At 42.6% G+C, this 57,671-nt stretch carries 47 protein-coding genes and 1 pseudogene (1 of these 48 running past the window's edge); 20 read left to right on the plus strand and 28 right to left on the minus strand.

Features of this window, described 5'->3' with window-relative positions:
- Positions 1 to 257: 257 nt before the first annotated feature.
- On the minus strand, positions 258 to 683 hold the full coding sequence (locus tag RMY16_RS11680) for a universal stress protein (RefSeq protein WP_322736491.1): 426 nt from the start codon (positions 681 to 683) through the stop codon (positions 258 to 260).
- Between the two features lie 409 nt (positions 684 to 1,092).
- Positions 1,093 to 2,394, minus strand: coding sequence for a histidinol dehydrogenase (gene hisD / locus RMY16_RS11685; protein WP_322666274.1), 1,302 nt, complete (start codon positions 2,392 to 2,394; stop codon positions 1,093 to 1,095).
- 732 nt (positions 2,395 to 3,126) lie between these two features.
- Between hisD and rpsT the strand changes: the two genes are divergently transcribed.
- From rpsT to RMY16_RS11725, 8 genes are all read left to right on the plus strand, one after another.
- The gene (rpsT, locus tag RMY16_RS11690; RefSeq protein WP_322666272.1) at positions 3,127 to 3,423 is read left to right on the plus strand and encodes a 30S ribosomal protein S20; all 297 of its coding nucleotides are present in this window, start codon (positions 3,127 to 3,129) and stop codon (positions 3,421 to 3,423) included.
- Between the two features lie 84 nt (positions 3,424 to 3,507).
- A complete protein-coding gene (locus tag RMY16_RS11695) occupies positions 3,508 to 4,305 on the plus strand; it encodes a TatD family hydrolase (protein WP_322666270.1) in 798 nt (265 codons plus the stop codon).
- Between the two features lie 884 nt (positions 4,306 to 5,189).
- Positions 5,190 to 8,489, plus strand: coding sequence for a DNA-directed RNA polymerase subunit beta (rpoB, locus tag RMY16_RS11700; RefSeq protein ID WP_322736492.1), 3,300 nt, complete (start codon positions 5,190 to 5,192; stop codon positions 8,487 to 8,489).
- Between the two features lie 137 nt (positions 8,490 to 8,626).
- Positions 8,627 to 10,504 carry a DNA-directed RNA polymerase subunit gamma gene (locus RMY16_RS11705; protein ID WP_322736493.1) on the plus strand — a complete coding sequence of 626 codons (1,878 nt, stop codon included), beginning with the start codon at positions 8,627 to 8,629 and terminating at the stop codon, positions 10,502 to 10,504.
- A 97-nt stretch (positions 10,505 to 10,601) separates the two neighbouring features.
- The gene (locus RMY16_RS11710) at positions 10,602 to 14,648 is read left to right on the plus strand and encodes a DNA-directed RNA polymerase subunit beta'' (RefSeq protein WP_322736494.1); all 4,047 of its coding nucleotides are present in this window, start codon (positions 10,602 to 10,604) and stop codon (positions 14,646 to 14,648) included.
- Between the two features lie 681 nt (positions 14,649 to 15,329).
- Positions 15,330 to 15,566, plus strand: a complete 237-nt coding sequence (locus RMY16_RS11715; protein WP_322736495.1) for a transposase — start codon at positions 15,330 to 15,332, stop codon at positions 15,564 to 15,566.
- Positions 15,556 to 15,693, plus strand: a complete 138-nt coding sequence (locus RMY16_RS11720) for a hypothetical protein (RefSeq protein ID WP_322736496.1) — start codon at positions 15,556 to 15,558, stop codon at positions 15,691 to 15,693. Before RMY16_RS11715 ends, RMY16_RS11720 begins: the two co-directional genes overlap by 11 nt.
- Before the next feature lie 412 nt (positions 15,694 to 16,105).
- Positions 16,106 to 16,900 carry a DUF2993 domain-containing protein gene (locus RMY16_RS11725; RefSeq protein WP_322736497.1) on the plus strand — a complete coding sequence of 265 codons (795 nt, stop codon included), beginning with the start codon at positions 16,106 to 16,108 and terminating at the stop codon, positions 16,898 to 16,900.
- A 136-nt stretch (positions 16,901 to 17,036) separates the two neighbouring features.
- Here RMY16_RS11725 and RMY16_RS11730 read toward each other — a convergent pair whose 3' ends face one another.
- The 8 genes from RMY16_RS11730 to RMY16_RS11765 all read right to left on the minus strand — a co-directional run bounded on the left by RMY16_RS11730 (position 17,037) and on the right by RMY16_RS11765 (position 26,772).
- The gene (locus RMY16_RS11730) at positions 17,037 to 18,428 is read right to left on the minus strand and encodes a UDP-glucose/GDP-mannose dehydrogenase family protein (RefSeq protein WP_322736498.1); all 1,392 of its coding nucleotides are present in this window, start codon (positions 18,426 to 18,428) and stop codon (positions 17,037 to 17,039) included.
- A 148-nt stretch (positions 18,429 to 18,576) separates the two neighbouring features.
- Positions 18,577 to 19,527, minus strand: a complete 951-nt coding sequence (locus tag RMY16_RS11735) for a UDP-glucuronic acid decarboxylase family protein (RefSeq protein WP_322736499.1) — start codon at positions 19,525 to 19,527, stop codon at positions 18,577 to 18,579.
- 492 nt (positions 19,528 to 20,019) lie between these two features.
- Positions 20,020 to 22,158, minus strand: a complete 2,139-nt coding sequence (locus RMY16_RS11740) for a cation:proton antiporter (RefSeq protein WP_322736500.1) — start codon at positions 22,156 to 22,158, stop codon at positions 20,020 to 20,022.
- Between the two features lie 148 nt (positions 22,159 to 22,306).
- Positions 22,307 to 22,963 (minus strand): HAS-barrel domain-containing protein, encoded by a 657-nt coding sequence (locus tag RMY16_RS11745; RefSeq protein WP_322736501.1) that lies wholly within the window; start codon positions 22,961 to 22,963, stop codon positions 22,307 to 22,309.
- A gap of 79 nt (positions 22,964 to 23,042) precedes the next feature.
- The gene (locus RMY16_RS11750; protein WP_322736502.1) at positions 23,043 to 23,240 is read right to left on the minus strand and encodes an NAD(P)H dehydrogenase subunit NdhS; all 198 of its coding nucleotides are present in this window, start codon (positions 23,238 to 23,240) and stop codon (positions 23,043 to 23,045) included.
- Between the two features lie 95 nt (positions 23,241 to 23,335).
- Complete coding sequence (rodA, locus tag RMY16_RS11755) at positions 23,336 to 24,649, minus strand: rod shape-determining protein RodA (protein WP_322666253.1); 1,314 nt, start codon at positions 24,647 to 24,649, stop codon at positions 23,336 to 23,338.
- 174 nt (positions 24,650 to 24,823) lie between these two features.
- On the minus strand, positions 24,824 to 25,915 hold the full coding sequence (locus RMY16_RS11760; protein WP_322736503.1) for an Mrp/NBP35 family ATP-binding protein: 1,092 nt from the start codon (positions 25,913 to 25,915) through the stop codon (positions 24,824 to 24,826).
- A 332-nt stretch (positions 25,916 to 26,247) separates the two neighbouring features.
- Entirely contained in the window at positions 26,248 to 26,772 is a 525-nt protein-coding gene (locus RMY16_RS11765) for a polyketide cyclase / dehydrase and lipid transport (RefSeq protein WP_069070960.1), read from the minus strand.
- A gap of 452 nt (positions 26,773 to 27,224) precedes the next feature.
- On the opposite strand from RMY16_RS11765, the gene hemF reads away from it, so the two are divergent.
- Together hemF and RMY16_RS11775 are read left to right on the plus strand one after the other, a co-directional pair.
- Positions 27,225 to 28,265, plus strand: coding sequence for an oxygen-dependent coproporphyrinogen oxidase (gene hemF, locus RMY16_RS11770; protein WP_322736504.1), 1,041 nt, complete (start codon positions 27,225 to 27,227; stop codon positions 28,263 to 28,265).
- Between the two features lie 263 nt (positions 28,266 to 28,528).
- A complete protein-coding gene (locus RMY16_RS11775) occupies positions 28,529 to 28,897 on the plus strand; it encodes an STAS domain-containing protein (protein ID WP_094351701.1) in 369 nt (122 codons plus the stop codon).
- Positions 28,898 to 28,953: 56 nt separating this feature from the next.
- Here the strand turns inward: RMY16_RS11775 and RMY16_RS11780 are convergent, their stop codons facing one another.
- Positions 28,954 to 29,559, minus strand: a complete 606-nt coding sequence (locus RMY16_RS11780) for a chromophore lyase CpcT/CpeT (protein ID WP_322736505.1) — start codon at positions 29,557 to 29,559, stop codon at positions 28,954 to 28,956.
- A gap of 209 nt (positions 29,560 to 29,768) precedes the next feature.
- On the opposite strand from RMY16_RS11780, the gene psb29 reads away from it, so the two are divergent.
- Complete coding sequence (gene psb29, locus RMY16_RS11785) at positions 29,769 to 30,476, plus strand: photosystem II biogenesis protein Psp29 (protein WP_322669366.1); 708 nt, start codon at positions 29,769 to 29,771, stop codon at positions 30,474 to 30,476.
- A 75-nt stretch (positions 30,477 to 30,551) separates the two neighbouring features.
- On the opposite strand, the gene RMY16_RS11790 is transcribed toward psb29, so the two are convergent.
- The 3 genes from RMY16_RS11790 to RMY16_RS11800 all read right to left on the minus strand — a co-directional run bounded on the left by RMY16_RS11790 (position 30,552) and on the right by RMY16_RS11800 (position 32,757).
- Complete coding sequence (locus RMY16_RS11790; RefSeq protein ID WP_289798955.1) at positions 30,552 to 30,914, minus strand: phage holin family protein; 363 nt, start codon at positions 30,912 to 30,914, stop codon at positions 30,552 to 30,554.
- A 379-nt stretch (positions 30,915 to 31,293) separates the two neighbouring features.
- The gene (locus RMY16_RS11795; RefSeq protein ID WP_322736506.1) at positions 31,294 to 31,986 is read right to left on the minus strand and encodes an ExbD/TolR family protein; all 693 of its coding nucleotides are present in this window, start codon (positions 31,984 to 31,986) and stop codon (positions 31,294 to 31,296) included.
- Positions 31,987 to 32,028: 42 nt separating this feature from the next.
- On the minus strand, positions 32,029 to 32,757 hold the full coding sequence (locus tag RMY16_RS11800; protein ID WP_322736507.1) for a MotA/TolQ/ExbB proton channel family protein: 729 nt from the start codon (positions 32,755 to 32,757) through the stop codon (positions 32,029 to 32,031).
- A gap of 396 nt (positions 32,758 to 33,153) precedes the next feature.
- Between RMY16_RS11800 and trmB the strand changes: the two genes are divergently transcribed.
- The 6 genes from trmB to RMY16_RS11830 all read left to right on the plus strand — a co-directional run bounded on the left by trmB (position 33,154) and on the right by RMY16_RS11830 (position 37,070).
- Positions 33,154 to 33,801: a tRNA (guanosine(46)-N7)-methyltransferase TrmB gene (gene trmB / locus RMY16_RS11805; RefSeq protein WP_322736508.1), complete on the plus strand. Its 648-nt coding sequence runs from the start codon at positions 33,154 to 33,156 to the stop codon at positions 33,799 to 33,801.
- A gap of 435 nt (positions 33,802 to 34,236) precedes the next feature.
- The gene (locus RMY16_RS11810; protein ID WP_322736509.1) at positions 34,237 to 34,539 is read left to right on the plus strand and encodes a hypothetical protein; all 303 of its coding nucleotides are present in this window, start codon (positions 34,237 to 34,239) and stop codon (positions 34,537 to 34,539) included.
- A 150-nt stretch (positions 34,540 to 34,689) separates the two neighbouring features.
- Complete coding sequence (locus tag RMY16_RS11815) at positions 34,690 to 35,127, plus strand: nitrogen fixation protein (protein ID WP_322736510.1); 438 nt, start codon at positions 34,690 to 34,692, stop codon at positions 35,125 to 35,127.
- A gap of 70 nt (positions 35,128 to 35,197) precedes the next feature.
- Positions 35,198 to 35,548 carry a Nif11-like leader peptide family natural product precursor gene (locus RMY16_RS11820; protein WP_322736511.1) on the plus strand — a complete coding sequence of 117 codons (351 nt, stop codon included), beginning with the start codon at positions 35,198 to 35,200 and terminating at the stop codon, positions 35,546 to 35,548.
- 58 nt (positions 35,549 to 35,606) lie between these two features.
- Positions 35,607 to 36,869: a nif11-class peptide radical SAM maturase 3 gene (locus RMY16_RS11825; protein ID WP_322736512.1), complete on the plus strand. Its 1,263-nt coding sequence runs from the start codon at positions 35,607 to 35,609 to the stop codon at positions 36,867 to 36,869.
- A gap of 21 nt (positions 36,870 to 36,890) precedes the next feature.
- The gene (locus RMY16_RS11830) at positions 36,891 to 37,070 is read left to right on the plus strand and encodes a hypothetical protein (protein WP_322736513.1); all 180 of its coding nucleotides are present in this window, start codon (positions 36,891 to 36,893) and stop codon (positions 37,068 to 37,070) included.
- A 283-nt stretch (positions 37,071 to 37,353) separates the two neighbouring features.
- On the opposite strand, the gene RMY16_RS11835 is transcribed toward RMY16_RS11830, so the two are convergent.
- Entirely contained in the window at positions 37,354 to 37,476 is a 123-nt protein-coding gene (locus RMY16_RS11835; protein ID WP_322669356.1) for a hypothetical protein, read from the minus strand.
- A gap of 33 nt (positions 37,477 to 37,509) precedes the next feature.
- On the opposite strand from RMY16_RS11835, the pseudogene RMY16_RS11840 reads away from it, so the two are divergent.
- A pseudogene (locus RMY16_RS11840) lies at positions 37,510 to 37,748 on the plus strand (aminoglycoside phosphotransferase family protein); the annotation flags it as partial.
- Positions 37,749 to 37,757: 9 nt separating this feature from the next.
- On the opposite strand, the gene RMY16_RS11845 reads toward RMY16_RS11840, so the two are convergent.
- Positions 37,758 to 37,931, minus strand: a complete 174-nt coding sequence (locus RMY16_RS11845) for a hypothetical protein (protein ID WP_322736514.1) — start codon at positions 37,929 to 37,931, stop codon at positions 37,758 to 37,760.
- Between the two features lie 502 nt (positions 37,932 to 38,433).
- Between RMY16_RS11845 and RMY16_RS11850 the strand changes: the two genes are divergently transcribed.
- On the plus strand, positions 38,434 to 38,583 hold the full coding sequence (locus RMY16_RS11850) for a hypothetical protein (protein ID WP_322736515.1): 150 nt from the start codon (positions 38,434 to 38,436) through the stop codon (positions 38,581 to 38,583).
- 147 nt (positions 38,584 to 38,730) lie between these two features.
- On the opposite strand, the gene RMY16_RS11855 is transcribed toward RMY16_RS11850, so the two are convergent.
- The 10 genes from RMY16_RS11855 to ppsA form a co-directional block, all read right to left on the minus strand.
- Positions 38,731 to 39,486: a peptidylprolyl isomerase gene (locus RMY16_RS11855; RefSeq protein ID WP_322736516.1), complete on the minus strand. Its 756-nt coding sequence runs from the start codon at positions 39,484 to 39,486 to the stop codon at positions 38,731 to 38,733.
- Positions 39,487 to 39,606: 120 nt separating this feature from the next.
- Complete coding sequence (locus RMY16_RS11860; RefSeq protein WP_322736517.1) at positions 39,607 to 41,130, minus strand: HlyD family efflux transporter periplasmic adaptor subunit; 1,524 nt, start codon at positions 41,128 to 41,130, stop codon at positions 39,607 to 39,609.
- Positions 41,131 to 41,202: 72 nt separating this feature from the next.
- On the minus strand, positions 41,203 to 43,932 hold the full coding sequence (locus RMY16_RS11865) for a peptidase domain-containing ABC transporter (RefSeq protein ID WP_322736518.1): 2,730 nt from the start codon (positions 43,930 to 43,932) through the stop codon (positions 41,203 to 41,205).
- On the minus strand, positions 43,826 to 44,551 hold the full coding sequence (locus RMY16_RS11870; protein WP_322668518.1) for a helix-turn-helix domain-containing protein: 726 nt from the start codon (positions 44,549 to 44,551) through the stop codon (positions 43,826 to 43,828). The genes RMY16_RS11865 and RMY16_RS11870 overlap by 107 nt, the downstream gene beginning before the upstream one ends.
- 428 nt (positions 44,552 to 44,979) lie before the next feature.
- Entirely contained in the window at positions 44,980 to 46,143 is a 1,164-nt protein-coding gene (locus RMY16_RS11875; protein WP_322668517.1) for a hybrid sensor histidine kinase/response regulator, read from the minus strand.
- 124 nt (positions 46,144 to 46,267) lie between these two features.
- Complete coding sequence (locus RMY16_RS11880; RefSeq protein ID WP_322668516.1) at positions 46,268 to 46,714, minus strand: response regulator; 447 nt, start codon at positions 46,712 to 46,714, stop codon at positions 46,268 to 46,270.
- Positions 46,659 to 48,965 (minus strand): ATP-binding protein, encoded by a 2,307-nt coding sequence (locus RMY16_RS11885; RefSeq protein ID WP_322736519.1) that lies wholly within the window; start codon positions 48,963 to 48,965, stop codon positions 46,659 to 46,661. The genes RMY16_RS11880 and RMY16_RS11885 overlap by 56 nt, the downstream gene beginning before the upstream one ends.
- Positions 48,966 to 49,418: 453 nt before the next feature.
- On the minus strand, positions 49,419 to 50,987 hold the full coding sequence (locus RMY16_RS11890; protein ID WP_322736520.1) for a dolichyl-phosphate-mannose--protein mannosyltransferase: 1,569 nt from the start codon (positions 50,985 to 50,987) through the stop codon (positions 49,419 to 49,421).
- A gap of 78 nt (positions 50,988 to 51,065) precedes the next feature.
- A complete protein-coding gene (locus RMY16_RS11895) occupies positions 51,066 to 51,635 on the minus strand; it encodes a GNAT family N-acetyltransferase (RefSeq protein ID WP_322736521.1) in 570 nt (189 codons plus the stop codon).
- Between the two features lie 351 nt (positions 51,636 to 51,986).
- Complete coding sequence (gene ppsA / locus RMY16_RS11900) at positions 51,987 to 54,467, minus strand: phosphoenolpyruvate synthase (protein ID WP_322736522.1); 2,481 nt, start codon at positions 54,465 to 54,467, stop codon at positions 51,987 to 51,989.
- Positions 54,468 to 54,663: 196 nt separating this feature from the next.
- Between ppsA and RMY16_RS11905 the strand changes: the two genes are divergently transcribed.
- On the plus strand, positions 54,664 to 55,068 hold the full coding sequence (locus tag RMY16_RS11905; protein ID WP_322668525.1) for a hypothetical protein: 405 nt from the start codon (positions 54,664 to 54,666) through the stop codon (positions 55,066 to 55,068).
- A gap of 529 nt (positions 55,069 to 55,597) precedes the next feature.
- Here RMY16_RS11905 and RMY16_RS11910 read toward each other — a convergent pair.
- Both RMY16_RS11910 and RMY16_RS11915 read right to left on the minus strand, forming a co-directional pair.
- Entirely contained in the window at positions 55,598 to 56,830 is a 1,233-nt protein-coding gene (locus tag RMY16_RS11910) for an aspartate aminotransferase (protein ID WP_322736523.1), read from the minus strand.
- Positions 56,827 to 57,671: the 3' portion of an iron-containing alcohol dehydrogenase family protein gene (locus RMY16_RS11915; protein WP_322736524.1), read on the minus strand. 346 nt of this gene lie beyond the right edge of the window; the window shows 845 of its 1,191 coding nt (coding positions 347-1,191); its start codon lies beyond the right edge, outside the window — the gene reads right to left on this strand; it ends in the stop codon at positions 56,827 to 56,829. The genes RMY16_RS11910 and RMY16_RS11915 overlap by 4 nt, the downstream gene beginning before the upstream one ends.

A 57,671-nucleotide genomic window follows, 5' to 3' on the forward strand; every position in this document is an offset into this window, starting at 1 on the left:
CCTTCAGATGGAATGGCTTTTATCTCACAATGCTTAACCCGAACTCAGGTTATTTAACGACTCCAAACGCAGAGGACACAAAATTGCATAGGTTAAAATTCTTAAACTCTTATGCACTGTGTTGCCCACTTTTTAGACTCATGGGAATTAGTTCTCCCTTGACCAATTTATAGCGGGTATCAGAACCATCATATTTCAAGTATTCTTTAAAGATTAGTTTTGGGGCAGTTATAGCCATTGCTTCCCCTTGCAAATCTTTACCTTGGTTTTACGACTAACACTGAACAATTAGCCTCTTCTACAACTTGACTGCTAACAGAACCCTGAACAATTCGTTTCATCCCCATCAACCCCCGACTGCCAATTATGATCAAGTCAGTTTTATAAATATTGGCAAAACGAATAATCTCTTCAGCGGGATCGCCAGTTACTAACTCTAACTCACTTTTGACTGATAACTTTTCCTGATATAATTGCAGTTGCTTTTCAATATGAAAATAAGACAATGTTGGGGACTCTGGCTGAGGGCGATCAGCAGGTAGTTCCATTTCTGACTCTGGTGTGAGAAACACATGACAAAGAATAACCTTGGCGTCTTTTGAAAACACTAAATTATCTAAAGCTTGAATTACTCGTTCTGAAATATCCGAACCGTCCAGAGCTACCAAAACACTATTTAGCACTGCTCTTGTCTCCTAAAGAGTAGACCCCTTACATACATAAGTATCTAGCAAAATTAGTCGGCAGTGACACGAAACTAATTTTTTATCTGACAACTTACAGCTATTTTCAGGTAAATAGCTGTAAGTTTATATATTTAAGGCTACGCCATAGGTCAGTGAGTTTTATGCCACTTTCATGTGAAGAGGTTGTAGCAACTTTTCTGGAGAATGAAACTTTTCACGAGTTTCTGGGAGAGGGTTTTCCTCTCCCAGAAACTCGTGTCTGTTTACAATACCCGACTTGTGGACGCTTAAAGGGTGACTCAAGGTAGTCCCGATGAAACAAGTTTCACAGCCATGCATGAAAATGTTCTAGGAACTGGGATTTTTACTCAGCACTGGCTTATCAGAAAAAATTAAGCATTCCAAATCACTCTTCTTGCTGAATTCGGCGTCGGACTGAATCAGCATGGGAAGGTAAACCTTCTGCTGTTGCTAGCACATCAATAGCACCAGCCACATTTTGTAGTGCGGTTTGGGAGTATTGAATAATACTGGAGTGTTTGAGAAAAGTTTCAACACCCAATGCCGAAGCATAGCGGGCAGCACCAGAAGTTGGCAAGGTATGATTAGGGCCTGCCAAATAGTCTCCTACAGCTTCTGGTGTTGAGTAACCCAAAAAGATAGCCCCAGCGTGGCGAATCTGTGGTAAGAGTGCCCAAGGGTCTTTGACTTCTAATTCCAGGTGTTCGGGGGCAAATTCATTTGAGAGTTCTGCTGCTGCTTGGAGCGATTCCACAACGATAATCAAGCCGTAGTGAGCGATCGCTTTTTCTGTGTCTATTCGCCGTGGGTGATCGACTAGCTGTCTTTCCAAGGCTAATTGTACGTTTTTCGCCAAAGCAGCATCTGTGGTCAGCAAAATGGCTGCCGCCATTGGGTCGTGTTCGGCTTGGGCTAGCAAGTCAGCAGCTACATGAACCGGATTTGCGGTTTCATCGGCAATCACCAGCACTTCGCTGGGGCCTGCCAAAGAATCAATACCGACAGTGCCGTAGACAAGTTTTTTCGCTAAGGTGACATAAATGTTACCAGGCCCAGTAATCACATTCACTTTCGGAATCGTTTCTGTACCATAAGCTAAAGCGGCGATCGCTTGTGCGCCCCCAATACGATAAATTTCTTGCACCCCTGCTTCTTGGGCAGCTACCAAGACTGCTGGGTTAATAGCACCCCCTGGGCCTGGTGGTGTTACCATTACCACGTGCGGTACAGCAGCAACATGAGCCGGAATTGCATTCATCAGCACTGTACTGGGATAGGCAGCACGGCCACCAGGCACATACAACCCGGCTCGGTCTACAGGGGTGTAGCGTTTGCCCAGTACTACTTCATCGTCACCAAAGTGTACCCAGCTTTTTGGTACTCGCTGACGATGAAACGCTTCAATTTGGCGGCAAGCTAGCCGAACTGCACTCAACAACTCCTTTGATACCTGCTGATAGGCTGCATCCAGTTCCGAGCCTGTAACTCGGAGTTCTTCTGCTTTCAGGGTTTGTTTGTCAAATTCGTCCGTGTAATGCAATACAGCTTTGTCGCCTTGGCGCTTCACTGCTTGCAAAATTTCCCGCACCGTTGCTTCTTTGTGAAGTACCTGTTCGTCATGGGTGCGATCGCAGATCCGTTGTAGTTCTGCTCTAACGTCTGCCTGCTGAGTAATAATTCGCAGCATGGAGTAAGGACAATGCCAAAATTATAATATTGCCACCTGAGATTTAGTATTGCTCTTGACCCACTGGGGTGTGCAAGCTGACTCTAATTCTCTTCTCTAGCTTAACCTGGATTTTTTTGATACTCTCAAGGCTACTAGCGTATAGTTTGCTTGAGAAGGCGACTTAATTGCTCAATCCGACAAGCCTTGACTGGCTAGCGGCTGGAAGCAGGTGTGCCATTTCCCACTCTCCTTACACCCTTTCCTCAATCCTTGGGGGGTGCAGATGGTATGTTTACACATCCAATCCCGTGAATTTACAGGGGTTAGTTTGAGTATAATTTTTACTTATTTCCCTAACTTTTACTACTTAATGTGTGTACAGGCACGATATATCGGCTCTATACTTGAGAACCCCTGAGATTTAGCTCTTTATAGTTCCTGCCTCTAAATAATACATTTGGTTTACGGACAAATTATATTTATTGGCAATCACATTGCTTAATCAGGTTGTGATGAGTTAGGGTGACATTTATTTTAGATGTATTTTATTTTAACGCATTTCCTAAATTGACGAAATACTGAATTGGCGAGTAGAGACTATGGAACTAATAATATTGACGATCTTCATTCATACCCAATACCTAATCCCATAATTTTTTTAGGAAATTATAACATTGGCAATTTGGATGCTATATTAGTAAGTCTAGTAGTGTGTGTACATAATTAATAATCGTATTTTTGGAATTGACTGTGGCGAATACAAAGTCTGCTCTTAAGCGTGCCCAAATCGCAGAACGTAACCGACTGCGTAATAAATCTTACAAATCAGCAGTCAAGACGCTGATGAAAAAATACCTCAATGCTGTAGCTGCTTATACAGCTAATCCTACCCCAGAATTAAAACAAGAAGCACAGGCTCGGTTATCCGAGGCTTACGGCAAAATTGATAAAGCGATCAAACGAGGTGTTCTTCACCCAAACAATGGGGCAAGGAAAAAATCAAGATTGGCTCACAGACTAAAGCCCCTCACACAAACAGCTGAGTAGTCATTGGTAATTTGTCCTTAGTCATTAGTCATTGGTAACGAAACAAACGACAAATGACGAAGGACAAACAACAAAGGACAAAAGATGCAACTGATAGACACGCATGTACATCTCAACTTTGATAGTTTTCAGCCGGATTTAGCCATAGTGCGATCGCGGTGGCAAGAAGCGGGTGTAGTGCGTTTAGTGCATTCCTGTGTTCACCCGGAGGAATTTTCCAGTATTCAATCCATAGCCCAAGAGTTTCCCGAAATTAGTTTTGCTGTAGGATTACATCCTTTAGATGCTGATAAATGGAATAGCGAGACAGCCGAGAAAATCAAAACTTTAGCGAGTTCTGACTCGAATGTAGTAGCAATTGGGGAAATGGGGCTGGATTTTTACAAAGCTGATAACTATGAGCAACAGTACATGGTGTTCGAGTCCCAGTTGGCGATCGCATCTGAACTAAACTTACCAGTGATTATCCACTGCCGTGATGCTGCGGTGGCAACCAAAGAAGTGTTGCAAAAGTGGCGGCAACTCAAAGGAGAAAGAGTGCGGGGTGTAATGCATTGCTGGGGAGGAACGCCAGAAGAAACTCAATGGTTTCTCGATTTAGGCTTCTATATCAGCTTTAGCGGTACAGTAACGTTTAAAAATGCCAAAGCAATCCAATCCTCAGCTGCAATGGTAAGTAGCGATCGCCTACTGATTGAAACAGACTGCCCATTTCTCGCTCCAGTTCCGAAACGGGGCGAGAGGCGCAACGAGCCTGCATACGTACTTTATGTAGCCGAGCAAATAGCTAAACTGCGTCAGGAAACGGTAGAGGCGATCGCCCATCAAACCACCCAAAATGCCTGTGAATTATTTGGGTTGTCAATATCAAATCTGTTCTAGTACCTTTTGTGAAGTTGTGTAAAAAAAATAAATTTATAGGGGGACAAAAATATGCTAGTATTATTCCCTCAAAAACATTTTGCTTGCGCCATAATGATAAAAGAAGGAGCATAAAACTTCTCATCTTAATTTTCCATGCTGTTATAGCTTGGCCATCCTCAAAATCTCTACAAGCGGATGCTCTTCACACATGACTAACTGTGCCAAACTAAATTGAGCTAGACTTTTGCACAACATCGGTTTACTTTGTATTAGAACCTATTCAAAATCGTTAAACAAAAATTGCCTTGTGAGTACAATCCAGCAAAATGAAGTGATTCTGATTCAAAATCGACAAGGTGCGGATCATTCCCTCAATCTTAGGATATCTAAAATATCACTGAGAGTATAAACCAGCGGGGTGGATTTAAAACACACTGTGTGGAGCTGCGTCAGCGAATTAACGCGCTTTTTGGAGGGGAAGTGAAGAAAGTAAATCAAATTCAGGAATATTTTAACTGGATATTCTATTTGAAATGGGCATTGGGGAGCCAAGGCGTTGGGCAGCTCTGCCGAATTCTCTCCCTGATCTTAAGCAAGCTATGCATAGCATCTCTGACAGGAGAAGCTACTAGCTCCATTGGGCATGAGATGCAAAGGAAAAAGATTTTCAGCAACTTTTCCCTTGCTTTCATAATACCCATTACTTAGTCCCTTCTTATGGGCAACTTTCCTTGTAAAAATTGCTCATTCCAGCCAAATTTAATCGCTGCTTTTGCCGACAGATGTAAATCACAAGTGTGTAAGAAAAAGTTCCCAAACAGCCAAGGACACTGGCTAGCAATGGGAAGCGTCAAACAGCAGTGTCCAAGGGAAAATTTAACCAGGTTAACAAAGGTAGAGGCATGACTAAAGAAACATATATGGAACCCGCCTTTCTGTTACCCGACTTGATTGAAATCCAGCGGTCAAGCTTTCGCTGGTTTTTGGAAGAAGGGCTGATAGAAGAGCTTAACTCCTTTAGTCCTATTACAGATTATACGGGTAAATTAGAACTGCACTTTTTGGGTCATAACTACAAACTCAAGGAGCCAAAGTACAGCGTCGAAGAAGCCAAACGGCGGGATAGTACTTATGCCGTTCAAATGTATGTTCCCACACGGTTGATTAATAAGGAAACCGGGGAAATCAAAGAGCAAGAGGTATTCATTGGCGATTTGCCTTTGATGACCGATCGCGGCACATTTATTATTAACGGAGCCGAGCGGGTAATTGTCAATCAAATCGTGCGCTCGCCAGGCGTTTATTACAAATCAGAAATCGACAAAAACGGGCGACGTACTTATTCAGCTAGCTTAATTCCTAACCGGGGAGCATGGCTGAAATTTGAAACAGACCGTAATGATTTGGTGTGGGTACGTATCGACAAAACCCGCAAACTCTCAGCGCAAGTACTTTTAAAGGCTTTAGGGTTATCAGACAACGAAATCTTTGACGCCTTACGCCACCCAGAGTATTTCCAAAAAACCATCGAAAAAGAAGGGCAATTTTCTGAAGAAGAAGCGCTGATGGAGTTATATCGCAAACTCCGTCCTGGTGAACCACCCACAGTATTAGGTGGACAACAACTTCTGGATTCTCGTTTCTTTGACCCGAAACGTTATGACCTTGGTCGCGTTGGACGGTACAAACTCAACAAGAAATTGCGCCTTTCTGTCCCAGACACCATGCGCGTGTTGACTCCTGGCGATATCTTGGCAGCTGTAGATTACCTGATCAACCTAGAATATGACATCGGTAATATCGATGACATTGACCACTTAGGCAACCGCCGGGTGAGAAGCGTCGGTGAATTGCTGCAAAACCAAGTGCGGGTGGGCTTAAACCGCTTAGAGAGAATCATTCGGGAACGGATGACTGTATCCGATGCCGAAGTGCTAACTCCCGCTTCTTTGGTGAACCCCAAACCATTGGTAGCAGCAATTAAAGAATTCTTTGGTTCTAGCCAATTAAGTCAGTTCATGGATCAAACCAATCCTCTAGCAGAACTGACCCACAAACGCCGTCTAAGTGCCTTAGGTCCTGGTGGTTTAACCCGCGAACGTGCTGGTTTTGCTGTGCGGGATATTCACCCTAGTCACTATGGACGCATTTGCCCCATTGAGACACCAGAAGGCCCCAACGCCGGATTGATTGGCTCCTTGGCGACCCATGCGCGGGTTAACCTATATGGGTTCTTAGAAACACCATTTAGACCTGTAGAAAATGGGCGAGTCAGATTTGATCTGCCTCCAGCCTACATGACAGCCGATGAAGAAGACGATCTACGGGTTGCTCCGGGAGATATTCCTGTAGATGAAAGCGGGCACATTATTGGGCCACTAGTGCCAGTCCGTTATCGTCAAGAATTTTCCACCACAACACCAGAACAGGTGGACTACGTAGCAGTCTCTCCCGTACAGATTGTATCGGTAGCAACCAGCATGATTCCCTTCTTGGAGCATGATGACGCTAACCGAGCACTCATGGGATCGAACATGCAACGGCAAGCAGTACCTCTGCTTAAGCCAGAACGTCCTTTGGTGGGTACTGGTTTGGAAGCCCAAGGAGCAAGAGACTCCGGGATGGTGATTGTATCACGTACCGATGGTGATGTCACTTATGTGGATGCCACGGAAATTCGCGTCCGTCCTAAACCTAATACCCCAGAAATTAAGTACACCCTTTCTAAGTACCAACGTTCCAACCAAGACACTTGTTTAAATCAGAAACCTCTCGTCCGCATTGGTGAACGGGTAGTTGCTGGTCAGGTATTGGCTGATGGCTCCTCAACCGAAGGCGGTGAATTGGCGCTAGGACAAAATATCGTTGTTGCCTATATGCCTTGGGAAGGCTACAACTACGAAGACGCAATTTTAATCTCTGAAAGACTGGTGCAGGATGATGTCTATACCTCAATTCACATTGAAAAATATGAAATTGAAGCTAGACAAACCAAACTGGGGCCAGAAGAAATTACCAGAGAAATTCCCAACGTCGGGGAAGATGCCTTGCGGCAGTTGGATGAACAAGGAATCATTCGCATTGGGGCATGGGTAGAAGCTGGGGATATCTTGGTAGGAAAAGTTACACCTAAGGGTGAATCTGACCAACCGCCAGAAGAAAAACTGTTGCGTGCAATTTTCGGTGAGAAAGCACGGGATGTGCGAGACAATTCTCTGCGAGTACCAAACGGTGAAAAAGGCCGCGTAGTTGATGTGCGCTTGTTTACTCGTGAACAAGGCGATGAACTGCCACCAGGAGCCAATATGGTAGTCCGGGTGTATGTCGCTCAAAAACGCAAAATCCAAGTTGGGGACAAAATGGCAGGACGCCACGGTAATAAAGGGATTATTTCTCGGATATTACCGGCGGAAGATATGCCTTATTTGCCCGATGGTTCCCCAGTGGACATTGTACTTAACCCCTTGGGCGTACCCAGTCGGATGAACGTTGGACAAGTATTTGAGTGCCTCTTGGGTTGGGCTGGTCAAACTTTGGGAGTGCGATTTAAGATTACTCCCTTTGATGAAATGTACGGGGCAGAGTCATCCCGCCGAATCGTGCATGGCAAATTGCAAGAAGCACGAGACGAAACAGGGAAAGACTGGGTATATAACCCAGATAATCCAGGCAAAATCATGGTGTATGACGGTCGGACAGGTGAACCCTTTGACCGAGCAATTACCATCGGTGTGGCTTATATGCTGAAGCTGGTGCATTTGGTGGATGATAAGATCCACGCCCGTTCCACAGGCCCATACTCACTGGTGACTCAGCAACCCTTGGGTGGTAAAGCACAACAAGGTGGTCAGAGGTTTGGAGAAATGGAAGTGTGGGCATTGGAAGCCTTTGGTGCAGCTTACACCTTACAGGAATTGCTCACAGTTAAATCTGACGATATGCAAGGACGGAATGAAGCGTTAAATGCGATCGTTAAAGGTAAGGCAATTCCTAGACCTGGAACTCCAGAATCCTTTAAGGTGCTAATGCGCGAGTTGCAATCATTGGGGTTAGACATTGCCGTTCACAAGGTAGAAACCCAAACAGACGGCAGTTCCCTAGATGTGGAAGTCGATTTGATGGCAGACCAATCAGCCCGTCGCACACCTCCTCGACCAACATACGAATCTCTTTCCCGCGAATCGTTGGAAGAAGACGAATAAGGAGTGCTGAGTGCTGAGTGCTGAGTGCTGAGTCTTAAAAAACTCAGTAATTGGCATTTAGCACTTGGATATTTCTTAATTCAAACCTTAAAACTAAATATACTCAAAACTCATAACTCGAAACTCAGCACTTAAGTATGAGACCTGCCCAAACTAATCAGTTTGACTACGTAAAAATCGGCTTGGCTTCCCCTGAACGGATTCGGCAGTGGGGCGAAAGAACATTGCCCAATGGCCAAGTAGTCGGTGAAGTTACCAAGCCAGAAACGATTAACTACCGAACTCTCAAGCCAGAGATGGATGGCTTGTTTTGTGAGCGCATCTTTGGCCCCGCGAAAGATTGGGAATGCCATTGTGGCAAGTATAAAAGAGTTCGTCACAGAGGTATTGTTTGTGAGCGCTGTGGGGTAGAAGTCACCGAGTCACGGGTGCGTCGTCACCGCATGGGCTATATTAAACTCGCCGCACCAGTAGCTCACGTTTGGTATCTCAAGGGTATTCCTAGCTATATTTCCATCCTGTTGGATATGCCCTTGCGGGATGTCGAGCAGATTGTCTATTTCAACTCTTATGTTGTCCTGAGTCCAGGTAATGCCGAAACTTTAACTTACAAACAGCTACTGAGTGAAGACCAGTGGTTGGAAATAGAAGACCAAATTTATAGCGAAGATTCTGTGCTGCAAGGCGTAGAGGTAGGTATTGGGGCTGAAGCGCTGTTGCGTTTGCTTGCCGATATCAATTTGGAACAAGAAGCCGAAAGCCTACGCGAAGAAATTGGCAACGCCAAAGGACAAAAAAGAGCCAAGCTAATTAAACGACTGCGGGTAATTGACAACTTCATCGCTACTGGTTCCAAACCAGAGTGGATGGTAATGGCAGTTATTCCCGTGATTCCCCCCGACTTGCGCCCAATGGTGCAACTAGATGGCGGACGGTTTGCCACTAGCGATTTAAATGATTTATATCGGCGGGTAATTAATCGCAACAATCGTTTGGCACGCTTACAGGAAATTTTGGCACCAGAGATTATTGTGCGGAACGAAAAGCGGATGCTGCAAGAAGCAGTGGATGCTTTGATTGACAATGGTCGTCGGGGACGCACTGTGGTAGGGGCAAATAACCGACCTCTAAAATCTTTGTCCGACATTATTGAGGGTAAGCAAGGACGTTTCCGACAAAACTTGTTGGGTAAACGAGTTGACTACTCTGGACGTTCTGTAATTGTGGTCGGGCCAAAGCTGAAAATTCACCAGTGCGGTTTGCCTAGAGAAATGGCGATTGAGCTATTTCAGCCATTTGTGATTAACCGCCTGATTCGTAGCGGCATGGTAAATAACATCAAAGCTGCGAAAAAACTGATATCCCGTAATGATCCCAGTGTTTGGGATGTGTTGGAAGAGGTGATTGAAGGACACCCTGTAATGCTAAACCGGGCACCAACATTGCACCGTTTGGGTATTCAGTCTTTTGAACCAATTTTGGTAGAAGGTAGAGCGATTCAACTGCATCCTCTGGTGTGTCCAGCCTTTAACGCCGACTTTGACGGCGACCAAATGGCTGTACACGTCCCTTTATCGTTAGAAAGTCAGGCTGAAGCGCGGTTGTTGATGTTGGCTTCTAACAATATTTTGTCACCAGCCACGGGTAGACCAATCATCACGCCTAGCCAAGATATGGTGTTGGGAGCCTATTATTTAACAGCAGAAAATCCCGATGCGACAAAAGGGGCAGGAAATTACTTTTCTTCGCTAGAGGATGTAATTATGGCTTTCCAGCAAGATCAAATTGACTTGCACGCCTATATCTATGTGCGGTTTGACGGTGAAATAGAATCAGACCAAGCGGATACAGAACCCGTGAAAGTGACGGAAAACGAGGATGGTACGCGCACATTACTCTATAAGTTCCGTCGAGTCAGACAAGACGCTAAAGGCAATGTAATTTCCCAGTATATATACACAACTCCTGGTCGTGTTATTTACAACAATGCCATTCAGGAAGCACTTGCAAGCTAAAAGTGAGGAGTGAAAAGTTAAGAGTTAGGAGTTATTAATTACAAATTCCTAACTCCTAACTCCTAACTCCTAATTATTAATTTAGGACTAATGACTAATGACTAACGAAAAAATGATTTTTCGCAATCGCGTAGTTAACAAAAGTCAACTGCAAAAATTAATTTCTTGGGCGTTTACGCATTATGGTACGGCGCGAACCGCAGTGATGGCGGACAAACTGAAAGATTTGGGATTTCGCTACGCTACCAAAGCAGGGGTTTCCATCAGTGTAGATGACTTGATGATACCACCAACTAAGCGATTGCTCTTAGAGGCAGCCGAGGAAGAAATTCGCGCTACTGAAACCCGTTATCAACGGGGAGAAATTACTGAAGTAGAACGCTTCCAAAAGGTAATCGATACTTGGAACGGTACTAGTGAAGCCTTGAAAGATGAAGTAGTCGTTCACTTCAAGAAAACTAATCCCCTGAACTCCGTATACATGATGGCATTCTCCGGGGCACGGGGTAACATCTCTCAAGTCCGGCAGTTGGTAGGGATGCGGGGACTGATGGCAGATCCCCAAGGGGAAATTATCGATTTGCCCATCAAAACCAACTTCCGTGAAGGACTCACTGTAACGGAATACATTATTTCGTCTTACGGTGCCAGAAAAGGATTGGTGGATACTGCCTTGCGGACGGCTGACTCTGGTTATCTCACACGGCGTTTGGTGGACGTATCCCAGGATGTGATTATTCGGGAATTTGACTGCGGCACCACTAGAGGTCTGGCGATTCGACCAATGACAGAAGGTGCCAAAACCTTGATTCCTCTGGGAACCCGCTTGATGGGACGGGTAATTGGCGAAGATGTCATGCATCCGGTAACAAAAGAAGTGATTGCAGCACGTAATACCCCAATTTCTGAGGATTTGGCAAAGAAAATTGAAAAATCTGGGGTGGGAGAAGTTGTGGTGCGATCGCCACTCACTTGTGAAGCCGCGCGTTCTGTCTGTCAACACTGCTACGGCTGGAGTTTGGCCCACGCCAAGATGGTAGATTTGGGCGAAGCTGTGGGGATTATTGCCGCCCAAAGTATCGGCGAACCTGGTACTCAGCTAACCATGCGGACATTCCACACAGGTGGGGTGTTTACCGGAGAAGTGGCACAACAAGTTCGTTCTAAAATTGATGGAACTGTCAAGCTTCCCCGCAAACTGAAGACCAGAACATATCGTACCCGCCACGGGGAAGATGCCCTTTATGTTGAGGCTAATGGCATCATGCTTTTGGAGCCAGCAAAAGTAGGTGATGTTACTCCGGAGAACCAAGAGGTTCATCTTACCCAAGGTTCAACACTATATGTATTTGATGGAAATAAGGTAAAACAAGGTCAGTTGTTGGCAGAAGTTGCCCTTGGTGGACGCACAACTCGGACTAATACAGAAAAAGCAGTTAAAGATGTCGCCTCTGATTTAGCAGGGGAAGTGCAATTTGCCGAAGTTGTTCCAGAACAAAAAACTGACCGTCAAGGTAATACCACAACCACAGCCGCACGCGGTGGCTTGATTTGGATTTTGTCTGGGGAAGTTTACAACTTGCCGCCTGGTGCAGAATTAGTAGTGAAAAATGGTGATGCGATCGCTTCTAATGGAGTTTTAGCAGAAACCAAGTTAACCAGTTTGCACGGCGGTGTGGTGCGCTTGCCAGAAGCTACCCCAGGTAAGAGTACCAGGGAAATTGAGATTATCACCGCTTCTGTGGTCTTAGATCAAGCAACGGTGACAGTCCAAAGTTCCCAGGGTCGCAATAACTACTTAGTTTCTACTGGCAACAACCAAGTATTTAACCTTCGGGCTACACCAGGCACAAAAGTGCAAAATGGTCAAGTGGTAGCTGAGTTAATTGATGACCGCTATCGCACAACCACTGGTGGATTCCTGAAATTTGCAGGTGTCGAAGTCCAGAAAAAAGGCAAAGCCAAGCTGGGTTATGAAGTCGTGCAAGGCGGTACACTGTTGTGGATTCCCGAAGAAAGCCACGAAGTTAATAAAGATATCTCTTTACTGTTGGTGGAAGACGGTCAGTTTGTCGAAGCTGGCACCGAAGTGGTGAAAGATATCTTCTGCCAAAACAGTGGTGTGGTAGAAGTGACCCAGAAAAACGACATCCTCCGGGAAGTAGTCGTGAAGCCAGGGGAACTACTGATGGTGGACGATCCCGAATCAGTTATCGGGCGAGATAACACCTTCATCCAACCAGGTGAAGAATTCCAAGGTAATGTCGCCACAGAATTGCGTTATATCCAGTATGTAGAGACACCAGAAGGACCCGCCCTGTTGAGCCGTCCAGTAGTTGAGTTTGCCGTCCCTGATAATCCAGATGTGCCATCAACTACATCTGTAAGTCAACAAACCGGGCGATCAATCCAATTAAGAGCGGTGCAGCGACTACCTTATAAAGATTCAGAACGCGTCAAATCTGTTGAAGGCGTAGAACTGCTGCGAACCCAGCTAGTGCTGGAAATTGAGCAAGAAGGGGAACAAGACCATAATGCTTCACCCCTGGCAGCAGATATTGAATTAGTAGAGGATACTGAAGATCCAGAAGTTCAACGTTTACAACTAGTGATTTTGGAATCCTTGGTAATTCGTCGAGACATTACCGCTGATGCCACCCAAGGTAGTACCCAGACGACACTTGAGGTACACGATGGGCTAACCATCGCCCCAGGTTCTGTAGTCGCACGTACCCAAATCTTGTGTAAAGAAGGTGGCGAAGTACGAGGTGTTCAAAAAGGAGCTGAAAACGTGCGTCGCTGTTTGGTGTTGCGCGACGCTGACAGGCTTCCCGTTAATACTAGTACTCAGCCAAAGGTAAAAGTGGGTGACTTGCTAGTAGAAGGTACAGAAGTTGCTCCTGGAGTTTTTGCCCCAGAATCAGGGCAAGTAGTCGATATTAAAAGTGTCGCTGCTGCATCTGGTGAAGAATCAGCTTTGAGTACTAAAAACTACGTTATTACTACTCGTATCGGTCGCCCTTATCGAGTCAGCCCGGGTGCTGTGTTGCAGATAGAAGACGGCGATTTGGTACAACGGGGTGATAACTTGGTGTTGCTAGTGTTTGAACGCGCCAAAACCGGAGATATCATTCAAGGTTTGCCCCGGATTGAGGAACTGCTGGAAGCTCGTAAACCGAAAGAAGCGTGCATCTTATGTCGGCGAGGCGGAGAAGTTAAGGTAGTTTACGGTGATGGTGATGAAGCGATCGCCATCAAGGTCGTAGAATTTAATGGGGTGGTGACAGATTATCCTCTGGGACCAGGACAAAATTTGATTGTGCCAGATGGCTCGACAGTATTAGCAGGACAACCGTTAACTGATGGGCCATCCAATCCCCATGAAATTTTGGAAATCTTCTTTAGCTTGGGTTCCGAAGATGGCATCTATGCTTGTGCTAGCCTTGCCTTACAGAAGGTACAAACCTTCTTAGTGAATGAAGTGCAAATGGTGTACCAGTCTCAAGGGATTGATATTTCCGATAAGCACATTGAAGTGATTGTTCGCCAGATGACCAACAAAGTCAGGATTGATGATGGTGGTGACACCACAATGCTTCCCGGCGAATTGGTGGAACTGCGTCAAGTTGAGCAGGTGAACGAAGCTATGGCAATTACAGGCGGTGCTAGGGCACAGTATACCCCAGTATTATTGGGGATCACTAAAGCATCGTTGAACACCGACAGCTTTATTTCCGCCGCTTCCTTCCAAGAGACAACACGGGTACTCACCGAAGCAGCTATCGAAGGCAAATCTGACTGGCTGCGCGGATTAAAAGAAAACGTGATTATCGGGCGATTGATTCCGGCAGGTACTGGATACAATACCTATGAAGAACCAGGAGCGATCGATGACTATGCTGCTGAAATTACCAGTAGCGTGTTAGATGAAGTTGACGATCCCCTAGATATGGTCTTAGACGATCGCACAGCTCGCACCTATAATTTAGATTCTCCTACTCTTGGGGAATCTGGCTTTGGCAGCAGACGTGCAGAAAGGTCAATTCTAGATGAAGAAGATGAACTAATTGCTGACGAAGTAGTAGATGACGACGATTACGAGGAAGAAGAGGAAGACGACGAAGATGATTTCGACGACGAATAGAAACTTGATATTTCGCGTCTAAAAAGGAAAAGGGAAAAGGTAATATCCAGTCTGCTCAATTACCAATAACCAAAATACCTGACTCGTGCTAGCGTGCCCCTTGCAAAGGGGCGCGCTAGTTTCAGTTTTAACCCTAGCGAGCAAGTGTCGTCATATTCAATTAAAATAAGCGATCGCAATCAGTATATTGAAATTTTCTACTTTACAGCGCTGCAAACTTTTTAGGTGCAATTTATCTAGCTGCTTCTGTCATTTTGCTTAATTGATGACACGCCCTAGTAATCACTGGTACATAACCATCTGATTCTAGTAACTTTATTCATGAATTTAAAATTATAAAAACTGTCGAGCGATCGCTGGTTCTGTATTAAGTCCAAGGTAACTTATTTGACTGTGATATTTATGGCTTCAGATAATTTTGATGCTGTCTGCTGGAACCGTTCAGGAAGTATACGAAGTTAACAATGTTTGAGGCACTATCAAGCCCATAAATTTGAGAAAATAAGGCTAAAGAATTCAATTAAATTGTGTTTGTAACCCTCATTTGATCGTTACTCCCTGAACAATTACGTTTCAAGTCTAGAGTATTACTCTAAGAGGATGTCTGAAAAGTATGAAGGCCCACGTAACTGTATCCTGTCATTAGAAAAAATACTTAAGTATGACAGAGTTACGAGAGCCATGAATCCATCGTACCCAAGTAATCTGATTTCTGAGCAGTGGGAACTACTATCAGGGCTAATTCCTGCGCCAAAAACAGGTGGTCGAAAACGTAGTGTTGATATGCAGGCGATCGTTAACGCCATCCTATACATCTTGTGTGCAGGTTGTGCATGGCGAATGCTGCCAAATGATTTTCCCAATTGGAAAACTGTGTATCATTACTTCCGGCGATGGCAAACTGGTTATGTTATTTAGGGGAGCCGGGTTCGGTGTTACTTCTGCGGATACGATACCTCCACCAGCGATCGCCACAGAAACTATAACGAAAATTGCCAGAGGGCGTGAATATCTTGATATTGTTCTGGTTTTATGCATTAAATAAAACCAGAATAATATCAAAATTAGCACGATTAATATTGCTAATGCGGTATTTGAGCGTATCATAAGACCTCGCGATACGTGTGGAAACCATCAGGTTGAAACTGACTCAGGAAGACTCAACCTTAATTTATGTAGTATTAAAGTACCAAAAATGTATTATAAGCGTATAAATGATGTATTTTAACCATCTATAAAATACTACGCCGCAGTAATCTGATTCTCTTAGGATTACTATTGTCATGAATGCTGCGACTTTCTCCAACTTAAGTCACACTGATAATATTTAATACATAGTTTATCAATTATCAGTCATTCTATGCCTATCCATCAGTACAATTAATCACGGGATCGCTTGCTGTATTCTTCACGATTTGTTACAAAAGTACAAAGAACTTCTAGAGACTTAAAACCACATGTTCGGCGGACTTACTGGTTTACAAAATCCTAAAGGCACAGATTGGGGAGAGCGGATGCTCAATACAGTCGCCAGCCAAACGATTCGCCACCTGTTTACCCAAAGCGAGTCAGTAGAAGTTTTTGTGCGCTGCTACCCCTCCAGCAAGCTCTTGCAAGGCAGCATTGATAGCTTCAAAATGAGCGGCCGTGGCTTGGTGATTCGGAGAGATTTTGCAGTTGAAGAGATGTCGTTTGAAACTGATGCGGTGGCCATTGACTTCGGCTCGGTTTTAAGTGGCAAACTTAGCCTTAAGCAACCTACTCAAGCAATCGCTCAAATAATCTTATCAGAAGCAGGCATAAACCAAGCCTTTAATGCAGAACTGGTGAAAAAGCGCTTACTTAACCTCACCGTACCATCACTGACAGAATTATCTGGCGGTGAACCAGTCTCCTTTACAGATGTTCAGGTACAGCTATTGCCAGAAAATCGCTTACAGCTTCTAGCAAAAGCAGATTTAAATAATGGCGAACTTGTGCCCCTGAGCATGATTTTAACTGTAGGTATTGAAAGACGGCGGCGAGTTTCTTTCAAAGATTCAAAAATTCAACTTGACCAAGTGCCAGAAGCACAACGAGAAATCTCGCAAACCTTGAGCGTAGCGCTGGTAGAAATTTTAGATAATATGGTCGATTTGGATCGTTTTGACCTTGATGGAGTGAAAATGCGCCTCAACCGATTAGAAACTGAAGGTCAAAAAATTATTTTCAGTGGATATGCTGAAATTGAACGTATTCCAAATAGTCCTTAATCTAAGATTATAGGTAAAAAATTAAAGTGAAGCTTTAAACAAATTAAATACCGCCTAAATGATTTTAGGCGGTAGTTTAAATCTTTAGGTTTTGAAGAAAGTTAGGAGTCATTAATGACTCCTAACTTTTAACTTTTTATCTTCCCACACCTACATATTGGAATCCTGCGCGTATCATTGCTTCGGGGTCGAGGAAGTTACGACCATCAATGATAACGGGGTGGGCCATCAGTTTCGCCATTTTCACATAGTCCAGAGTGCTGAACTGCTGCCATTCGGTGACAAGTACTAAGGCATCACAGCCGTCAGCAAGTCTTTCGGCATCGGTTTCTACTAACACGCCAGAAAGCCCATGACGTAGACCTGTTTGGGAAACAATGGGGTCATAGGCTTTTACTTTGGCTCCCAGCCGATTTAGCTGCTCAATTAGGTTGAGTGCTGGAGCGTCGCGCAAGTCGTCGGTATCGGGCTTGAAGGTCAGTCCGAGTAGTCCGACTGTTTTGCCTTTGAGAATTTTGAGAACTTGTTGGAGTTTTTCCAAAGCAATCAACCGCTGACGTTCGTTGACACTGACAGCAGATTTCAGTAGCTGGGCTTCATAACCATAGTCATCAGCAGTGTGAATCAGAGCGGAGACATCTTTGGGAAAACAAGAACCACCCCAACCAATACCAGCTTGTAAAAACTTGTTACCAATGCGGGAATCTAGACCGATACCTCTAGCTACTTGGGTGACATCAGCACCGACGCGATCGCAAATATTAGCAACTTCGTTAATAAAACTAATCTTAGTGGCTAAAAAGGCATTAGCGGCGTATTTAATCATCTCCGCCGAACTCAGGTCTGTTGCCAAAATTGGCACTGGAGGTAAAGACTGATCGTCAGCGTACTTGCGTTCCACAATTGGGGCATAGAGTTGTTGCATTAAAGCTACTGCTCTTTGGCTATTGCCTCCTAGTACGATGCGATCGGGGTTAAAGGTGTCGTGAACTGCTGAACCTTCGCGCAAGAACTCTGGATTGCTGACTACATCAAACTCGGCTACAAATTCAGATAATTTCTCATCACTCGGCACTCCACCCGCGGGTACCAGTGTTTTCTGCCGCTCTGCAACACCATCTAGAACAAGCATCCGCACCCAGTCACCTGAGCCAATCGGTACTGTAGATTTATTCACTATGACTTTATAACCACCGTTGAGATTTTCCCCAATCCCACGGGCTACAGCTTCAACGTAACGAGTATCACTTTCACCAGTGGGTAGAGGTGGCGTTCCTACAGCAATAAACAGAATTTCTCCGTGGGAAACTCCAGCAGCAAGATCGCTAGTAAAATGAATCTTCTCTGTTTGAATGGCTGACTGCATAATTTCTGAGAGTCCCGGCTCAAAAATTGGAGACTGCCCAGACTTCATTAACTTAACTTTTTCTTCGTTGTTGTCTACGCAAATTACATCATGCCCTATATGAGCCAAGCAAGCGCCTGTAACTAAACCAACGTAACCAGTACCAATAACGCAAACACGCATTTATTTAACTCCTCACTTATTTGGGCTTAATCTTCAAAAAGAAGTTCTCAAGTTTACACTTACACATTTGGGAAAACTCAGCAACTAAATATACTAGCTACTGATGGAATTAGCCTGCATAAAAATTTAGAGCGACGCTAGACGCCACTCAGGTGGTTGAATTATTGACATCGCTTTGAATGCGATCGCGAAAATCTTCTATTGTTAGTTTTAAACCCTCTTGCAGAGGAATGGTAGGTTCCCAATTTAACCAAGTTTTTGCCTTTGTAATATCAGGCTGGCGACGGCGGGGATCGTCCGAAGGTAGTGCCTCGAATTTAATCTGCGCGTCTGGATTGATCATATTTTGCACAGTTTGTGCCAATTGTAAAATCGTGTATTCACCAGGATTACCCAGGTTGACTGGGCCAATGTAGTCGCTATTCATTAGGCGGATGAATCCTTCTACCAAATCGGAAACGTAGCAGAAACTACGAGTTTGTGAACCATCACCGTACACGGTTAAAGGATTACCCTGCAAGGCTTGAACTATAAAGTTGCTCACCACCCGACCATCATTTTCTAACATTCTTGGTCCGTAGGTGTTGAATATCCGCACAACTCGAATATCAACTTTATTTTGCCTGTAGTAATCAAATGCTAGAGTTTCAGCAATTCTTTTACCTTCGTCGTAGCATGAACGTATTCCAATGGGATTGACGCTACCTCTATACTCTTCAGTTTGAGGATGAACTTCTGGATCTCCGTATACTTCACTAGTAGAAGCTAAGAAAAACCTCGCTTTCACACGTTTAGCTAGCCCCAACATATTTAGTGTTCCCATCACGTTAGTTTTAACGGTTTTAACTGGGTTGTACTGGTAATGTACTGGTGAAGCAGGACAAGCTAAATGATAAATTTGATCGACTTCTAACCGAATTGGTTCGGTAATATCGTGACGAATCAATTCAAAGTACGGATGGCCTAACCATTTCAAAATGTTGCGTTTATGACCGGTGTAAAAATTATCCAAGCATATTATTTCATGGCCAGCAGTCATTAGTCGGTCGATGAGATGGGAACCAATAAACCCAGCACCGCCCGTCACCAAAATTCTCATAGTTTCCCAGTTACTTACAAATATTTTCAGTAGCTATTGCACTTACTTTTAGATTACCCACCTTGGGTACAAAAATACAAAACAAAAAAACGAACAAGGCTCAATCAAAAATTGTTGTTGAACTTACCTATTTTTTCACAGTTGTAGTTTTGTTATATTTTTACCTGTTTTCTTAAGAATTCAATTAGCAAAATAACAAATATTCTTTAAAAATTGTTTGTTGTTCTGCCGATCTTTATCAAATCTTCAAAAATATAAAGTATTTTTACGGTTATTAAGTTTTTAATTGGATACCAAAAATTAGTCGAGATCGGGTTGACACTCGCGCTAAAAATATATGCAAATAATACAGACGTAAACCTCTACAGCCGATTCTATTTATTACCAATATTTGAGGAAATTTGATGCCTCCGGCGGTCACTGAGCTTGTCGAAGTGCGGACTACGCTAACGCAGCCCAAGTCCACTTACTTGAACTGTATTCTGCCTTACATCATACAGCAGATGTAATGCTGTTAACCGTGGTAGAGAGAATTAAATTTGTGCTTTGAGTGCGTTGCGGTTCTCCAAGCATAATAATTGAGCAGGTCAGTTGTCTGGCTAACTGGGTTGTGACATCGCTAATGGCTAACCCTCCAGGACTGGTACGATTACGTATAAAAGGTAAAACTACTAAATCATATAATCTTGCTGCCTGTAAAATTGCTTGGGCAACATTTTCGTGAGCGATGATTTGAATTTCTGGGGCATTGGCTAAAGCCAATTTAGATACCAATAAGGAGAGATGCGATCGCCTCCAAGCAATTTTACTAGAACTAGTACGGCGATCGCACACATTCAGCACAGTAATGTGGCTCTGATTTGCCTCTGCGAGCATCTGGGCAAATTGTACAGGTTGTAATGTCGGCGCTGTTAAATTTTCTATTGGTACTAAGATTCGCTGAATTTTTTTCGGTGATTGTACTAAACGTGTTACCGCTACTGGACAATGAGATGCCCAAAGCACACCATCAATCACATTTCCAAATAAACGCGCTCGCAACCCAGTTCGTTTACCCCAACCCATAACAATTAAATTAGCCTTTTGTTCGCGAGCCGCTCTGCTAATTCCTTGAGCAAAGGCATCATCAATTCGCAGCACTGGTTCTGCGGCTACGCCTAAAGCTCGACTTTGTTTAGTGGCTTTATTCAATAACCACTCACTCCGTTGTAGAGACGCTTCTAACTGGGGCGCATCCATGTGAGCAGCAGCAGTAGCGATCGCCAAGGGTATAATTTTGCCCTCAGACTGACGCGCTAATAATGCCGCCATTTCAGTCAAATACTGCTGGGTCTGAGGATTATATATAGGTACGACTATAGTAAAAGCACTGTCTGTTTCTGATGTGTTCTCCTCAGCTAGGGGTGGTGCTGGATCTTCATCTGGTGAGGAATTCAAACCAACAGCTATTCGACTGGTGATCAACGGTCCCAAGGTTGATGTGACGAGCATTAAGACAATCACACTGTGTAATACTTCTATTGGCAGTAACCCAGCCTGATATCCCACTAACGTTGCTGCTAACGTTGTACCAACCTGGGGAAGTGACAGCGACCACATCGTTAGCATTTCTTGCCATTTATAGCGGTAAACCAGTTTTGTCAACAAAGCTGCGATCAATTTACTGATAATCAAACCAACTACGATCAATAGCGTTAACTTGAGCGTATTCAGATTGTTTACAAAGACGGGTAGATCGATCAGTAAGCCAAGGTCAACAAAGAAAATGGGAATGAACAGCACACTGCCAATAAATACCACCTTTTCTTTGACTGGGCCTTCACCCACAGCTTCATTCACTGCCAAACCCGCTAAAAAAGCACCAACAATTTTTTCTACCCCAATCAATTGAGCGCCCACAGCTGCCAGAAACACAGAAAGCAACACAAACAAAAACTTGTTTCCTTCATCGTCTCCAGAGCGTTTGAAAAATTCTTTGCCTGCCCAATCAAAGCCTGTCACAACGGCCACAGAGTAGATAATTAACCAACCTGACAAAGTGAGTAGTCTCGCAAAGCTGAATGCTTCAGTATGAGAGACTGCTACACAAATGGCTAATATCAGTACTGCACCAATGTTTGTAAAAATCGTAGCCCCAATGGTGACAGTAACAGCTTCGTTGTTTACCACTCCCAAACGGCTGATTATGGGGTATGCCAAAAGGGTATAGGAAGCAAATAAAGAGCCAATTAAGATTGAAGTATTCCAGCCATAGCCTAAAATCAGCCCTACTAAGGTTCCCATGACTAGGGGTACACAGAAAGTAAAGCTAGCAAACCCAAAGGCACGACTTGTTTTCCGGCGAAACTGTTCTAAATCGATTTCTAGCCCGGCGACAAACAGCAAATAAATTAACCCAATGTCTGAGAGTAGGTTAATCATCGGTGAGTCAGACTGAAAAAGATTCCAACCTGAAGGCCCAAGTACTAGCCCTGAGAAAACCAAGCCCACTAATCCTGGTAATCTTAGCCGTTCAAACATGATGGGTATAACTAAGATGACCACCAGCAAAATAGCAAAGGGAACAATTGGTTCTTTGCCAAGAACTTGGGAAGTTGGTTCCAGAACAAGAACTTGTGATATTAGTTCCATATATAGGAATTGAAGGGGCTATGGTAAAACAGCGATTACCTTGGGGGCGATCGCCCGATCAATATGAATAAATAGAGAAGCCACCTGACGAAAAATCAAAAATCTTCTTAATTTACACTAACTAGGCAATTATTTAAGAACTAACTACCTACGGGTGGATTTGACTCAAAATGAACCGTAAGCGATCGTAGTCATCTTTCAGTAACACACTTAAGTTACGTCCAGCTTTAATTAACCATTCTCGGTCAGCTTTGCGTAACTGGTATACATCTCGAATGGCAGCTGCGGTTAAAGACTCGATTGGCGCACCATTAATACACAGCAGTGTCCGTAAAAAATCTAGTTCTTCAGTAAATTTAATGATAGCTTCTGGTTCACATCGGTAAACAGCTTGATGAATTTGTGGGGGACGGGGTGGAAGATACTGATATACTCTTTGGTTATAACTTTTATTTTGCGAAGATAGTTCAAATCCCACGATCGCAGCCCTAAATTCTGTGCGGAGCATGGCAAATATTTGGGGTTGTTCCTCCCGTAAATCTTGCAAGGACAACCCTAATGCCCTCGCCCTGTGTACGGAATCTATGGGCATAGTTGTAGCATAATAGACTACAGCATAAATTTGATTGCCAGATTCTTCATCTACAGAACAGACCCAACTACCAAAGGGTGGCATCGAGGGAAAGCTTAAATCTACCGGTTCTAAACACTGAGCTAAAAATTCGGTACTAGTAGTTTCAATCACCTCCGCAATGTGGTTGGGATGGCGATCGCCAGTGGCAAACTGTGGTAAAGGGAGGCGCATAGTAATTTAGTCATTAGTCATTGGTCATTAGTCATTAGTTTTTGCCAAATGACAAAGAACAAATGACTAATGACTAATCTTATTTGGCTTTTTTACGTCCGGCAGTGGTTTCTACGAGTTCCAATTCGCTCAGGCGGAAGGTAACTAATTTATCCCAGTTACCACCTTCAAATAATACGGCTACTTTGCCGTCACTCACCCGTTGCACGAGTCCTTCGTAGCGATAATAAGTATCTGCGGGATTCTTAACGCGAATAGTTGCTCCAGGCAGAATCATTTTTTTAGCCTCGCTTGTTTCCTTTTAATAGCTTAATACTTGTTAATAGTCATTTGTCATTAGCAAAGGACAAAGGACAAATGACTAATGACGAATCAATAATACTTCTGCCTTTGTCGAAAATTTGCTACCGATTCTACTATTCCCAAGGAAATGAAGTTGGTTAGCATCGCAGAACGCCCATAACTCATCCAAGGTAGGGGAATTCCTGCCACAGGTGCTAACCCAACAGTCATACCAATGTTGACAATCAGCTGAAACACAATCATGGACAAAACGCCAATAGCCAACAAAGAACCAAAGTTATCTTTGGCGGTTTGGGCAACATGCAGTAGACGGAAGCAAATTAAGCAGAAGACAAACAGCACTACCAAACAACCGACAAAACCAAATTCTTCCCCCACTGCGGAAAAAATAAAATCTGTATGCTGTTCCGGTACGAAATTCAGTTGTGTCATTGGCCCCTTGAATAGACCCCATCCCCAAATTTCACCAGCACCAATAGCAATGCGAGATTGGATTAAGTGATATCCAGCACCGAGTGGATCGTGATCGGGATTCATGAATACAGTCAGACGGTCTTTTTGATACTCTTTCAAAACATGGTTCCAAGCGAAGACTCCTAATTCGCCACCCAGGATATTGAGAGTCCACGCACCGATAGCACCCAAACCAAATCGCCGCCAGGGAAGAGTTTGCCAGCCTACAATCGCCATTGCAACTGACCAAACTATCCCTAATGGGCCAAAAGATAGTTCTTTGAATAAAACTATTGGCGCTGTTAAAGGCCAAGAGATACTAAACAAAATGGCGGCAACCACCGGAGAAATCATCAGAATTAACCAGCCTGGGTTAGCATTTGCCCAGTAAAGCATTCCTAAGACGATCGCACCAAATACCAGTGATGTTGCTAAATCTGGCTGTAAAAATACTAGTCCCCAAGGTATAGCGGTGATTGCCAGAACGCGGAAAACACCTTCGAGGCTAGAAGCAGTCCGCCTGTGTAGCAAAGCTGCTAATGTGATAATCATGCCGACTTTGGCAAATTCTGAGGGTTGCACATTAAAGCCGGCGACACTAATCCACCGTTGTGCCCCTTTGGCGCTAGTACCAGCAATCATCACGGCAATTAAACTGAAGTTCGTCAGTGTGTATGTTACCCAGTGCCACTGCATCAAGAGTTCGTATCGGATGCGAGATAAAAATAGGGCTATAAGCACGCCGATACCCGCTACCATCCAGTGCCACCACCAGTCAGTTACTGGCTGCTTCAGTTCCGTACTGAGAATCATCAGGCCGCCAAAGATACTGACAGCAATCGGCAAACAAAAAAGTAGCCAATCTACATGCTGCCAGGGCTTAACCCAAGACTTCCAGCGAATTTTGGGGAGCGATCGTTTTAACAACATTGTGCCAGTTTAGACTTTAGCTTTAATTGTTGGGAATTGGGAATTGGGAATTGGGCATTGGGCATTGGGCATTGGTTATTCTCCTTTGCTCCCCTGCTTCCCCACTTCTTAATACCCAGTCCCTAGTATTCCCAAGCCATAGCCCAGGAAGTAGATAGAAATCAAAATTTATAATTATGTCAGGGCAGCAACTGATACTTTACCAGCAATGGTAAGAGCGATCGCTGTTAATGCTTTTGCTGAAGCTGAATCTGGATCGCCAACAACTATCGGTACACCACTATCACCACCAACTCGCGTGGAAATTTCTAGCGGCACACACCCCAAGAGTGGCACTCCCAATTCCGCAGCTGTTTTGGAGCCACCACCGGAACCAAAGATGTCATATTGCTTATCTGGTTGATCGGGGGGGATAAAATAGCTCATATTTTCCACGATCCCCAATACTGGAACATTCATTTGCTGGAACATCCGCAATCCCTTGCGAGAATCTAACAGAGCTACGTTTTGCGGCGTTGTGACAATTACTGCCCCTGCCATCGGCACTGCTTGCGTTAAAGTTAACTGAGCATCTCCGGTTCCCGGCGGCATATCTACAATCAGATAGTCCAGTTCACCCCATTCAACTTGATAGAGAAACTGGCGAATTACACCATTGAGCATAGGCCCCCGCCAAATTACTGGTTGATCTCGGTCAATCAAAAAGCCCATTGAAACTAATTTGACGCCGTGATTAAAAGCAGGTTCCAGAATGTCACCTGTTTCACTAGAACGCACAGTAATTTGAGCATCAGACAAACCCAGCATGGTGGGGTCATTGGGCCCGTAAATATCAGCATCTAGCAAGCCGACTTTCGCTCCAGTTTGAGCTAGAGCCACTGCTACATTCACTGCAACCGTACTTTTACCAACGCCACCTTTACCGCTGGATACAGCAATGATATTTTTGACTCCAGAAATGCCAGTGCGTTGGCGCAGCCCGCCGGAGGCATCGGGTAAACTTTTTTGTTGGGGTGTTTCTGCCGTCACTTCTATACTGACATCTGTCACGCCTGGGAGTTTTTTGACAGCTTTCTGACAGTCTTCGACAATAAATTCACGTAAAGGACAGGCAGGAGTGGTTAATACTAAAGTGAAACTAACCTTACCACCGTCAATTTTTACGTTGCGAATCATATTCAGTTCTACCAGACTTTTGCGGAGTTCTGGGTCTTCCACTGGTCGCAAAATTTCTAAGACAGAGCGGGAATCGAGGACATCGTACATAAAAATTCAAAATTCAAAAAGAATAAATACACTTGTGGGGGAACATCTTAGCTATTAACTGGATGCCTTCTTAAGTAAGGTCAGCTAAGTTTTATCACTGTTACTGCCGTGATAAAACTTAGCAAATAGCATTATTACCTAATAGAATCTTAACTTTCTTTGGGCATTGGGCATTGAAAAGAGATAGAAGGGCAAGGTGCTACTCTTGCTGAAGGGAAAACTCTTCTCCCCTGCTCCCCTGCTCCTCGGTCACTGAGCGTAGTCGTTCGCGCAGCCTCTCGTAGAGAAGTGCTGCTCCCTTGCTCCCTTGCTTCTTCCCCAATCCCCACTACCTAAAAATCAAAACAACTGTCATTAAGGGATTTTTTCTGACCAGATACCGCTGGTAATGCCGTCTTTTCTACTGCTTCGACTAAAGAACGTGCAACGCGGTCTGCATAAGGACGGGATAAAGACCAAATCAGGGGTGATAACCAACCCCGTAGGGTTACAGAATAAGACAAACAAGTACCACAAACTGTTGACTCTACTTGGTAAGTTACCCGTTCTTCTATTCCAGGAATCGCCATCACGCGGATACTCAGCATCTCTCTGGGATTGACGCGTTCCACAAAAATTCTGATGGGAATCGGCGAAAAGCGTGTTACAGCTTGAAAAATTAATCCTGGTTTGGGTACTAATCCGTGGGGGACATTAGTACTCTTAAGTTGTGGATGCCAAGAAACATCTGTTAAGTCAACCACTTTTTGCCACAGTTCATCTACAGAAGCAGAACTAATCTCTCGATACGTCCACACCAGAGAAGCGCAAAACCGACGACGTTTGCGGTGGATGAATTTGGATAACCAACCTTGCATTTTCCTAATCCTCCTCCCTAAACACTTTCTGGTAACTCTGGTGTGGCGTTCAACTACGCTTAACTGCTAAATTAAAACTTTCTCAAAAATGTCCTAAATCATAGCAAGCCCTGATTTCGATACAGACCCTAACAGTCAACATCAGCAATATGGCAAAAAATTTCTGAGTAGGCCAGTCAAATCGTTGATACCTCAAGCTTAAGACTAAAATTTAGTCTTTATACCAGAATATTCCAATTAAGAATTTCAAAAAAAACTAATTCAATATACAAGCCTATACGCATTTGAGGGAAAATAACTCTAGTGATGCCCATCAATCGGATAAATGCTTAACCCAGGAAGAAAAAAGCGGGTTGGGCAAATAGAACTAGATTGTTGGCGTGTGTTTCCCCCAAATTTTAAAATGAAAAATTTGTGGCTTTCTGGAAATTGTAATTTAGGTTCGGGAATCTATGTTGACCAACTCGCAAACACCAACTGTAGAAGCAGAATCATCAAAGTCTTTGCCAGCACCTGACGCTCAGACTAGGGTCAGTCAGTTTATGAAACAGCTGCAAGACGAAATTACCGAATCATTGGCAAAACTAGATGGTGTAGCTAAGTTTAATGAAGATAGTTGGGAACGCCCAGAAGGAGGGGGAGGGCGATCGCGCGTGCTGCGAGAAGGTGCAATATTTGAACAAGCAGGTGTAAATTTTTCTGAAGTTCAGGGTTCCCATTTGCCACCCTCAATTTTAACCCAACGCCCGGAAGCCGCAGGGCATGGCTTTTATGCCACAGGCACTTCAATGGTATTACATCCTCGCAATCCTTATGTGCCCACAGTTCATCTCAATTATCGCTACTTTGAAGCGGGGCCAGTGTGGTGGTTTGGTGGCGGTCTTGACTTGACACCTTATTACCCCTTTGCTGAAGATGCGGCACATTTACACAAAACATTAAAGCAGGCTTGCGACCAACACCACCCAGAGTATTACCCGGTGTTTAAGCGGTGGTGTGATGAATATTTTTACCTGAAGCATCGTGATGAAACACGGGGCGTCGGTGGTCTATTTTTTGATTACCAAGATGGGCAGGGTGCTTTATACCGCGGCCCAAATCCCAATGGAGAAGCGGCTATTTATAGCAATCAGGTGGGAACACCAGCAACCCGCAATTGGGAAGATTTGTTTGCTTTTGTGCAAGACTGTGGTAGAGCATTTTTACCAGCCTATGTACCAATTGTAGAACGGCGCAATGGGATGGAGTATGGCGATCGCCAACGAAATTTTCAACTCTACCGTCGGGGACGTTATGTAGAATTTAACTTGGTTTATGACCGAGGTACTATTTTTGGTCTACAAACCAACGGACGCACTGAATCAATTCTCATGTCCCTACCGCCCTTAGTACGCTGGGAATACGGCTATCAACCGGAACCCAATTCCCCTGAAGCCGAGTTGTATGAAACTTTCCTTAAACCTCAAGATTGGATCAATTGGACACCTAAATAGTTTTGAGTGCTGAGTGCTGAGTGCTGAGTGCTGAGTGCTGAGTGCTGAGTGAGAAGTTATGATAATTATCCCGATCTTCCCCGACTCTCTCATCTCACTCATCTCTTCCACTCCTCACTATTTTCGTGAGTTATAACTACTAAAGTTAAGCACTTAGCTGAAAAAGGTGACAAATTTAGCTATAGCTTGTTAATCTCAAGTGACAGCATTAGAAAATTCTGTCACTAGTTAATCTTAAAAGGAATGCCACGGGGAGGGCTTTAGTGATTCATATAGACCAAAAAACTTATACAACCCAAGACGGAAACACTGTTATCGTCTTGACACCATCAGGCCGTCTGGATATCACCACGGCTTGGCAATTTCGCCTGAAGTTACAAGAGTGTATTTCCAAACTCAGTCGCCATGTAGTTGTAAATCTGGCTCAGGTAAATTTTATTGATAGTTCTGGTCTTACGTCTTTAGTAGCTGGAATGCGTGATGCTGATAAAGTCAAAGGCAGTTTTCGCATTTGTAATGTACACCCAGAAGCCAAACTCGTGTTTGAAGTGACGATGATGGATACTGTTTTTGAAATCTTTGAAACAGAAGAGGAAGCTTTAGAAGGTGTGCCTCGTAGCATTGCCAGCTAAAAAAGAGTTACAAGTTAAGAGTGAGGAATTAATTCATAACTCAATAACTCATAACTTTATCTTATTGAATACTGATTTTGCTTGGTGTAGCGATAAGGCCCCATAATCGCCCCCCAGGTTGCTTTTCCAGTTGCGGGATCAATTCCTTTGTCGTAGCTGTGAAATTCTGTCGCTGTAGCTGCAAAACCTAAAGAAACATGAATACTATTGCCAAGATAAGTAAAACTACAACGAGTCTCTGGTAGTGGGGTAGCGGTAAACTTATAGCGATCGCCAGCTAGTTTCTCCTGAGTAACTCTTAGGATACAACCTGGTAGTAAATCTAATTGTTCGGATGTCAGTGTGTTTAGTAGAGCAGGGTTATCACCTGCGCCTTTTAATGCACCTGGATCTTGAGGCATATAATATTGTACTTCCACAGTTGCGTCAGAGTCGCTGCTTTGACGCAACCGGATAATTCGCTGGCGGTAAGGTTTATCTAAGGTAATAACGTTAGCCTGTTCAGCAAACAAGGTAATGCTATCTTCTGTGAACAGATTAACTGGTCTTTGCCACAGACGAAGGTGGACATACCAAACTGGTTCTGCTATGGCTTGTTCCCGATTATCAAATTCACCAGCTAGGTACTCACCTAAAACAATTAACTGTGGCGAGAAGTTCATAAGTACAATCAATAAATCATTAAGGATAATAATTCTTAGCTAGTTTTTTAGGAGAAAAGGTCTGATCCCCTGTGGCTATCAGCTTATAAAATACTTCTAATGTGTATATATTGTAAATGAAACCGTCACCCGCTAAAAGCTCAACTTGGCAAAGTAGCCTTTAAGCGAGAAAATAAAGATACGTCGCCCTTAACATTTCTTTTTTCTTTGTGAATAACGTCCGTACAGTCTCTGATACAAAGCGAACTTTCTATAATCTTCACACCCGTCCGATCAATACTATTTATCGTCGGGTTGTGGAAGAATTGATGGTGGAAATGCATCTGCTGTCAGTAAATATCGATTTTAGCTACAATCCAATTTATGCCTTGGGTGTCGTCACTACTTTTGACCGCTTCATGGAAGGCTATCAACCAGAACGGGATCAAGAATCAATTTTTAACGCCTTATGTCAGGCTATAGAAACAGATCCGCAACGCTATCGACAAGATGCCCAAAGATTGCAAGCTGTAGCTAAAGGTTTGCCAGTTAAAGATTTAATTGGGTGGCTGGGCCAAACTACTTACTTAGATAGAGATGCTGACTTGCAAGCACAACTGCAAGCGATCGCCAATAATCCTAACTTTAAATACAACCGTTTGTTCGCAATTGGTGTATTTTCGTTATTAGAACAGTCAGATCCCGGATTAGTCAAAGATGAAAAGCAACTCACTGAGGCGCTGAAAGCGATCGCTGCTGGCTTGCACCTCTCCGATGACAAACTCAACAAGGATTTGGAGTTATACCGTTCTAACCTGGACAAAATGGCGCAAGCGCTAGTAGTGATGGCAGATATACTCTCAGCTGATCGCAAAAAACGCGAGCAACGTAAACAACAATCAACTACCCCAGTTGCTCCCCCAAGTTCCAACGAATAGTTAGAATTTGGCAGTGAAGAGTTAGGAGTTATGAGTGAGGAATTGTTAATAACTCCTAACTCTTAACTCTTAACTTTATACACCCAATATTTTGTAGATTAAGCTGTTAATTATAGTCAGCGTAAATGCCCCAATAACAGCACTCCAAATCCCGTAACGCAAGCGAAAGCCCTCTACTAACCAAGCAGCAATACTAAAACAAACCACAGCAATCATAAATGTGAAAATGCCGGATAATAAATCCAATGTGAGTAAATTTGGTACTGCAAAAATGAGGCTTAAAATCGGTCTGACTATTGCCGTCACGATACCAAGCACTGCGGCAGAAAGAAACGCTTTACCAGGAGTATCAATTTCAACTCCCAAAGGCAACTTACTAATTATCAACAAGCTGATAGCTGTTACTACCCAAACAATTAAAAGCGTCACGATATTCATGCCACAACCCCTGATATTAATTAGTAATTCGTAATTAGGACACGCTGAAAGACGCTTGATACAAGCGCTTTCCAATCTGTTAACCTATTTGGACATCCTTCCCCAATTTGGTATGAAATGTGGATGGTAATTGGTGATGAGTTGCTCAGTCTATAGGTGGAAAAATCTTTAAAGCTCAACCAATTATTTGTAAATTAGCAGTTTTTTTTATCTAGCCGAGATTTATTCTAGATATCTTTAGGTTTGAGAAAAGGTTTGCAGGAGAAGTGGGGAGTGATGAATGCGGGACAAGGGGACAAGGGAGACAAGGAGAATAACCTATGCCCAATGCCCCTTATCCCCAGAGGGGCCCACCATTCCTAATTCCCATTCCCCTATCTCATCTTTTAAGAGGAGGTTGGGTTTGTTTCGGTGCTACAGGCGCTTGAGGCGCTGGTGAGTTAGGAAGCACAGGAGAAATACCAGGATTGATAGGACTGATGCCTTGCCCAGTTGGAGGCTGAGTGATGCTAGGAAAGGGTTCAGAATTAGGTGCTAAGGGGAATTTTGGGGTAATATTCCCTTCGGGATTAATTCCTGGAAGTGGCACAGCACCAGGATTGATTGGAAAAGAGGGGACAGCAGGCTGGTTAGGCGAGTTTATGGATGGTTGAGAAGGGCCAGGAATAATTCCCAAAGAAACGCGATCGCCTCCTACTTGTCGTAGCAAATCTAATGTCTCAATTACATCATTGTAAGTTGCTGTGCGCGAAGCATTCAGTACCACAACGGCATTGGGGTTTGCTTGGAGATACTGTTTTAAACTCTGTCTCAAATCTTCCTGTTTTACAGGCTGTTTTTCTATGTAAGTATTGCCCACAGCATCGATAGTTACAATCAGACTTCCACTCTGTGATGTTATTCCAGAGACTGTACTGGGGCTGGCTTTAGGCAAATCAACATTTATTGCCTGTTGCCGTGTAAATTGTAAAGCCGCTAATAAAAAAAATGTCAGGATACAAAAAACAACATCAATTAAAGGGATGATTTGAATTTGGACTTCTTCAATTGGAGTATGTAGATTAACTTTCATGTCTCACTCTCAAGCCTGGTTTAGGGGTTGAATTATTGACTATTAAGTAGGTGTATTTGGGGGTTCAGGAGGTTCAGAAACTCTAGTTTTTCCTGGCTTGCGGGGTGGAGTTAAATTTTCTTGTACAATTGCTGATGTCCTATTGCTAAAGTCAGGAGGAGACTGGCGATAGAGCAATTCCATCTCATTCCCTGCCTTCCGAAAAACTTTGACTTGGTTGACTACAAAACTTTGAAATAGGCGGTAAAATACCAAACTAATAATGGCAACTATTAGCCCACTTGCTGTACTAATTAAGGATTCACCAATACCAGTAGTCACCCCAGCAGTAGATTCAGTTCCCAAATCGCCAATCCGAATTGAGCGCAGAGACTGAATTAAACCCAAAACTGTACCCAACAATCCCAACAGTGGCGCTAGGGCAATTACCGCTTCTAAAAGTTTTTCGCCCCTGCGCATCCCAGCTAATTCGTCTTCTGCTGTAGCCTCCAGTGCTAGTCGAAAGGTTTCCGCATCAGTTTTCGTAAAACGTAGAGGGGCGTAAAGAAAACGCCCGACAGGCTGATGGCTTGCAAGTCTTGCGATGTCCGCAGCTACTTCCCAATTATCCTGGGCAGCATCCAGGATGCGGTCAACTATTTGCTTTTCCTGAGTCAAAATTCGCAACCAGAACCACAAACGCTCGAAAATGACACTCAAAGCCAGAATCGAGAGAACAAGCAATGGCCACATTGCTGGCCCACCCTTATAAAACAAATCTAAGATATCCACTGTTTAAGTTTCCTCCCTCCAGGACTAGAGCAAATGTGTTAAGGCATTTTAATTCTAGAGATTAATGCAAAATGAGGGACTTCCAAAATATAAATTTCTCAAAAACCTAAAAAAACAGTGCAAGCATAACGTATTTGACTGAGACTGCTGTACTAACTTGCTGCTGGATAGGCAATTGAATCATAGACCGATAATTTTTGGCATACTTTTGCTAAACTTCCTTGTAATACCAATTTGAAAAAAGAATGAAATACATAGATAAGATCCTAGCCAACCCTCTCTAGGGCTTCGGGGAGGGTGCGTGTCAGTGAAGGTGGGGTGTTTGGTCGCAAACATTTTTTGAATTGATATAACCTGAATCACCACAGGATATTTTCACGTTAAGGAGAACAAATTTTGGCAGCAGTCCGAGTCCGCCAGCATGTTAATCCACTTGGTAAAAAGTATCAAACACCAGCAAGTCCCCTTGACTGGGAAAAAATTTATGCAAAGCCAAATCAACCACTACATTTAGATATTGGCTGCGCTAAGGGACTGTTTTTGTTGAATATGTCCAAGATAGAACCCAACTGGAATTTTCTTGGCTTGGAAATTCGGGAACCGCTGGTGGTGGAGGCGAATAAGTTACGTTCTGAATTAGGTTTAACAAACCTGCACTATTTATTTTGCAATGTAAATAACTCACTGCGATCGCTTTTATCTTCCCTCCCTCCAGGAAGTTTACAACGCGTTACTATTCAATTTCCCGATCCTTGGTTTAAAACCCGCCACGCTAAACGTCGTGTAGTCCAACCAGAACTAGTGGCAGACTTAGCTAAGTATCTTGCGGTTGGGGGGTTGGTATTTCTGCAATCAGATATGGAATTTGTGGCTGTGGAAATGCGCGATCGCTTTGCTGCTAATTCAGCTTTTCAGAAAGTTGGTGCAGGAGAATGGCTAGCCGAAAATCCGCTGCCAGTTCCCACAGAACGGGAAATAAGTACGCAAAAAAAGGGTGAACCTGTTTATCGGGCTTTGTTTGAAAGGGTGAGAAGTACACAATAGAGATGTTTTTAATATCAACTCTATTTCCCAATTCTAAGTTTTATTGAGTAGCCTTATAAATATTTATTAATATTACTTAAATTTTGCTTAAATTTTGCTTTTATATTTCTATTAAACATTGCTCAAGATTGGAAAAGTTTTTGGGACATAAATGTTTTATTAATGGTCAAAATTTTAATTAAATATTATTTGATAATTAGTAAAACTATCTGTTTCTAAAGTAGTTTATAGAGGCATAAGTTTTATTAATAAATAATTATTAAAAAAGTTTTAAATCATTGTTTAGTGACATAAAAGGTTTACTTATGTCTGTTTATAAATTTTCAAAACATAGTTAAATCTATTATTACTATGCTTAAGATATATACAGGCTAGGTAATTACAGTACTTCATCATTAAGCCTATATCTAGTTATATCTTCAGAGGAAAAGCACAATGGAAAGGAATAAAAAGAATTCAGATTTTCAATTGGACATTAGCAATCTGATTGATAATGCTGTTAACAATGCACTAGCGCGACGGAACCACAATCAGGATTTAGAAGATGGTTTGCTAACTCTGTCTAATGAAGAAATGGCAAACGTTGCAGGCGGTTTTGTAACGGTTAAACAATTCGATCCAATCATTGCAGGTGGTATTACAGGTGGTATCGGTGTGATAAAACCGATTAGTGATATTTCTGTGATAAAACCGATTATTTGTGGACTAATTGCACAAGACCAGAACTCAATCTCTTAATCTAGAAAGCACAAGTCTTTGAAGTTACTAGTCAGTATTAAACTCTTGAACATTTAATTTGCTTATTTAGGTTGATGGAGAGCAGGCCGATTCAAAACTCGGTATAAATCTCCATCAGCTTAAAAATACAATTCACTATAGGTTCAATTTATGGAAGACATCGCTACTGAAAAGACTACACTTTGCCCTAGTGCAAGACCAGAATGGGAGGACAGTGTTGTTTTCGGCGTCGTTGGTGGCACAGTCACAGAACCCCGCGTAGCTTATCTTAAGCATCCCCAACCTGTCACAGATGAACTAATAGCAAAGGCTAGTCCAGTAACACCCACTGAAATTTTTCGGACGGCTGCACCCTGTGCAACTAAGGGTTGTCAACATTTTGATGGTAAAGATTGTCGTTTAGCAATGCGAGTTGTAGAAAATTTGCCGACGGTAGTAGAGGATCTACCACCTTGTTCCATACGTCGAGATTGCCGATGGTGGCAACAAGAAGGTAAGGCAGCTTGTATGCGTTGTCCACAAGTTATTACAGATAACTACAATCGCTCTGAATTACTACTTAAAGTGGCCACACCGACTGTTAGTTAAGCAAAGCTATGTCTACTCCAGATGTTAGAGATTTATATCCGCCAATAAAATTTTTTTCAAGGAGAAAATTATGTCCCTAAAAAATGTTCAAGCCTTTTATACAAGGCTAGCCAATGATGAAGCTTTTCGCGCTCAAATTCAAGGAGTGACAAGTAAAGATGAATGTAGCCAAGTTGTTAAAAGTGCTGGCTACGATTTCACCCAGGATGAGTTTGAAGAATATACGGCTCAATTGTTAGAGTCAGAGACTGCTGAGAGCGAACTCCAGGATTTAGGTGAAAAAGAACTGGAAGCTGTTGTTGGCGGACTTATTCAAAGTTCTAACATATTGATTTATGGGGCACCAGCTGGTCTCTGGGATTGGCCACCTATGCAGCCTATGTATGGAGTTCCTGAGTTAGATATTTTAGATAAAAGTTGATAGGGACAAATACGGATATATTCGTCCTTTTCTCAAGAAATTAATTGAGGCTATTCTAATGACTTATCGTCGAATTAGTTACGCAGTTTGGGAAATTACATTAAAATGTAATCTAGCTTGCCAGCACTGCGGTTCTCGTGCTGGTCATACAAGGGCGAACGAACTTTCTACATCAGAAGCCCTTGATTTAGTCAAGCAAATGGCGGAAGTGGGAATCACTGAAGTTACCATGATTGGTGGTGAAGCATTTCTGCGTCCTGATTGGCTGGAGATTGCTCAAGCAATTACCAAAGCTGGGATGCTTTGCGGTATGACTACTGGAGGTTATGGTATCACTCTCGACACAGCACGCCGGATGAAAGAAGCTGGTATTAGAGTGGTATCTGTCTCTGTTGATGGCTTAGAAGCAACTCACGATCGCCTCCGTGGTAGACAAGGCTCTTGGCAATGGGCGTTTAAAACCATGAGTAATCTCAAACAAGCAGGTATTCCCTTCGGCTGCAATACTCAAATCAATCGTCTGTCTGCACCAGAATTTCCTCGTATTTACGAACATCTGCGCGACGCCGGCATCTTCGCTTGGCAAATTCAATTGACTGTACCGATGGGGAATGCAGCAGATAATAGCGACATTCTGCTGCAACCTTATGAATTACTAGATGTGTATCCGATGATTGCTCGTGTTGCCGAACGCGCAAAGCGAGAAGGGGTGCAAGTACAGCCAGGAAATAATATTGGCTATTACGGGCCCTATGAGCGACTGTTACGGGGAGGAGATGCTTGGTCTTTTTGGCAGGGATGTAGTGCTGGATTGTCTGCATTAGGCATTGAAGCTGATGGTGCTATCAAAGGTTGTCCCTCGCTACCTACCACGGCATACACTGGCGGTAACATCCGCGACTATTCACTGCGGACAATTATTGAAGAAACCGAGGAACTGCGGTTTAATTTGGGGGCTGGTACTCCCAAAGGAACAGAACATTTGTGGGGTTTCTGCAAGTCTTGCGAATTTGCTGAACTTTGTCGTGGTGGTTGCAGTTGGACAGCTCACGTTTTCTTTGATAAGAGAGGCAATAATCCTTATTGTCATCATCGCGCCCTCACTCAGGAAAAAGGCGGTATTCGAGAGCGAGTTTTTCTTCAGCGTCGGGCCGACGGAAACCCCTTTGACAATGGGGAGTTTGGGCTAATTGAAGAACCGATTAATGCTCCTTGGCCTGAAAATGACCCGCTTCATTTTACTAGCGATCGCATTCAATGGCCAGAAGGTTGGGAAGAAGAACCAAATCTAGCATTATCTTTAGTTAGTTCTAGTAATTAAAAACTGCAAAATACCATTTCTATGAATAATATCTCTACTGATATCCCTTCAGAAAATACGACTGTTCCTGACTCTCAAGCAATCCTATTACCTCGTTCACCTTGGAATAGTCAACTAGCTTATTTGAGAGTGCTTTTTCGGGCGAAGAAAGCTCTAGACCGCATCGAAAAAGAAGCAGGCGTTTTGAGAATTGAAAACTAGTTAGATTATATCCATAAATTACTTAAGTTTGATTACTTATTTTTTTAACCCAAGGGAAACTTGGGTTATTTTTTAATCTGATGCTTTCTATGTACTATGATTAAAACTTTGGGGACAAAAATGATAATAGGACACCAGCCTTAATTACCTCCTTTGCTTCATAACTTAGACTCGCAGCAAACCCCCAACTATTGTGAGGAGTTTGCTGTGAGGCTCAAAGAAGTAACTCTAGAAGCCAAACTTTTAATTTTATGAGTGAAATATGCAATAAATGTAACTACATTTACACACAATACAAACGCGATCGCATATTCTCGAAAACTTGGTTGACTGATTCTAGTGACATCAACATTTTATTGCTGTCGTAATCAACTGTTACCGAAAAACAATGATTTTCTACTGGCATATAAATAATACATAGTTGACAAATTCAGAGCTTATGACATTTTTATTAAATTCTCATAATGTTTTCGATTATTTAATTGAACAAGGGTTATGTAATCAGTCTGAGCAATCACCCAGCAAGGTAGAACCACTTACAGCCAAAAATTTTAATTTATTACTGAGTTAGTCAGGCGATCGCAAACTTCTAGTTAAACAAGAACGACACAATCAGAAAGGGAAAGCGCTGGTGAATTTTTAAATGAGTGGCGAATTCAAGATTTTTTACAACGATTTTCTTTGACTTTAAGTACTGTATAACCCAGATGACTGTTGTTCGAGGCAGTAACGCTCCTCTTCTGCTTCCAGTTTCAAAAGTTCTTGATGACTTTCGCAATAGTGAATAGCTTCCTCGATCGCAGCAAGGGGGAGGTTCCAATTGTCTGCTGCCTCTTCTATTGACATCTGGTTAACAATCATATCCTACCAAACTGTCGAGGCAAGTAGTTTTCGCCCTTTGATGTTTTGTAGAGGCTGTGGAAAGCGATCGCGCAGTTTGCGGCACGTCTTAGCTGAGTGAGACAGATTGTAGCGAATAGTATAGGGTCTACTCCTAGTGCCAGAATGAAATAGCCCCAAATTTTTATCGTTCAGTCCAACAGGATTCTTGGGCTGATTTTTTATTGGTTTTTCTAATTTTTGGAAATGAAGTAAGCAGTGAAAAAGGAAAAAGGTCAGAAATATTTTATATATTTCATTAAATATTAGGTACTTTATCCAAACAAATCTAATATTTTTGTTTTTAGAAAAATAACCCAAAAAAATTGATAATAAACAAACCTATAACTGCATTATTTATGGTACATTTTTTAGTGATTTAAATCTTGAAATAATAGATTCAATAAGAGATTATAGTAATAGGAAAAAACAATAAAAAGTTTAATTCCGACCAAAACAATTTTACTTAGGAGTACATTTAAAAATGGCTAACATTGTAATCTCTAACATCGCTCTTACCCAAGATACTGAAAGCTTTATCCATGAGCTAGAAGAGCAAGAAATTGGGGATGTTTTAGGCGGCGGCTGGTATTTCAGTTTATTTTGGGGCTTAATTGAATTTGGCTCTTATTAATACACTGTAGGTCTTTCAGCCCTTAAAAATTTTAAGACCAGCATAGGCTTTACTCATGAGTATCAGCTTGTGCTGGTCTTAAATTGTTACCTTGTGATCTCGCCGATTAAAATTAAACCGCTCTCTGCCATAATTGCAAATCTATAGTTACAACACTTTGGAATATAAGTCAAGGTTTTGGTTAACTTCAACTTGCTCAATTTTTTGTTTAGTCCATTGAAAAAACAAATCAGACATAATTTTATAACGCAGCTTCTTATCCAATTGCGGATGAATAATCTCTTCAACTAAAATCAGGTTTATCCCTTTAGAAGTTACAATAGGTTTGAGAAGTTGGGGAGGCTTTGTAGCAAAAACAGCAGCACAAATTTCTGGCTTTATATCTTTACGATGCATTATCCCCCGATATCCTCCTTCGCGACGTAATTCTGTATCCTGGATGTATTTGTGAGCAACATCATAAAAATTCATCTCACCTTCCTTAATGGCATAAAAAAGTTCTATTGCCAAGTCTTCATTATCCAGAACAATCTCATACATGACCACACCAGCATAATCTAGTTGATTTTCAAAGAAATAGGGTTCAACTTTATCTGCAAACAGATGAGCGGCTAACTTCCCAGAAATGACGGTGCTGTAGACAATTTCTTCATAATCATCTATACAAAGACTATGTTTTTTCAACCATGCCCAGGCATCATCAGCACTATTGAGTTTGTTCATTAACCGAATTTGGTCTGCTGCTTTTTGCAATTCTTCAGTATCTACTTTTATACCTGCCTCGGCTGCGGCATTTTCAATAACCTTGCGGGTAACAATCCCCTCAACAAACTCAGGAATTTTGCAAGATAGCTTGACTTGAGAAAGAATATCTTCGTTGGTAATAGTGATAGTTTGTGACATGATGTTTTTCCTAAATAGATAGACGACATTAAATGTTTTTCGCTGAGAAGGGAGCTTTCCGCCCCCTTAACTTACTTGTAAGGTGGTTAGGTTTAGAAATGCATAATTACCGCGATCGCTCTACAATTTCACCCCACCCTGCTGCAACTGCTTAAATGGATCAAGCAGAAAATCAATAATCCGGCGCTGACGCACAATTACCTCAGCCGTCGCCGTATCCCCAGGATGCAAGGCAATACATTTATTAGCCGAGAGTATACAATTTTGTTTTAGGGTAATTTCTAAGTCATAAGCTGCTACTTTCCCATTAGGTGTATCCACTTCTATGGTGGTAGGAGAAATCTCTAACAATTCTCCTTCTACTATTCCATAATCCTGAAACGGATAAGCATCAAATTTTAGCTTTACTGGCAATCCTCTTCGTAAAGAACCACTCTCAGTTGTTGCCATTTGCGCCCGAATTATTAAAGGCGAACCTTGGGGTGCAATCTCCGCAATCATTGCTCCTGGCTGCACTACAGACCCAGCCCTTTGTATCGGTAACTGAAACACTCTACCATTGACAGTAGCTCTTAACTCTCGTTGTCCTAACTGAAATTTTAACGAGAGAATCTGACTCTTACTTTGAGCAATTTCTGCCTGAAGCGTAGTAATTTCTGTTTCTAAATTCTTTTGTTGTTCCTCAATTTTTAGCACAGCTAGCTTGCCGGAACGAGTTAAGGTCTGATAACTTCTTTCTTGTTCTTTTAGTCGCAACTGTGCCTGCTCAATATCTGCATTTGCTTGCCGAATAGTCCGCTCATAACTACTCTGTTGTTCTACCAAACGTAGTTTAGCTTGCTGAATATCTGACTGATTTTGTTCAAATAACTGTTGCTTGTCTTTAGCTATATCTTGCTTTTGCACAACATTGATTTCTGGAACAACTCCTGAGTGCCAAAGACTCCGATAGCGTTCAACTTCCCGCTCGGTACTTGCTAAACTACTGTTTACTAACTTATTAGCTGTTTGACTATGCTCAAGAGTTTGCCGTGCCTGATTGACTTGAGCTAATTTTTCGTCTTTTTGTAAATTGTATGAATTCCTAAGAGCATTTATATTCTGTCGCACTTGGTCAATTTGAGCCTGTTTTTCTAACTGTTGAGATTGGTTCTGTTGCTGTTGAGTTGTCAAAGATACAACTAACTGGCTTTTAGATGAATTCAACTGAGAAAGTCGATTTAATTGTCCTTCTAATTTATCCTGTGCCTGTCGTAATTCTGCCTTAACTAATTCCGATTCCAACACCAATAAAGTCTGCCCAGCTTTAACTAAATTACCTTCCTTTACCCGAATTTCGGCAACAGTACCGGCCACAGCAGCATCCAGTCTAACCGTCTTTCCCTTTGGCTCAAGTCGCCCTCTTGCCGTACCTGTTTCATCCACTTTAGATAGCATTGCCCAAGGTAAAATGATCGACACAAACACCACCAAAAAATACAGCAATCCTCTTGTCCAAACCTGGGGCAAGCTATCAAGTAAATCTTTGGTTGCATAAGACCAATCATCAGTTAATATAGCTGGTGTTTGCTCTCTGAAAATTTCCTTGCCCTGTTCTACCTCATAGATTTGGGTTTTAACTTTTCCATTTAATGTGTTTGGCATGATTTTTCCTGATGTCAATTTTGGATTTTGGGAGTGGGGAGACAACGAAAGCTTCCTGCTTATCTTCTTTTTTCACCCCGCAACATCCATCTGCTGATGATTGAGATAAAAATAATGTCCCCGCTTCGCCATCAACTCTTGGTGAGTCCCACTCTCAACCAACACGCCGCGATCCAGCACCAAAATCAAATCTGCATTCCGCACAGTTGAAAGGCGATGGGCGATTACTAAGGTGGTTCTGCCTTTGAGAATTGTGTTTAAATTCGTCTGAATAATCCTTTCTGACTCTGCATCCAGATGGGAAGTCGCTTCATCCAAAATCAACAGCTTGGGATTGCCTAATAACGCCTTTGCGATCGCAATTCTTTGTCGCTGTCCTCCAGACAACATCCCCCCTCCTTCACCAATCTGGGTTTCATAACCCATAGGCAACTTTTTAATAAACTCATCAGCACCCGCCAATCGCGCCGCCTCAATAATCTCTGCCAAAGTTGCCCCAGGGTGTGCCAAGCTAATATTTTCCCGAATCGTTCCGCCAAACAAAAAGGTGTCTTGGTCAACTACCCCAACCTGTTCGCGTAGAGAACGCAACGAAATACTGGTGATATCATGCCCATCAATCAAGACTTTGCCATCTGTGGCAGGATATAACCCCAAAACCAACTTAGAAATCGTGGTTTTACCCGAACCACTCCGTCCCACTAGGGCAACCATTTGCCCACTTTGTACCTCAAAACTGAGATTTTCTAAAACATTGATATCGCTTTCGGGGTGATAGCGAAATGTCACATTGTCAAAGCGAATGTTACCTTGAATGGGTGGTAAAGATTGCCGCGCCTGATGCTGCAAATCCTCTTCTGGTTCCGCATCCAATACATCATTAATGCGTTCCACCGCAATTACCACTTCTTGCAATTGATTCCACAAAACTGTTAATCGTTGGAAGGGTCTAATAATATTTCCCAGCAACATATTAAATGCCACCAATTGCCCAATGGTTAACTCGTTGTGAATTACTTGGTACGCCCCAAACCACAGCAATACAGTAGTTACCACCGCTTCAATTGTGTTGCTGAATATTTGCAGGCGATTGCTAATAACTTGCCCGGAAAAGTTAGTTTTTACTTCTTTACTTAATAACTCTTCCCAATGCCAACGCACTGTCTGTTCTACTGCTGTGGATTTAACTGTTCGCACGCCAGAAAGTGCTTCAATCAGATAGCTGCTTTCATTAGCAACAGCATTAAATATTTCTCTAGAAATCTTTTGTAAAAAAGGTGTGGCAATCAATGCCAGCAGTAAAAAAGGCGGTACAATCACCAATACTAGCAACGCCATTTTCCAGCTGTACCAAAACATCAATCCTAAATAGATAAAGACAGTAACTAAATCCAGCAGGATAGACAACGCCTCACCGGAGAGGAAGCGTTGAATTTTACGGTTTTCCTGTACACGAGAGATAATATCCCCGACATAACGCGACTCGAAGTAACTCAAGGGTAGCCGCAAGGTATGGCGAATAAATCCGACAATTAGTGCTAAATCGAGCTTATTCGCCGTGTGGTCTAACAGATATTGGCGCAACCCTGTCATCGCTACACGGAATAAACTAAAAATTAGTAACCCTAACCCCACTGCTGTTAAGGTTAGTTCAGAACGCTGCACTACTACTCGGTCTAAAATTAGCTGGGTAAATAAGGGAGTAACAAGTCCAAATATCTGGATAAATAAGGAAGCGACAAACACTTCTAGCATTACTAAAGAGTGAGGCTTCATCAACTCAAAGAATTGCCAAAAGGGGGTAGAAGTCTCTTTGGTGTCCTTGAGCATTGCTGTCGGTTGCAGCAGCAATGTGTAACCAGTCCAGTTAGCTTTAAATTCGGCGTGGCTGAGGGTGCGTTGACCAATAGCGGGGTCGGCTACAATGACGTGTTTAGGCGTAATTTCGTAGACAGCTATATAATGCTTGCCCTCCCAGTGAGCGATCGCAGGCAATTTTTGCTTAGCTAATTGGTCAAGACTGGCTTTCACTGGTCGCGTGGAAAACCCAATACTTTCCGCCGCAGCCGATAACCCTCGCAGCGACGAGCCATTGCGGTCAACATTGGCGATATCGCGCAGGCGATTTACACTAAAGTTTTTCCCCCAATAGCGAGACACCATTACTAAACAAGCTGCACCACAATCCGATCCACTCTGTTGGGCAAAAAATGGATAGCGCCGAATCACACGCTGTAATAAATGCCCTACTTGCTGCGTGGAGTTGGGGAAATAGGCTTTGCTAATCTTTTTCTCGCGCGGCTTTATTGCTGGCGTTGACAAAATCGTTGTTTCATGAATCTGTTTGGAGCCAGATGGGAGTACTGGGGTATTATCCGAGTCCATCTGTTGGGGATTACGAGATAGCGCCTTAGCCCACAAATGCTTCCGAATTTGGGGATATTTAGCCATCAATGGCCATAGCACTTCACCCGGAACAAAGCATAGTTGTAAGTTGACTGAAGCTCTAGCAGCGTAGGCTTTAAAGTCTCCCTCCTTAAACAAGGTAAATTCCCCAAATGAGTCACCTGCCTCTAAAGTGGCGATTAACTCATCGGCGCTATCTAGCAACCTGACCTTACCAGCGATCGCAATATAGATTCCTGGTTGGACATCAGTGCCTTGCCAGAATTTGCCAACTTTTGGGTTGATAAATTTAACTTGTTGAAGATAGTGTTGAAATTCCTCTGTCGAAAGAGAATGCCCCAGAATTTTGTTGAACTGTTGTAGAGTTACTAACTGAGCAGATATATCTTGCGCCATGAATGTCTACATCTTTTCCTAATTTTGCAAAGTTAATAGGTAAAAATTCGGAATTATCAGGAATAACTGCCGATTTCAGGTCACTAATCAAAATTTTGGAACCTTGAGTCTGTTCAGTGCTGTTTTGTTGAGAATTGCTAGGTTTTGGTACTGTGGATAATCCCATCTGTTTGAGCAGTCGCTTGATATGGCGATCGCTCACCTCAATCCCAAATTCTTTTGCTAGATGTTTCCCTAACCAGTTTGTTGTCCACCGACGAAAAGAATAGCCATGATCGCGGGGACTACTTTTAATCAGTTCTTTCAAACGTTCTAAATACTCGTCATTTACTGCCTTCGGACGACCAATGGGGCAATCTTGCCATTGGTGCGCCATCCCTGTCCGGGCTATGTGCATCCAATGCCTTGCTGTTGCTGGACAACACCCCAAAATTTGACAAATTTCTGTTTGGGATTTTCCCTCATCTGCCAACAACATGATTTCAATACGTTGTCGGTAAGATTCAGGTAAAATTTCTTCCAAACTTCCTAACAGTAATTTCCGCTGAAATGATGTTAAATACTTACTGTTAGTTAGATTTATGTATCTTGTTTCAATTTTCGTTTGACAGTCAGACATACACGTATAGTTAACTAGATTTGTGGACACACAAATGTCTTATGAACGATGCATAATTTGGCAATATCTCTACTTATAGAGATATTGCTAAAGCTAATTTTTTCTTGCAGATGTAATACTTATTACGATTTGTTTTTTATTTTATGCAAAAAATAAATTAGTTAAGTAATATGTTTGTTTTTTAAATATTCCTTTTGTAACAATAGATTAAGCTACAAACTCAATTTATAAATTACGAAAATAGTCACTAAATTTTAGTAACCTTTTTGTAAAGATAAATTTCTGGCGAGCAGAGAAAAAAGATTTATAACGGAGTCGCCATTATCTCAGATGAAAATTCGTTTGGGAGAGCACATACGTAAGGGCACAATATATTTGTGCCCCAAGAGTGAACTGTATTCTTCAGATATGAAAATTACTGTAACCGCTTAAACTTTTAGTAAAGGAAGGGTGACGGTAAAGGTTGTACCGACTCCAACTTGACTATTGACTACAATCTCGCCTCCATGTGCATCAACACACTTTTTGGCGATCGCTAGCCCCAAGCCGGTACCAGGTATGTTTCCCACATTGTCTGCACGTCGGAAAGGCTGAAACAGTCGTTTTTGGTTTTCTTGAGGAATGCCAATTCCCCAATCTTGAACTCGGAAAATTACCGCTTTTTCCTGACCAATTAGTTCAAAGCGTACTATGCCGCCCGGTAGTGAATACTTAATAGCATTACTAAGTAAATTGCCCAAAATGTGCCGCAGTAAGCTTTCATCCCATAAAGCGTCATCTAATTGCCCAAAACTGGCGAATACCAAAGTCAGCTGCTTATCATTTGCAATCAATCGAACTTCATCGACCATTTGGCGGCAAAAAGCTTCTAAATCTAAGCAGATGACTTCAAAACCCATGTTCCCAGAATCAGCTTTACCGATGAATGTAACTTCATCCAATAGCTTTGCCATGTTTTTAATTGCCGATCGAATCATTTTCAAATGATTCTGTTTTTTCTCTTTGGTTAATCTTTCATCTTGATTTTGTAGCAATCCAGCAGCCAAAAGAATAGTATTTAGCGGATTGCGGATGTCATGGGAGAGCATTGAGACAAATTCAGATTTGAACTGGTTGAGTTCATTGGCTTTTACTAGTTCCGCAGTTCGTTCTTCAACCCTAGTTTGTAAAGTTTCATTGACCGTGCGTAATGATTCTAAAACCTGCTTGCGCTCGATCGCATAACGCAAAGAGCGAACCAACACATCTACATTTACCTGGCGCTTGACTAGATAATCTTGTGCCCCCTGACGCACTGCTTCAATTGCTAGTTCTTCGTCATTTGTATTGGTTAAGACAACAATCGGTGTACTCGGCGCTTGATCGATCAGAGGAGGTAGAGATGACAATCCTTGACTGTCAGGTAGAGTTAAATCTAATAAAATAACATCATAATTACATTGACTTAATTCCTGAAGTGCTTCCCCCAATCGCATCACATGAACCAGAGTAAACTCTTGCGATTGCGCTTGTGTTAGAAACTCTTGTAACAACCTAGCAGAAGCTAGGTTATCCTCAATTAACAAGATTTTTACTGAGTAGCTCACAACCATAATCTTCGGGTTTCACCCCCTATTGCTCCTCTATCTTGATAGTGCTGAGTGCTAAGTGCTGAGTTAGGAGTTAGGAGTTAGGAGTTAGGAGTTAGGAGTTATTATTCTCCCCGTGCCCCTTGCCTCACTCTGATGGTAGTGTCACAGTACCTAGCCAAAAATCTTCAATACTCTTGACGATTTGAAATAATTGGTTGAGGTTGCGGGATTTAGTGATATAGCAATTTACGTGCAAATTGTAGCTGTGAAAAATGTCATCCTCATTTTTAGAGGTTGTTAGCACAACAACTGGAATACGTTTTAGTACTGGGTCGGCTTTTATTTCCGCCAGCACTTCTCGACCGTCTTTTTTAGGCAAGTTCAAATCCAGCAAAATGAGGTCAGGGCGTGCTGCATCAGCATATTCACCTTCTTGGCGTAAATAAGCCATAGCATCTATGCCATCCCTGACCGTTACCACTTGGTAGGGCACTGAACTATTTTTCAATGCCTCTTGGATTAAGCGAATATCAGCTTTATTGTCCTCTACCAAAAAGATGGTTTTGTGTTTTTCTTCCGTTTCTACGCTCAAGTTCGCGTCCTCCAACTGGAATCGTAAAGTAGAAGGTTGCGCCTTCACCTAGTTCTGACTCTACCCAGATCCGCCCCCGGTGACATTCGACAATCTTCTTACATATGGCTAAACCCATACCTGTACCAGTATATTCATCCCGCGTATGTAAGCGCTGAAAAATGACGAAAATGCGATCGCTAAATTTTTGGTCAAAGCCAATACCATTATCTCGAACTGAGAACAGCCATGCATCTTCTATTCTTTCTGCTCCCACATGAATTTGTGGCGGCTGGTCACTATGGAACTTAATGGCGTTACCGATGAGGTTCTGGAATAGCTGCATCATTTGGGTGCTGTCAGCTATTACAGTTGGTAAGGGATCGTGGGTGATAGTAGCCCCAGTTTCATTAATGCGTTGACGTAAATTGCCCAAACCGCGATTTAAGGCTTTCTCTACCTCGGTCATTTGAAATGCGATCGCCTGCATATCCACTTTTGAGTATGCCAGCACGTCATCAATTAACGTCTGCATCAGGCTAACTCCCTGTACAGCGTAGCTGATAAACTCCTGAGCATCTTCGTCAAGTTCTTCGCTATAGCGCATCTCTAACAGCTGCACGTAATTCACAACTTGATTGAGTGGTTCTTGCAAGTCATGGGAGGCGACGTAGGCAAACTTTTTCAGTTCGGCGTTAGAACGTTCTAAATCTTGCGCTAACTGGGCTAGTTCATCGGCTTGACGCAACACAATATTGACAATTGCTTTCCGCAGTTCTAAAGCTGCTTTAACTTCTACATCTTTCCAAGGTAAAGATGTTAAGCGAACCGTTTCTTTCCACAATTCAAATGATTTGCGGGGACACAGACGAACATTTCCTTCTGACTGGTTAACTTCAAAAGCCTTATTAGGATCGCCACCCCAATTTACAGTTTGAATTACTTCCGGTCGGAACCACAAAACATAATTTCGCTTGGCGATGGGAATCGCTAACAAACCACTGGCGACATTTTTAAAACTTTCGGCATCTGGATAAATCTGCGGTAAAGAATCTGTAGAGAAAACTTCTTCTTCAACATTATTCTTCAGCCATTGGACTAAAAAATTCAGGTCTTCTTCTCTAGGGGTTTCACCAACTACTGTGCAATTTCCCCCAAAACAAACGGCTGCACCTTGAGCGCTGGCCAAATCTAAAAGATGCTGTGGGTTTTTAACTAAACCATCAATGAAGTTTTCTTCTTGAGACATGTATTCAATCAAAACTGATTGAAGATGTGTCAGATTTATCCGGTGATAGTAATCTTCTGTCTCTTCTCTTGCTGAGATTTCTGCAAATATTACTCGCCCCAAGAATTCGCAAGCTTTACGTAATTCGTAGGAAACATATTTCGGGGATTGATGATGACAAGCAATTAGTCCCCAAAGTTTTTGGTCTTTAATTAAAGAGATGGTAAGCGAAGCACCAACACCCATATTATGCAAGTACTCCGTGTGACAGGAAGCAGCACTTCTGAGAATAGAGTTGGTTAAATTAATCGGGCGATCGCTAATTGGATTATTTACAGGAAGAAGCTTGACTGGCTGAGAATAAGCATCTGGGATGATTCTGATCGAATTGGCAGCAAATAATTTTCTCGCTGGTTTGGGAATATCTGACTCTGGATAATGCAGCCCTAAGTATGGTTCTAGGCTTTCTAGTTTTTCTTCAGCGACAACGGAACCATGCCCATCATCATCGAATTTATATAGCATTACCCTGTCAAATTCCGTTATTTTCCGAACTTCTTGAACGATAACTTGACAAAAGTCACGGAGATTTGCTGTTTTTTCTAATTGATTAATAGATGCTCTAGCTAGATGATAAAAGCTTAAAAATGGAATATTTTCTTGAGTAAGAGCAGGTTCTAACTCCAGAATTAAAAATCCTTCTGTATTGCGGTGAAATATTGCATCAAATACTATGTAATCATCACCTTTTTTTCGCACCCAGACTTTGGTAGGATTGATGAAATCAAGATTTTCGCCAGATAGTCCTGTTTTAATTCTCTCTATTTGGAATGGGTCGAGTAAATCTTCTAGCTTTTTGTGTAACATATTTTCGGGAGCAATTCCGAAAATTTTTAATGTATTAGTGCTAACTTGTAATATTTTTAGCTCAGGCTCCTCTAAAACTAACAGGACACCATGAGGCTGAATTTGGCTAGAAATATGAATCGGTGCCTCTTTCAAGCTAATTAAATTAATACCTGGCAATTGTAAGTTCATTTCCATGACGATCCTCCTGTGTTGTCCGGGAGCATCAAAACTAGAGTATCTATAATAATGCAGAATGATGAATGTCAAAAATTTTATAATTTCCATTCATCATTTTTACTTAGTATCTAATTTCCCATGCCCTGGTGTTGCGTTTTGCAGCCTTAGTTGCATCTGCTTGCACTTTGAAAAGTCTAACAGTCGCTAAAGTTACATAGCGATAAGAAATGTAAAAACCATGTGATTAAACAATTCTATATATGTGTAGCTATGTTAAGAACAGAATTCAGGAGCCAGGTGGTCGCCAAGCCTGTCCTGAGCGCAGTCGTAAAGCCTGCAGCATAGCTACGCTTAGGGCGCAGCCTCTCTACCAGAGGTGAGCCAGAATTCAGAATTTAATTCTGCGTAAATGGCGGATAGTGCAGTGATCGCACCGAGCATCTTGATTCTGACTCCTGAATTCTTCTTCAATCAAATCCAAGAGTTGAACCACATTCGCAGCTTGTAACCGTCAGGGGAGAGGGGTAAACCTAAATAAATGGGCATCCAGAAAATAAAAGCAGCCAGAATGATAAAAGTAATGGTGACACCTAGCGCCCGGAGTTGTTGATAATAGCTGCAAAGACAGCGATCGACAAACCAAGCGATCGCTAAAAATACAAACACGACTGCACATATATAGTGGTAGATAAAAACGCACCTTGTCACTTTCACCCAAGGTAATAAGTTAGCAGCATAATTTATGACTAAATACAAAGCAATCCAAGTATCGACACTAAGAGTTGCAGGCATAGAAAAACGCTTTTCTTTCACCCAAAGAATTACAGGTTGTGATATCAGCATTCCTACTAAAAACAACATGGCGGCGACACCAAACCACCACAAAAATGGATTGCCCATTGCATGGACATCATAAATGACTTGTCCAGCACCCGCAGGCAAAGGCGGGCCCATTACAGGTAACGGTTCGGTGATACTTCCAGCCGTTTGATAATAATATGCCATTGGCCGAGTCATCAAAGGCCATTTATACCAAGCAGCACAGTAAGGATGTACGTTAGGACTATTGCCACCTAGCTGTAAATGAAACTTCAAAATTTGCTGATGTACTGCAATAAATCCATAAGTTTTATCTAGTTGAAGGTGAGGAATCCAGATAATGCTGTAGATAAAAGCTGGGATGATTCCTAGATAAAACAGTATTTGAAAAATATTTAGCTGAGTTAAATTTTGTAGTGGTGTCTGAGATGAGGGGGATAAGGCAGATGAGGGAGAATAAGTACTAACCCCTGACTCCTGCCTCCTAACTTCTAACTCTTGACTCCTGCCTCCTGACTCTTGTCTGCTGCCTCCTGCCTCCTTCAATGAAGAAGGTGCAAAAAAGAGTTTGGAGTTAAGAGAAGAATGTATCAAATGAATTACCCAAGCTGCTATCCAAATGAGATAAGCACCTGACAGGAACCATAAACCATTCCACTTAGTACCGACTGAGGCGCCAAAACCAATGCCAGCAAAAATTAACCAAAAAGAACGTCGCCGATTTTGGTTATCTAATGCCAATAAGAAAAACCAGTGCCCTAATAAACCAAAAATGACAATATAAATATTACTTAAAGCATACCGAGACTCAACTAGAAAAATACCATCACAAGCTGTGAATAATCCTGCAAGTATTGCAAAGATACGACGATAACTTAACTGATAAGCGATCGCAGCCACAACTACAGGAATAAAAGAGCCAGTAAGGGCATTGAACCAACGATAAGTCCAAGGCGATCGCAATGAACCTGTCAGTCCATTTACTGAATCGTGCCAAAAAGGAATGTGGCTGCCAATCCAAATGCCGATGCCAATCATATATTGACTCAGCGGCGGATGAGCATTAAAAAATGGTGTATGCGTGAGATAGTTATTACCGAATTTGGCAAAGTAAACTTCATCAAATACCAGAGTGTTGAATCGCCCCAGTCCCCAAAACCTCAAGGCGAGTGAGAAAAGAAATACACTCGCCATCCCAATTCGGAACCACTTTTTAGTCATTTGTCATTTGTCATTTGTCATTGGGCATTGATCAATAACCAATAAATAGTTCTTCTTCCCCTTGTCTCCCCCTGCTCCCTACTCCCCCTGGTCCCTACTCCCCCTCCACTCTTCAGGTGCATCTAATTGAAACAGGAGTAGTTCAATATTGTAATACTTGTTTGTTTGCCCTATTGGTTTCATACCCAATCGTTCTGTTACACGGATTGAAGCATGATTTTCTGGCTTCACTACGGCATAAATCAGTGGCAAGTTTAGGACACTAAATCCGTAGTTGAGCATAGCTCGTCCTGCTTCTGTTGCATACCCTTTACCCCAAGAAGCTCGCCGCAATTCCCAGCCTACCTCATAATCTTGAGTGGGTAAACCATCTTTGTCGGGCAATTGTTTAAGAAGGATAGTTCCCACAATTGTTGTACTTTCCTTTTCAACAATTGCCCAAGCTCCAGTACCATTGTTGCGTTGGTGCATTCGCTCGATACCTTCAATCAAGCGCCGACGCTGTGACTCAACACTTGCGGGGCGAGAAGATTTACCAAGAAAGTGCGTAACTTCAGGATCACTGTAAATTGCAAACGCTTGTTCGGCATCGCTTTCGGATATCCAACTGCGAATGAGCAAGCGTTCAGTTTCCAAAAGATTTGTCATCTTGCTTTTGGCTAAAATAAATTGCCATTCTGCAAAATACTAAGATACTTATGGTTGAGCAGTCAAAAGTTTTGTAGACAATTACACAAACAAAATATAGCGATCGCTATGCTATGGGCAATTATTCAGAAGTTTAATTACCCTTAGTTATGCGATGCCTGCGGCGGTAAACTACGCAAATTCTGAATTTTTCCGCGATGAGCAACTTTTCGGCTGCCAAATCCGCGTGAAGATCCTTATTTTCCCCACTTTAGATGAAAGGGATCGTCTGTAACAGTCCAGCTATCTTTAAATTAGGGCATTCTTCAAGTTTTCGTGGTAACGGTTTCTAACTGGCATAAATTACTCGAATTACGAATTACTACTCTCGACTTTTGCAACTTCCAGCATTGTCTTTAAAACCGAATCCGGATTCAGACTAATCGAGTCAATTCCTTGTTCAACCAAAAACTGAGCAAATTCTGGATAGTCGCTGGGTGCTTGTCCACAAATGCCGATTTTGCGATCGCATTTTTTCGCTGTTTCTATGACCATTTTTACCATTTGCTTGACAGCTAGACTGCGTTCATCAAACAATCTGGCAACCAACGCCGAATCCCTGTCTATCCCTAGTGTTAATTGAGTTAGATCGTTAGAACCAATGGAGAAGCCATCAAATACCTCAGCAAATTCCTCAGCCAGAATCACATTACTGGGCAACTCACACATCACATAAACCTGCAAGCCGTTAACACCTTGCTTTAAACCATTTTTTGCCATCTCTGCTAAAACCAAACGCCCCTCGTCAGGAGTGCGGCAAAAGGGAATCATGGGGATGACATTTGTCAAACCCATTTCTTCCCGTACCCTTTTGAGGGCATGACATTCTAAGGCAAAAGCTTCTCTGTAGCCTTCATCGTAGTAACGCGCCGCCCCTCGCCAACCTAACATTGGGTTTTCTTCATGGGGTTCAAACTGTCGTCCACCTAATAAATTGGCATATTCATTACTTTTGAAATCTGAGGTTCGGACTATCACTGATTTCGGATAAAATGCTGCGGCAATTCTACCAATGCCTTGAGCTAATTTATCTATAAAATATTGGGGTTTATCGTTATAAAGTGCGGTAATATCAGCAATTTTAGCTTTGGCAAATTCATCTTTTAACGAATCATAGTGAATCAAGGCCATTGGATGAATTTGAATTTGGTTAGCAATGATAAATTCTGTCCGCGCTAAACCTACGCCATCGTTGGGAATTGCCGATAAACTCAATGCTTCTTGGGGATTACCCACATTCATTAAAATTTTAGTGCGGGTGCGGGGTAAGTTCTCTAAAGGAACTTCTTTAACTTCAAAAGGTAATAAGCCTGGATAAACTTTTCCTTCTTCCCCTTCAGCGCAAGAAATTGTTACTTCTTGACCAGGTTTCAAGATGTCTGTAGCATTGCCACATCCCACGATCGCAGGTACACCCAATTCTCGCGCAATTATTGCTGCATGACACGTGCGACCTCCAGAATTGGTGACAATTGCACTAGCGCGTTTCATAATTGGTTCCCAATCGGGATCGGTTCTCTCTGTCACCAAAACTTCCCCGACTTGGAACTGTTCTAGTTTCTGAACATCCAAAATTAGGCGTGCTTTTCCCTGACTAATTGCTTCCCCAATTGCACTTCCCGTAACCAGGGGAATTAAGGATTGGAAAGATTTTTCCCCATTCCCGATTCCCCATTCCCGATTCCCCAATACCAACCGATAACTCCGCAACACATTTCCCGTCTTCTGTGACTGAACCGTTTCCGGGCGCGCTTGCACAATAAAAAGTTGGTTCGTAATTCCATCTTTTGCCCACTCGATATCCATTGGGGTGAAAATGCCGTGGACTTGAGAATAATGGTCTTCAATTAAACATGCCCAACTTGCTAGTTGTAAAATCTCTTCATCACTCAGAGCGAATTTACCTCTTTCGCTGGGTGAAACCGAAACATTTTTCGTAAATTTAGAGCCGTCATCATAAATCATTTTCAGTTCTTTACTACCCAATTTTTTATCGATAATTGGGCGGAAACCAGCTTTTAAAGTTGGTTTAAAAACATAATATTCATCGGGATTGACAGACCCTTGGACAACATTTTCACCTAAACCGTAGGCGGCTGTAATTAGTGCCGCATCCTTAAAACCTGTTTCTGTATCAATAGAGAACATTACCCCAGAGGTTGCTAAGTCAGAGCGCACCATTTTTTGCACGCCCACAGCCAGAGCAATGCTAAAGTGGTCAAATCCCTTGGTGTGGCGATAAGAAATAGCGCGATCGGTAAATAGAGACGCAAAGCATTTGTGACAAGCTGCTAAAACTCCTTCGACACCGACAACGTTAAGGTAAGTTTCCTGCTGTCCAGCAAAACTAGCATCGGGAAGGTCTTCAGCAGTGGCGCTGGAACGGACTGCCACATCTGTGTCTGCATGGTATCGTTCACAGAGACTATGGTATGCTGTGGCGATCGCCTCACGCAATTCTACAGGAAATGGTGTGTGGATTAATAGCGATCGCGCTTTTTTGCCGCGTTCTCGTAAATTTTTGACATCTTCAACATCCAAGTCAGCAAAAAGTTTGCGTAGCTTTGCTTCTAACCCCGCTGATTGAATGAAATGACGATAAGCGTAAGCAGTAGTGGCGAATCCTGTAGGAACGTTAATGCCTTTGGGTGTTAGCTGTTGAATCATTTCCCCTAGTGAGGCATTTTTACCACCAACTACTGGGATATCAGCAATACCAATTTCATCAAACCACAAGATGAGCGATCGCTCTTGGGCAGATAGAGACAAAGTGCTTTTAGATACTGTAGCCATAAATATTACCTTTTAAGTTTATACTCAATTTGTAAGTGCATAACTGCTACTATATTTATTTTTCCCATATTCAACTTTAGATTTTTGGTTCTGTCGCGTAGATTGATATTTGACGATGAAATCCAAAACTAGAAGCAATAAAAATTAACAATTATTCAGTTTAATAACTCGATCAAAATACCGGAAGTAATAAATGATGGCGCAGCTAGAAAGACTCCTGAAAATGGCAGAAGATGAACTAACTGAATACAGTACTGATGCCCGCAAAATAGAAAAACTACGCCGTAAAATAGGTTTAACAGTATCGGTAACAGAACAGCAGCAAGTAAAAGGAGCATTACTTGCTCAGATGAAATCTAATATAATTACCCAAGTTGTGGAAGAACAAAGACAAGCAGTAGCTTTACCATTTTGGGGAATTGCTGGATTGGGTTTGTTACTAGGAATTTCTTTAAATCAACCCATAGGCTTGTTAGCATCTGTAGTTGGAACTGTATTAGCTTATAGAGTTCAGAAATGGGGTTGGAAATTGCAGGCAAATCGTTTATTGTTACAAACATTAGAAGATATTGAAACGCGTATTGTCCAACCCAAGAAGTAATAAGAAAGATGTATTTTATAGGTAAATTACTTATTTTTTTGTATTAAGTAATACTTAATTATTGATTAGTCATTTAATTTACATCTCGTAAGCATTTAACAATTCCTTTGGGATCACCATAGCAAAAAAATTTAGATATTGGATTTAAGATTAGGTATTTATTAAGAAAAACAGCAAGCAGAAGGCAGTCTTCCGTAAACTCGAACTGCCCTCCGTCTTCATTCAATATCCTAGTTTGCGGGTAATAAATGCTACATTAATTTTTGGCAGCAGATATTACACATCTTGCAAAGTTATTTTTGCAAAATGTTGGGAAAGGTTAAAGGGGAGGGGAAAGTTCCATACCTTTGCCCCTTCCCCCACTACTGCAAGAAGTCTATTGAATATAGCTACGGGTTGTCTCAACCTGAAAGTCCAGGTTAGAGAGTTTACTTGCAATAGCTGTCGCTTCGTATAATCGTATTTGTTACACGATCTCAAAGATCGTCAGCAAAAATTTTAGTCATGTAATATTGGTTTTTTTCTCTAATCAACTAACCAGATCGGCGATCGCTTCTGAAGCAGGGACTACAGCTTCAGGTTGATAGCGGATGCCAGCTTGCTTGAAGCGATGTAAAGCTTCACCCAAGCGATCGCAGTCTGCAATCAAACTGATCCTGACATAACCCTCACCTGCAACGCCAAAGGCATTACCGGGAGTAACCACAACGCCTGTTTGTTGCAACACGTTCAGGGCAAAATCTGTGGAACCAACGCCAACGGGACACTTCACCCAAAGATACATCGTCGCCTTGGTTTTGGGGATATCCCAACCCAACTCTCCTAACCCTTGAATCAGGAAATCGCGGCGGGTACGGTAGCGTTGTTGTACCTCGTGCAAATACACATCTGGCAGTTGCAAAGCTGTTTCGGCTGCTGTTTGTAGTGCGGCAAAAATGCCGTAATCCAAGTTAGTTTTCAGCGTCCGCAAACCTTGAATTACATGGCGGTTCCCCACGACAAACCCGACACGCCAACCAGCCATATTGTAGGTTTTAGATAAGGTATGAAATTCCACACCAATATCTTTCGCACCGGGAATTTCTAACAAGCTAGTGGGTTGATAACCATCAAAAGCTAACTCGGCATAACATAAATCATGCACCAACAAAATTTCATATTTACGGGCGAAGGCGACGATTTCTTCAAAAAATTCGCGGGGGGCGGTGGCGGCGGTGGGATTGCTGGGATAGTTGAAATAGAGTATCTTGGCTTGCCTTGCAACTTCGTCAGGAATGGCAGCTAAATCAATTAACCAGTCATTTTCGGGTTTGAGAATCAAACTGTGGATTTTGCCGCCAGCGATCGCCGGGCCGCGAAAATGTGCCGGATAAGCTGGGGAAGGAACCAGAACTAAATCACCAGGGTTAATGTAGGCGATCGCTAAATGGGTTAATCCTTCTTTAGAACCCAGCAATGGCAAGGCTTCGCTATCAGGATCGAGAACCACATCATAACGGCGACGATACCAATTAGTAATGGCACGGCGGAAACTAGCTGTGCCCTCAAAAGGTGGATAACCGTGATTGCTAGAATCTTTTAAAGCTGCGATCGCTGCTTCTACTACTGGTGCTGGCGTTGCACCATCGGGGTTTCCCATACCCAAATCAATTAAATCTAACCCTTGTTCCCGTGCTTTAGCTTTCAGTTCATCTAAACGGGCAAATACATAAGGTGGTAGTTTTTGTATGCGTTCTGCTGGGACAATCCAATTTAAACTCATAAAACCTCGTCACTCATTCCCTTGGGCGAAACTCGATTTGTAGTATCTCTACTATCTATAGGTGCAGTGGTAGAAACCATTGCCGCCATCAACTGTTCTGGCGCGACTTTAAACGGTAGTCGATGGATGTCAGAATTAGGAACTAGAGCCATTTCGGCGGCTGTTTGCAATTCACCTAATGTAATATTGCCCAATCCCAAATCACTTAATTTCTGGGGTAGTCCAATTTCTGTGTAGAACTTTAACAACTGTTGTCGTGCCGATGCTGCTAGTTGATTGCCTTGTAGCATCTCTTCTAAACGCAGTTGCACCAAAATCCCAAAAGCAACTTTTTCGCCATGAATACTGCCATGTCCTGAAATATGAGTTAAACCGTTATGCACGGCATGGGCGGCAACTGTGCGACACTGCGCTCCTCCAAGTCCCCCAACTACCCCAGCTAGTAACACGGTAGCATCTACCACTTCTCGCCAAACCTCACTACCTGGTTCTTCGAGGGCGGCGGCTGACTTTTGCAACAAGATATCTCGCAAAACTCGTGCTTGTTGCACCGCAGCAATAATTAAAGTGTCTTGCAAATGCCCACTGCTAACTGAGGCTTCATACCACTTAGCGATCGCATCACCAATTCCAGCTACTAAGGTACGTTGTGGTGCAGTTTTAATCAAGTCATAATCGAGTATCAATAAATCGGGACAACGAGATAGCCCCACGTCGTAGAGAAAAGCTCCATCTTCCGAATAAACATTCGATAAGGCACTCCAAGCTGCACAAGTAGCCCCGGAAGTCGGAATTGTCACTACTGGTAAATGTAACTGCTGTGCAACTAATTTCGCTGTAT

This window comes from Nostoc sp. DedQUE12b, assembly GCF_034530835.1.
In the GTDB taxonomy this organism is placed as follows: Bacteria; Cyanobacteriota; Cyanobacteriia; order Cyanobacteriales; family Nostocaceae; genus Nostoc.

Excerpts from the sequence above, each read along its gene's own strand:
- RMY16_RS11845 (WP_322736514.1), bottom strand. The coding sequence starts at position 37,931 with ATGATTGTTAACCAGATGTCAATAGAAGAGGCAGCAGACAATTGGAAC.
- RMY16_RS11780 (WP_322736505.1), bottom strand. The coding sequence starts at position 29,559 with ATGAACTTCTCGCCACAGTTAATTGTTTTAGGTGAGTACCTAGCTGGT.
- RMY16_RS11855 (WP_322736516.1), bottom strand. The coding sequence starts at position 39,486 with ATGTCACAAACTATCACTATTACCAACGAAGATATTCTTTCTCAAGTC.
- rodA (WP_322666253.1), bottom strand. The coding sequence starts at position 24,649 with ATGTTGTTAAAACGATCGCTCCCCAAAATTCGCTGGAAGTCTTGGGTT.
- RMY16_RS11810 (WP_322736509.1), top strand. The coding sequence starts at position 34,237 with ATGGAAAGGAATAAAAAGAATTCAGATTTTCAATTGGACATTAGCAAT.
- RMY16_RS11895 (WP_322736521.1), bottom strand. The coding sequence starts at position 51,635 with ATGACAAATCTTTTGGAAACTGAACGCTTGCTCATTCGCAGTTGGATA.
- RMY16_RS11795 (WP_322736506.1), bottom strand. The coding sequence starts at position 31,986 with ATGAAAGTTAATCTACATACTCCAATTGAAGAAGTCCAAATTCAAATC.
- RMY16_RS11820 (WP_322736511.1), top strand. The coding sequence starts at position 35,198 with ATGTCCCTAAAAAATGTTCAAGCCTTTTATACAAGGCTAGCCAATGAT.
- rpoB (WP_322736492.1), top strand. The coding sequence starts at position 5,190 with ATGACTAAAGAAACATATATGGAACCCGCCTTTCTGTTACCCGACTTG.
- RMY16_RS11815 (WP_322736510.1), top strand. The coding sequence starts at position 34,690 with ATGGAAGACATCGCTACTGAAAAGACTACACTTTGCCCTAGTGCAAGA.
- RMY16_RS11710 (WP_322736494.1), top strand. The coding sequence starts at position 10,602 with ATGACTAACGAAAAAATGATTTTTCGCAATCGCGTAGTTAACAAAAGT.
- RMY16_RS11695 (WP_322666270.1), top strand. The coding sequence starts at position 3,508 with ATGCAACTGATAGACACGCATGTACATCTCAACTTTGATAGTTTTCAG.
- RMY16_RS11865 (WP_322736518.1), bottom strand. The coding sequence starts at position 43,932 with ATGGCGCAAGATATATCTGCTCAGTTAGTAACTCTACAACAGTTCAAC.
- hisD (WP_322666274.1), bottom strand. The coding sequence starts at position 2,394 with ATGCTGCGAATTATTACTCAGCAGGCAGACGTTAGAGCAGAACTACAA.
- RMY16_RS11735 (WP_322736499.1), bottom strand. The coding sequence starts at position 19,527 with ATGAGAATTTTGGTGACGGGCGGTGCTGGGTTTATTGGTTCCCATCTC.
- RMY16_RS11825 (WP_322736512.1), top strand. The coding sequence starts at position 35,607 with ATGACTTATCGTCGAATTAGTTACGCAGTTTGGGAAATTACATTAAAA.
- RMY16_RS11890 (WP_322736520.1), bottom strand. The coding sequence starts at position 50,987 with ATGACTAAAAAGTGGTTCCGAATTGGGATGGCGAGTGTATTTCTTTTC.
- RMY16_RS11750 (WP_322736502.1), bottom strand. The coding sequence starts at position 23,240 with ATGATTCTGCCTGGAGCAACTATTCGCGTTAAGAATCCCGCAGATACT.
- RMY16_RS11740 (WP_322736500.1), bottom strand. The coding sequence starts at position 22,158 with ATGGAACTAATATCACAAGTTCTTGTTCTGGAACCAACTTCCCAAGTT.
- RMY16_RS11745 (WP_322736501.1), bottom strand. The coding sequence starts at position 22,963 with ATGCGCCTCCCTTTACCACAGTTTGCCACTGGCGATCGCCATCCCAAC.
- RMY16_RS11875 (WP_322668517.1), bottom strand. The coding sequence starts at position 46,143 with ATGGTTGTGAGCTACTCAGTAAAAATCTTGTTAATTGAGGATAACCTA.
- ppsA (WP_322736522.1), bottom strand. The coding sequence starts at position 54,467 with ATGGCTACAGTATCTAAAAGCACTTTGTCTCTATCTGCCCAAGAGCGA.
- RMY16_RS11760 (WP_322736503.1), bottom strand. The coding sequence starts at position 25,915 with ATGTACGATGTCCTCGATTCCCGCTCTGTCTTAGAAATTTTGCGACCA.
- RMY16_RS11860 (WP_322736517.1), bottom strand. The coding sequence starts at position 41,130 with ATGCCAAACACATTAAATGGAAAAGTTAAAACCCAAATCTATGAGGTA.
- RMY16_RS11720 (WP_322736496.1), top strand. The coding sequence starts at position 15,556 with ATGTTATTTAGGGGAGCCGGGTTCGGTGTTACTTCTGCGGATACGATA.
- RMY16_RS11830 (WP_322736513.1), top strand. The coding sequence starts at position 36,891 with ATGAATAATATCTCTACTGATATCCCTTCAGAAAATACGACTGTTCCT.
- RMY16_RS11835 (WP_322669356.1), bottom strand. The coding sequence starts at position 37,476 with ATGCCAGTAGAAAATCATTGTTTTTCGGTAACAGTTGATTACGACAGC.
- RMY16_RS11705 (WP_322736493.1), top strand. The coding sequence starts at position 8,627 with ATGAGACCTGCCCAAACTAATCAGTTTGACTACGTAAAAATCGGCTTG.
- RMY16_RS11850 (WP_322736515.1), top strand. The coding sequence starts at position 38,434 with ATGGCTAACATTGTAATCTCTAACATCGCTCTTACCCAAGATACTGAA.
- RMY16_RS11885 (WP_322736519.1), bottom strand. The coding sequence starts at position 48,965 with ATGGAAATGAACTTACAATTGCCAGGTATTAATTTAATTAGCTTGAAA.
- RMY16_RS11765 (WP_069070960.1), bottom strand. The coding sequence starts at position 26,772 with ATGCAAGGTTGGTTATCCAAATTCATCCACCGCAAACGTCGTCGGTTT.
- RMY16_RS11790 (WP_289798955.1), bottom strand. The coding sequence starts at position 30,914 with ATGAATATCGTGACGCTTTTAATTGTTTGGGTAGTAACAGCTATCAGC.
- hemF (WP_322736504.1), top strand. The coding sequence starts at position 27,225 with ATGTTGACCAACTCGCAAACACCAACTGTAGAAGCAGAATCATCAAAG.
- RMY16_RS11715 (WP_322736495.1), top strand. The coding sequence starts at position 15,330 with ATGAATCCATCGTACCCAAGTAATCTGATTTCTGAGCAGTGGGAACTA.
- RMY16_RS11730 (WP_322736498.1), bottom strand. The coding sequence starts at position 18,428 with ATGCGTGTTTGCGTTATTGGTACTGGTTACGTTGGTTTAGTTACAGGC.
- RMY16_RS11905 (WP_322668525.1), top strand. The coding sequence starts at position 54,664 with ATGGCGCAGCTAGAAAGACTCCTGAAAATGGCAGAAGATGAACTAACT.
- RMY16_RS11910 (WP_322736523.1), bottom strand. The coding sequence starts at position 56,830 with ATGAGTTTAAATTGGATTGTCCCAGCAGAACGCATACAAAAACTACCA.
- RMY16_RS11870 (WP_322668518.1), bottom strand. The coding sequence starts at position 44,551 with ATGTCTGACTGTCAAACGAAAATTGAAACAAGATACATAAATCTAACT.
- RMY16_RS11725 (WP_322736497.1), top strand. The coding sequence starts at position 16,106 with ATGTTCGGCGGACTTACTGGTTTACAAAATCCTAAAGGCACAGATTGG.